The sequence below is a fragment of the Agromyces sp. NPDC058136 genome (genome assembly GCF_042884375.1).
In the GTDB taxonomy this organism is placed as follows: domain Bacteria; phylum Actinomycetota; class Actinomycetes; order Actinomycetales; family Microbacteriaceae; genus Agromyces.
Map to the genome: position 1 here is coordinate 1 of NZ_JBHVUA010000002.1, position 56787 is coordinate 56787.

Here is a 56787-nt window from a genome sequence, read left to right on the forward strand (position 1 = left end):
CCGAAGGACTACCGACTCAATCGCATCGCGGGGCCCTCGAGCCTCATCATCTTCGGCGTGACGGGCGACCTGTCGCGCAAGAAGCTGATGCCCGCTCGTTGTGGTTCTCATCTCTGAGGATGGAAGAGGAGAGTGCGGCGGCAGCTCGGCTCGACTGCCCTTGTTGTCGCGATGGATGCCCAAGGCAAACGCCGGGGGACAGCCTCAAAAGCCTCCGACAAATCATCTTCGTCAACTCCAGAACATCGTTCAGGCGAAAGTCCAGGCCCAGTGCGGCAGCTCTACACAGAATGAACGAGACATCCTCGTTCAGGTGCGCACACAAGTACGAGCTTGCCGACTTGTCCCCAATGGTGAGGCGCCGGCATACGATGCGCGCACGCCTATTCAACGAATATCGATCCGAACTCGCTCCAGACGTTCCCAGCCCGACCGAGTAGAGTCGCTGCCGCAGCATCCGTTCTCGCAAGGAATCCCTGGTCAGTCCGAGATCATTCGAGATTCCAGAGAAAAGAGATTGACTCACGAGCGGCCCCGTCGTCTTCGTGGTGTCGCGGGTTCGAGTCCCGCCCTCGCTACCAAGAAGCCCGGAATTCCAGTGGAATTCCGGGCTTTCTCTGTTTCTCTGGTCGGATGCCGCGGGGGCGGCGTCGTTCGCCCGCGCGCTCTCCTTCGGCAACGGCACGAAGCCGGCGCGACCGCGAGGTCAGCACCGGCTTTGTGAGCGCCTGCGTCTACGCGACCCGGCGGCGCCGATGCACGAGTGCGAGGGCGAGCCCGGCGGCGAGCAGCAGGCCACCGCCGACCGCGAAGGGCAGCACGTTCGCGCCGGTGCTCGCGAGCGAGGCCCTGTCACCCGAACCGTCGCCGCCTGCCGTGCCGGTTCCGCCGGTCGTGCCGCCGTCGGAGCCGCCGCCTGTGCCCGGGGTCTCGCCGCCGCCTGCCGCCGCCGCGACGGTGAGCTCGGCCGAGACCTCCGCGCCCTCGGCGTCGATCACCACGAGATGGTGCGCACCCGCTGCGGTATCGACGGGAACGGTCGCCGTCGTCGAGAACGAGCCCTCGGCGTCCGCGGTGACGGTGCCGAGTGCGACCGGGGTCGAGCGCAGTTCGAGGCGGAGTTCGGCGCCGGACGTGAAGCCGCTGCCCGAGATGTCGACGGTCGCGCCCGCGGCCACGGTGCCCGCGCCGAGCACGACCGACGGGGTCGACGGTTGCTCGGTGTCACACCCGTCGTCGCAGATGCGGAACTCGGCGAGCACCGCCTTGTGATCGGAGGGCCATACGGCGTCTGGCGTGAGGATCTCGTCGGCGCTGTCGTCGACGACGCGCTCGTTGCGCACGATCGACGACTGGGGGCCGACGACGGCGGCGTCATCGATCGCGAGCCGCTCGTCGGGGGTCGCGAAGATGTAGTCGATGCGGTCGCGCTCGTCGGCCTCGGGCGCCCACGTCAGCGACGACGTCGGGAAGCGCTCGTTGTCGGACGGCCACGTGATGCCGGGGTTCGCGACCGGGTCGGGGTGCACCTCGCGGTACGCGTCGACGAGTCCGCCGTCGAGCAGGGTCTGGGTGGTCTGCCAGCGGATCACGACGCCGTTGTGGTCCTGGAGTCCGGCGGTCGCCGCCGTCCAGTCCTGTGCGGAGGGCTCGTTGAAGTCGCCGCCGACGACGGCGATGCGGCCGGCCTCGCGCTCGGCCGCGATGTCCTCGACGAGCGCGGCAGCGGTCGCGGGCCGCCCCGACTGCAGGTTCGCGGCGAGGATCTGCTCGACGTCGGTCACCGGGGCATCCAGCTTGTTCCACGTGTTCCAGCCGGTGGGCCAGTCACCGTGGATCTCGCCGCCGTAGCCGCGCGGCAGGTACGTCGTGTACCAGCGGTACTCGAGGTGCCCGCCGTACACGACGACCTCGGTGCCGTTGACGTCGATCACGGCCTTCGTCCACCAGCGGTCGATCGTGTCGCTCGATACGATCGGGTACCGCGACACGATGCCGGTGTCGGTCGCGATGAGGTGCTCGTAGCCGAGCAGCTCGGCGACCTGCGCAGGCGCCTGCCCCACCTCGGGCATGAAGGTGACGTCGGCGTCGGTCTCGCGGATGATGTCGGCGATCTCCTGCGCCCCGTTCGGCACCTGCGTGCCGCCGTGCCACACGTTGAAGGCGAGCACATCGAGCTCGCTCACGCCGTCGACCTCGGGCTTCGGGTCGGCCGGGGGCGTCGACGGCCCGGTCGGGGCTCCCGTGACGGTGAGATCGATCGGACCGGCGAGCACGCCGTAGCCGTCGTCCTCGAGCAGGTAGACGTCGTACTCGCCCGCGCCCATGGTCGCGGTGTTGTGGCTCCAACCGTCGCGGTCGGCTGGCCCCCAGGCGACCTCGCCGCTCGCCTCGGGCACATAACGCCAGTCGAGCGAGGTGGGGCCGCCCGGCATCGCGCCGTCGCGGTAGATGCCGATCCAGTTGCGGTCGTGCACGGCGTCGCCGGCGTCGAACGAGATGGTGACGGTCTCGTCGGCGGCGATGGTCGAGGTGTCGAGGCTCAACGAGCTTCCGGCCGCATGCGCCGGAGGCGCGTACAGGAAGGCGGTGATCGCGACGCCGGCGGCGACGAGCGAGATGAGCGCTCGTCTCGCAGGCAGGGAGGCGGAAGCCATGCAACGGTCCTTTCGGGGTGGGTCTGACCGGAGGAAACCGTAGGGCCGCCACTTGGCTCGCGGATGGACGCGAGGTGAACCCTCGTGCGGTGCCCCTGCGTGCCGCAGTCGGTCGCGCGCGGTTAGGCTGGAACCGTGCAACCCGGCCTGATCTTCGCCCTCGTCTGGGCGGTGCTGGCCCTCGTCGCCGGCGCCGCGCTCGTCATGCGACGCAGTTGGCTCGCCGACACCATCGCGGCGGAGCGGCGGTCCCGCGCGGGCACCGCCGACGCGAAGGGTCCGAGCCGCACCCTGTTCCTGATCATCGGACTGCTCTTCGTCGCGATGGGGCTGTTCATCGTCGGCTGGTGGATCGCGAACACCCTCTGATCTGCTTCGTGAGCGGCATCACGAGCGCGGCGAGCGGGGCCACCCGTCGGGCGGAGGCCTCCCTACGGCGCTGACTCGCGCACCACGAGCCGGTACGGCGCCTGCTCGACGCGCGGCGGCGAGTGCGGGTCGTCGACGAGGCGCAGCACGGATGCCACGGCGAGCCGTGCGAGCTCGGTGAGGTCGGGGGCGATGCTCGTGAGCGACGGTGCTGCGAACGCCGACTCGGGGGAGTCGTCCCAGCCGACCACCGCGACGTCCCGGGGCACCTCGACGCCCGCCTCGCGGAATGCGCGCAGCGCCCCGATCGCGAGGAGGTCGTTCGCGCACACGAGCCCGTCGAGCCCGCCCGCCCGGCCATGCACGCCCGAGAGCAGCGCCTGCACCCGGGCATATCCCTCCTCACGCGAGTAGTCGCCCTCCGGGGATTCCGGGTCCCACGGGGACACCTCGAGAAGATGCTGCGGTTCGGCCTCGAGCCCGGCCGCGCGCAGCGCCGATCGGAAGCCCTCGAGGCGGAGGTCGGCGGCCGCGGCGCCGATCGAGGCGTCCGGCACGGTGCCGAGGAACCCGAGCGTACGGCGGCCCGACGCGATCAGGTGCGCCGTGGCATCCCGCGAGGAGGTGACGCTGTCGACGACGACGCGATCGACGCGCGCGGCGCGGATGCGCTCGCCGAGTACGACGAGCGGCGTGCGCCCGCGCGCGGCGACGAGTTGCGCATCGCTCAGCGACATGGGGCTCAGCAGGATGCCGTCGGTGAGGAGCGCCTGGAAGCCCGCGGCTGCGCGCAGCTCGCGTTCGGGATCGCCGTGCGTCTCGTCGACCACGACGTCGTAGCCGACCCGCTCGGCGGCGCCGACGACGGCGTGCGCGAGCTGCGCGAAGTACGGCAGCGACAGGAACGGCACCGAGAGGGTGATCAGGTTGCTGCGGCCCATCCGCAGCTGGCGCGCCGCGAGCTGCGGCCGGTAGCCGAGCTCGGCGATCGCGGCCTCGACCCGCTCTCGCGTCGGCCCGCTGACGGGCACCCGTGCGTTGATGACGTTCGACACGGTGCGGTACGAGACCCCGGCGATCGCCGCGACGTCCTTCAGCGTCGGGCCGGCCGAGCGGCGCGTGCTCACCAGCGGTTCCTGACGTCCTCGGCCCAGCCGAGCAGGCCGGTGACCTCGATGCGCTCGCCGTCGGTCTCGACCCAGCCCGAGTAGTGCCCGAAGCACTGGTGCCCGTGCGAGCCGAACACGACGAGCTCGGTCGCGCTCACCCGATCCCAGAAGGGCTCGAACCGCAGCTCGACGTGCTCGCCGTGGATGCGCCAGGGCGCGAGCCAGTCGTCGACGTCGTACTCCCAGTCGAGCTCATCGCTGATCTTGTGGAGCCGTCCGTCGACCACGACCGCGTTCTCGGTCGAGCCGGTGCCGTCGGTCCACTTGCCGCCGAGCTGCAGGCCGATCGTCCGGCCGTCCACCCGGCCGGAGGCGGCGCCCCAGTTCCAGATCATCTTGTACGGCCAGCGGCCGCGGCCGTGATCGAGCACCGCCCAGCTCTCGCCTTCGGGCAGCTCGATGCGCTCGACCGGCCGGTCGCCGTCGCCGCCGAGCTCGAGCCACCCGGTCGCGGGGCGCGCGACATCCTTCACCGTGTACTGGAACCGGCGGTCCGACCAGGGCACGACGACGCCGAGGCTCTCGTGCCCGGCGGGGCGGTGCGCATCGATCTCGAGACGCACGCCCTCGGCGGCGGCGCGGAGGCGGGTGCCGGAGGTCTCGGGCAGCTCGTCGATGTCGATCTCGATCGACGAGGTTCGGGCGCGCGCCGGCCCGTCGCCGAGCGAGGCGGGCAGGGTCGCGCTCGAGCCGAGGGGCGCGATCGCCGAGCGGTCGATCGTCGAACCGTCGCGACGGTCGTGCACGAGGATCGCGTGCACCGCCGCGTAGTCGATCGACGAGACGGTCAGCGCGATGAGGTGGGTCGGGGTGGTGATCGCCCAGTACTCCCAGCGCTTGTTGCGGCCCCACACGCGGCGGCCGTCGATGCCCGAGGTGTCGTGCTGCGGCGTCCGCGTCCAGCCGACGGCGTCGCGGTTCAGGCGGCCGTCGGGTCCGCAGAGCGCGACGGGAGAGGTGAGCTCGTGCTCGACGATGGTGCGGGCCATGGGGTTCCGTTCTCGGGTCGGGTCGGGTCGGGTCAGGTCGGGTCGGGTCGGGTCGGGTCGGTCGGGTCGGGGAGACTCAGCGGGTGGGTGCCGGCGAGGCCTCGGATGTCGCGGTCGGCGCCGCGACCGCGGCGAATTCGGCGAACAGCTCGCCGAGGACGCCGCGCACGCGGCCCGGGTCGACCTTCACGACGGTGCGGTCGGCGGTGAGGAGTCCGTTGAGCTCGTCCTCGACGTCGGACAGCTGCGTGTAGACGACGCCCGACAGCCCCGCCGCGATCGCGGGCAGCACCTCCTCGCGGTGCAGCCGGGCGAATCCCTCGGTGAGTGCTTCGATGCTGCGGTAGCGCCGGTAGCCGAACTCGCGCGGCCCGAACTCGTGACCCGGCAGGCGCAGGCTGTACCCGCCGTACTCCGAGACGACGACGGCGCGGCCGTCGCGGCCCCACCGACGCCGCGGCTTCAGCCTCCGGAAGTACACGTGCAGGCTCTCGAGGTCGCCGCCGCGCTGGTCGTGCCAGCCGCTCGCATGGTCGATGATCCGGTCGGGGTCGATCGCCCGTACCCGGTCGACGGCCGCGAGGGCGTCGAACTGCCCCCACCCCTCGTTGAACGGCACCCACACGACAACGCTCGGCGAGTTCTTCAGCAACCGCACCGTCGCCTCGAGCTCGGCGGTGAACTCGGCGCGCCCCGTGGCATCCTGCCGGCCGAACAGGTGATGCCGGCGATCGTCGAGCCGCACCGGCAGCTTCACCGGCGCCGTGATCACGGCCGGATTGTAGTGGCGGCCGCCGTTCACCATGTCCTGCCAGACGAGCAGCCCGAGCCGGTCGCAGTGGTGGTACCAGCGCAGCGGCTCGATCTTGATGTGCTTGCGCACCGCGTTGAATCCGAGCGCCTTCATCGAGACGAGGTCGTGCACCATCGCCTCGTCGGACGGCGGGGTGTAGAGGCCCTCGGGCCAGTAGCCCTGGTCGAGCACCGCCGCGTGGAAGACGGGTTCGCCGTTGAGCAGGAGCCGCGGCCGCCCCGCCGCATCTGGTGCGACCCCCACCGAGCGCATGCCGACGTAGCTCTGCACGAGGTCGTCGCCGAGGCGCACCTCGACGTCGTGGAGGAAGGGGTCGTCGGGGCTCCAGCGGCGGGCACCGGGAATCGGGATCGTGAGGGGCCGCCCCGCCGGGCCTTCGGCCCGGGCGAGCTCGCGACCGTCGGCACGCACGACGACGGTCGCGATCGGCGGTTCACCACCGTCTGCGCTTTCAGGGGCGGATGCCTCGACGACGACCTCGATCGTCTCGTCGTCGAGTCTCGGACGAAGCTCGAGCCCTCGCACGTGCAGCGCGGGCACCGACTCCATCCACACCGTCTGCCAGATGCCCGACTGCGCGGTGTACCAGATGCCGCCGCGCTTCAGCGACTGCTTGCCGCGCGAGTGGTACGAGGTGTCGCTCGGGTCGACGACGTCGACCGTGAGCTCGTGCGTGTCGCCGTCGGCGAGGGTCTCGGTCACGTCGATCGAGAACGGCAGGTAGCCGCCCTCGTGCGCGCCGAGCTCGACCCCGTCGACGAAGACGCGGCAGCGCTGGTCGACCGCGCCGAAGTGCAGCAGCACCCGGTCGACGAGAAAGCCCTCGGGCAACCGGACGGTGCGCCGGTACCAGAGGTGCTCGCCGGGCTGCAGCTGGCGCCCCACGCCCGACAACTCGGCCTCGGGGGAGAAGGGCACGAGGATGCGGCCGTCCCAGCTGCTCGGCGGCCGGTCGTCGGCGGTTAACGCGTGGTCCCACCAGCCGTTGAGGTTCAGGTGGCTGTCGCGGGCGAGCTGCGGGCGAGGGTACTCGGGCAGCACCGCGTCGGGGTCGAGGCCGTCGGCCCAGGGGGTGCGGCGGCTCACGCGCGCGTCTCCTCCGTGGTCGTGCCGGCGGTGCCGGCGGCCTCTGCTGCGGCACGCCGCATCACGCGGGCACGGAGCGCGAACAGCACCGGCACGGCCAACAGCACGAGGGCGGCGACGGGGAAGATCTCGGGGCCGGGCACCGGGTGCTCGCGCCCGAGCTCGACGTAGCTGTGCGCCGCACCCGAGATGACCGCGGCGCCGATCGCGGGGCCGATCACCATGGGCACCATCACCGCCGAGATCATGCGAGCGCCCTGCACGCCGCCCGCGCGGTCGGCGGGCGTCTGGTCGCGGGTCATCGCGGAGACGGCGGCGATCGAGGCCATCATGCCGGCCATCATGAACGTCGCGGCGAGGATCACCCAGGCGAAGTCGCGCACGAAGGCCATCGCGACGAGGCCCGCGACGAAGACCCCGACCGCGGGGAGGAGGAACCGCTCCTTGCCGACGCGATCCATCACCCGCCCGCCGAGGACGCTGAGCGCCGAGGCGAGGACGAGCACGATGCCGAGCGCGATCGCCGAGGCCTCGAGCGCCAGCGAGTAGTTCAGGTAGATGAGCACGAAGGGGATGAACACCTGCGAGCTGATGCCGATCACGCACCAGATCGCGAGGGTGAGGAAGAGCGCGGGCTCGCGCCGGACGGTCGCGGGCCGCAGCCCGTCGACGACCGCGCGCAGCACGTGCTGCTCGCGCGGGGCGACACCCCGTTCGCGCACGAGGAACCAGGCGGCGACGCCGGTGACGGCGGTGACCCCGCCGACGAGGGCGAAGAAGGCGGGCCACTGGCCGGCTCGGGTCATGGGGTCGAGCAGCACGAAGACGAGCAGCATCGCGACGAGCGGCATCGTCGCGAGCCAGCCGTCGACCCGGCCGCGATTCGCGGGCACCGTCGAATCGGTCACCCAGGCGGCGAAGGCCGCGTCGTTCGCGCCAGAGCCGACGAAGCTCATGACGCAGTCGAGCGCGATGATCGCGACGACCGCCCCGATGAGCACGGGGGCCGCCTCCGCCGTGGCATCCGGCGCCCCGACGAGGCCGAAGGCCGCGGTCACCGCACCCCACGCGAGGTAGCCGCCCGCGATGAGCTCGCGGCGACGGCCGAGCCGGTCGGACCAGGCGCCCACGATGAGGGTCGCGACGGTCGCGGCGATCGCGCTCGCCGCGACCATCCAGGCGATGACGCCGGGGTCGGACGAGACCGTCTCGTAGACGAACAGGTTGAGGTACATGTTCTCGATCACCCACGCGAGCTGGCCGACGAGGCCGATGAGGATGATCGCGGCCCAGGTGCGGGGGCCGAGTGCAGGCGCGCTCGCGGTCTCGGCGGTCGGGGTGCCGTGTGGTCGGGTTCGGGTCGTCATCGTCCTCGGGTGATCCTGTTTCAACGTTGAAATCAGCACGACAGTAGCAGGTTCCGGGCGAGCGGCCCAGGGATGTCCCAGCGCTCACAGGCCGTTTCGTCTCCGCGCGCGTCCGTCGGGGCCGCTATGGTGACCCCATGACCGACGCCGCACGCAGCACCTCGACGCAACCGATCGGCATCGTCGCGTTCGTCCTCGGCATCGTGCTCGTCGTCGTCGACTTCGTGAACATCTTCATCACCGCGTCGTTGATCCGCGCGGGCGACCACGCCTCGCTCTCGACGGTGTCGTTCATCATGGCGACGATCTCGGTGGTGCTCGCACTCACCGCCATCGCGGTCGGCATCGTCGCCTGCCGTCGCCCCGGCGCGACCCGCGTCTACGGCGCGATCGGCACGACGGTCGGCGCGATGGTGGTGCTGCAGCAGTTCGGGTCGCTCGTCTACACGCTCATCGTCTCGAGCTGACCGGCGGCAGGGCCGCCGCGTGCGCGCGTCGGTTCCGCCCTCTATCCTCGATCGTGGCCCCCGAACGCGGGCGGCGAGACGAATCGAGGGCGACGTGAGCGACGGACCGGGCGACGGGCCCCTCCGCCCGCGCGGGCGCCGCGCGGCGCCACCCGCCTCGCCCGTCGCGAAGGCGCTCTCAGCGACGAGCGCCGGGCTCGCGAAGGTCACCGCCCGCTTCGCGCCGGTCGTCGCGGCCGTCTCCGCGTGGGTGTCGGCCCACCGTGCCGTCGCGCTCTCGACCGCCGCGGCGCTCGTCGCCATCGGGGTCATCGCCGGCGGAGCCGCGTTCATCCGGCTCGGCGGGCAGCCCGGCACCGAGGCGTCGGGGCTCGATGCACCCCGACCCACCCCCAGCGCTCCAGCGACCTCGCGCGCCTACCCGCCGGTGCTGCCGACGGCGACGCCTGCTCCGCGGGCGACCCCGCCCGCGACGGGCGACCCGACCGACGAGCCGGTCGTCGAGGTGCCCGACGACCCGATCGTCGACCCCGAACCCGAGGAGCCGACGGAGCCGTCGCCCGAGCCCGAGGAGCACGACGACGATCACCCGGGTCGTGGGCAGGGCCCGAAGAAGCCGAAGGGCTGACCGGCCGCGACCGGCGGAACCGGGCGAGCAGGCGGCGCCCCGCGGCATCCACCGGGGCTTTCACAGGCCGGGGGACTACCCTGAAGCGTGACTTCTGAAGAACTTCCCGCCCCGGCCGAGGCTCCCGCAGAGCCCGCCGCGACGACATTCGCAGACCTCGGTCTCGACGGGGCGGTGCTCAAGGCGCTCGACGACGTCGGCTACGAGACCCCCTCCGCCATCCAGGCTGCGACCATCCCCACCCTGCTCGCGGGGCGCGACGTCGTCGGCCTCGCCCAGACCGGCACCGGCAAGACGGCCGCGTTCGCACTGCCCATCCTCGCCCGCCTCGACCTCTCGCAGAAGACGCCGCAGGCCCTCGTGCTCGCCCCCACCCGCGAACTCGCGCTGCAGGTGTGCGAGGCGTTCGAGAAGTACGCCGCGCACCTGAAGGGCGTGCACATCCTCCCCGTCTACGGCGGCCAGGGCTACGGCGTGCAGCTCTCGGCGCTGCGCCGCGGCGTGCACATCGTCGTCGGCACCCCCGGTCGCATCATGGACCACCTCGACAAGGGCACCCTCGACCTCTCGGAGCTCAAGTACCTCGTGCTCGACGAGGCCGACGAGATGCTCAAGATGGGCTTCGCCGAAGACGTCGAGACGATCCTCGCCGACACCCCCGACGACAAGCAGGTCGCCCTGTTCTCGGCGACCATGCCGGCCGCGATCCGCCGCATGTCGAAGCAGTACCTGCACGACCCCGAAGAGATCACCGTCAAGACGAAGACGCAGACCTCGGCGAACATCACGCAGCGGTCGCTGATCGTCGCGTACTCGCAGAAGGTCGACGCCCTCACCCGCATCCTCGAGGTCGAGAACTTCGAGGGCATGATCATCTTCGTCCGCACGAAGAACGTCACCGAGGAGCTCGCCGAGAAGCTGCGCGCCCGCGGATACGCGGCCGCCGCGATCAACGGCGACGTCGCGCAGGCCCAGCGCGAGCGCACGGTCGAGCAGCTGAAGAACGGCAAGCTCGACATCCTCGTCGCCACGGATGTCGCGGCCCGCGGCCTCGACGTCGAGCGCATCTCGCACGTCGTCAACTTCGACATCCCGACCGACCCCGAGCCGTACGTGCACCGCATCGGCCGCACCGGCCGAGCCGGCCGCACGGGCGACGCGATCAGCTTCGTGACTCCGCGCGAGCGCAGCCTCCTCGCCCGCATCGAGAAGACGACGAAGCAGCCGATGACCCCGATGACGCTGCCGAGCGTCGACGACGTCAACGTCACCCGCCTCGCCCGCTTCGATGACCGCATCACCGCGGCGCTCGAGCAGAACGAGCGCATCGAGGGCTTCCGCGACATCATCGCCCACTACCTGCGCCACCACGACGTGCCCGAGGTCGACGTGGCCGCCGCGCTCGCCGTGGTCGCCCAGGGCGAGTCGCCGCTGCTGCTCGAGCCCGAGCCCGAGCGGCCCGCACGCTTCGACCGCGACCGCGATCGTGGGCGCGACGACCGCGGCCGCGACCGCGACGACCGAGGCCGCGGCGGAGACCGGTACGACCGGGGCGAGCGCCCCGACCGCCGCCCCCGCGGCAGCGGCGTGCCGCTCGCGACCTACCGCATCGCCGTGGGCCGTCGTCACCGCGTCGAGCCCCGCCAGATCGTCGGCGCGCTCGCGAACGAGGGCGGCCTGAACCGCGACGACTTCGGCGCGATCCAGATCAAGCCCGAGTTCTCGCTCGTCGAACTGCCCGCCGACCTGCCTCGCGAGACCCTCGAGCGCCTCGACGGCACCCGCATCTCGGGGCGCCTCATCGAGCTGCGGCCCGACCGCGGTGCGCCGCGCCGCGGCGACCGCGACGGCCGTGGCGGGGGTTCGCGTTACCAGCGCGACGACCGGCCGCGTCGTGACGACCGGTACGACCGGCCGCGCCGCGACGACCGGTACGACCGCGACGACCGGCCGCGCCGCGACGACCGCGACGAGCGCCCGACGACCGACTCGAGGAGCGAAGCGGGCGACGACCGTCCGGCGCGCAAGCCCCGCCACAAGGGCACCCGCGACGAGTGAGCCGCACGACGGGTGAGTCGCGCGCGAGGCTGGGCTTCGCGGCGACCGCCGTGCTCGTGCTGCTCGCGGGCCTCGGCCTGCAGCTGCCGGGCCGCACGGTCGCGATCGACCTCGCGGGCAGCGCGCTCTACGCGTGCCTCGTCGGGCTCGTGGTCGCGATCGTCTGGCCGCGCCTGCCCGCCTGGGCGATCGCGGCCGCCGCGTTCGGCGTGGCGGCCGCGGTCGAGCTGTTGCAGCTGACCGGGCTGCCCGCCCGGATCGTCGAGGCGGTCCCGCCCGCGCGACTCGTGTTCGGCAGTTCGTTCGACCCGCTCGACTTCCTCGGCTACGCCCTCGGCGGCCTGCTGCTGCTCGCGCTCGTGCCGCTCGCGCGTGCGGTGGCGGCTCGGCGGGGTGAGACTCGCAGCTCGGCAGCCTGAACCCGGCGAGAGTCGGTGGTCTCGAGACGCGTCGCCGCTTCGCGTCGGCGCTCCTCGACCATCGAACCTGCCTGCGCGTTCTGCAGGATGAGCGCGGTGAGAGGTCCGCATGCAGGGGTGTCGTCCGTCTCATCCTGAATTGTGCGAGGGTGAGCCGAGCGTGACCCCGCGTGACGGCCGGTTCCGCCGTGTGACCGGCGCGGTCGCGGCATCCCGGGGGCCTGCCTAGCGTCGAGGCATGTCGCACCACGTCTCGCTCGTCGCCGTCTCGGGCAGCCTGCACTCGCCGTCCAAGACCACCGTGCTCGTCGGCGAGATCCTCGCCGAGTTCGCGGTCGCGCTCGCCGCGCAGCCCGGCGTCGAAGTCGAGACGCACCTCATCGAGCTCGGCGAGATCGGGCGCGAGTTCAGCGGCGCGCTGCGGCGCGACGAGCTGAGCCCGGCCGCGGAGGCGGCGATCCGCCGCATCGAGTCGGCGACGCTGCTCGTCGTCGCGAGCCCGGTCTACCGGGCGAGCTTCACGGGGCTCTTCAAGCACGTGTTCGACTTCGTCGGGCAGTACTCGCTCATCGACAAGCCGGTGCTGCTCGCCGCGACGGGCGGCAGCGACCGGCACGCGCTCATCATCGAGCACCAGCTCCGCCCGCTGTTCTCGTTCTTCCAGGCGCTGACCCTGCCGATCGGCGTCTACGCGAGCGACGGCGACTTCGTCGACTACCGGATCGCGTCGCCCCAGCTCCGCGAGCGCATCGCGCAGGCGGTGCAGCGCGGGGCGCCCGTGGTGCGGGGAACGCTGCCCGACCGGGTCTCGGAGTACGTCTCGACCTGGTGAGGAGGAGCGGTCGGGGTGGCGATACGCTCGCTCGGCCCGCTACTCGACCGACCCCGGCCCCGTCATGTGACGCCCGCTGTCCCCGTGTGACACCCGATTCCCCCGTGTGACGGGGTGGGCTCGCGGCATCCGATCGCCCTCCCTAGCGTCGGAGCCCGGGAGGTCGAAACATGACACGACTCATCATCGGCGCAATGGTCAGGGCGATCGGCGCGTATCCGTCGGGCTGGCGGTATCCGGGTGCGCATCGAGATCCGAGGGGGGATGCCGCGGTGCTGCGCCGCACGGCCGAGGTCGCCGAGCAGGCGCGCCTCGACTACCTGTTCTTCGGCGACTGGCTCGCCACCGGGCACGACCTCGAGTTCCGCGACCCGTACCTCGTGGCCCGCATCGACCCCCTGTCGGCGGTCACCTACCTCGCGGGGGTGACCGAGCGCATCGGCCTGATCGCGACGGCGAACACGAGCTACTCCGACCCGTTCACCCTGGCGCGGGCGACCGCCTCGGTCGACCTGCTGAGCGGCGGGCGCGCGGGCCTCAACCTCGTGACCGGCGCCGAGCCGAGGGCGGCCGGCAACCACGGTCGCGACTTCCACGCGGCGAACGAGACCCGCTACGACCGCGCGGTCGAGTTCGAGCACGTGCTGCGCCGCCTCTGGGACTCGTTCGAGGACGACGCGATCGTCGCGGATGCCGCGGCGGGCGTGTTCCTCGACCCGACGAAGCTGCACGCGACGGACTTCAACGGCCAGCACCTGAGCGTGACGGGGCCGCTGAACGTCGCGCGGCCCGTGCAGGGGCATCTGCCGATCGTGCACGCGGGCACCTCGCCGCGCTCGCGCCTCTTCGCCGCGCAGAACGCCGACCTCGCGCTCGTCGCGGTCAGCGACCTCGACCACGCGGTGCAGGTGCGCGAGGAGCTGCGGGCGCTCGCCTTCGAATCGGGCCGCGACGATCGCACCCTGAAGGTCATCGCGCCCGTGCTGCCGATCGTCGGCGAGACCCGCGAGCACGCGCAGTCGATCGCCGACGAGCTCAGCGAGCTCGTGCAGATCGCCGAGGACTGGCCCGACGGGCCGCCCGAGGCGTTCCCTGCGAACCGCTCGCTGGTCCAGCTCTCGACGCTCCTCGGCGTGGACGTCTCCGGGCTGTCGCCCGACCGGGCGGTCACCCCGGCGATCGTCGCCGAGTTCAGCGCCCCCGGCCAGGAGCTCGTCGAGATCGTCGCCGAGCGCACCGGGCGCAACCCCTCGGGCGAACGGCCGCCGACACTCCGACACCTCGTCGTTGCCGCCTCGGTGAACGCGTCGATGATCGTCGGCACCGCCGAGGACATCGCGACCGAGTTCGAGGCCTGGGGCGACGCGGGCGCCGTCGACGGCTTCAACGTGCTCTCCGCGATCCAGCCCGCCCAGTTCGACGCGTTCGCCCTCGGGGTCGTCCCGGAGCTGCAGCGACGCGGCGTGTTCCCGAGCGAGTACGAGGGCGAGACCCTTCGCGAGCACCTCGGCCTGGCCCGCCCCGACAACGTCCACGTGACGCCGGGTGACGCACCGTTGCCGCCGGTTTCCCGCGGTGACGGCAGGCGTCGAGGGGTGGTTGAGACGGGCGCGGGGCATCCGTAGCTTCGACGATCACACCCCGCACCCAGGGGCGAACGTCCCGCTTCCGAACCGAAGGAACCCACAGCACATGTCCACGAAGAACACGCGACTGATCGCCGCCGGCGTCGCCGCGCTCGCCGCGACCGGCCTGCTCGCCGGCTGCGCCGGGCAGGGCGCCCAGGGCACGGGCGCCGCCTCCGGCGACCCGGTCGCCGGCGGCACGCTCACCTACCTCGAGCACCAGCCCCACACGACGCTCTACCCGCCGCAGGCCGGCTTCTACCCGAACGGCGGCATCGTGAACAACATCACGGCGCGCCTCACCTGGCAGGACCCCGAGACCCTCGAGATCGAGCCGTGGGTCGCGACCGAGTGGTCGGTCAACGAGGATGCCACGGAATACACCTTCGAGCTCCGCGACGACGTCACCTTCTCTGACGGCACGCCGCTCGACGCCGCCGCCGTGGCGAAGAACTTCGACACCTACGGCCTCGGCGACCAGGCGCTCGGCCTCACCGTCTCCGAGGCGATCAACAACTACGCCGCGAGCGAGGTGGTCGACGCCGACACGGTGACCTTCACCTTCTCGGCGCCCGCACCCGGGTTCCTGCAGGCGACCTCGACGATCAACTCGGGGCTCGTCTCGCCCGAGACCCTCGATCGAAAGCTCGAGGACTGGGGCGCGGGCTCATCGACCGAGATCGTCGGCTCCGGGCCCTTCGTCGTCACCGAGGAGGAGATCGGCACCTCGCTGCACCTCGAGGCCCGTGAGGACTACGACTGGGCGCCGCCCTCGTTCGAGCACCAGGGCCGGGCGTACCTCGACGCCATCGACCTCATCGTCACCCCCGAGGACAGCGTGCGCATCGGCTCGCTGCTCGCGGGCCAGGCCGACGTCATCCGCTACGTGCAGGCCTTCGACGAGGCCCAGGTCGCGGACGCCGGCTTCGAGATCGTCGCCGCCCCCACCCGGGGCGTCAACAACTCGCTCGGGCTGCGGTTCACCAACCCGCTGCTCAGCGATCTGCGCGTGCGCCAGGCGCTCGTGCACGGCGTCGACGCCCAAGAGGTCGTCGACACGATCTTCACCGAGAACTACCCGGTCGCGACCTCGCAGCTCGCCGCGACGGCCGCCGGGTACACGGACGAGTCGGATGCACTCGCCTACGACCCCGAGCGTTCGGAGGAGCTGCTCGACGAGGCCGGCTGGACGCCCGGCGCCGACGGCATCCGCGAGAAGGACGGCGAACGGCTCTCGCTCACCGTCTACGAGGCCAAGCCGCAGCCGCTCTCGAAGCAGACGCTCGAGCTCGTGAGCCAGCAGCTCGCGAAGATCGGCGTCGAACTCGAGGTTAAGGCCGCCGACGCGGGCAGCTACGCCGAGGACATCCTCGACCCGCTGAAGACCCCGCTGTACCACTCGATGGTCGGACGCGCCGACAACGACGTGATCAAGAGCCAGTACTTCACGAAGAACCGCAACACGCTGCTCTCCGACGACGCGAAGCTCGACGAGCTCCTCCTGGCCGTGGCATCCGAGCCCGACCCCGCGAAGCGCGACGAGGCCTCGGCGGCCGTGCAGGACTACCTCACCGAGCAGGCGTACGTGATCCCGCTCTTCGAGGAGCCGCAGGTCTACGGCGCCGCGCCGTACGTGCACGGCTTCACGACCGAGGCGGTCGCCCGCCCGCTGTTCTACGACACCTGGGTCGACAAGCAGTAGCCGGTCCGTCGGTCGAGTAGGCCCGCCAGGGCCGTATCGAGACCACGCCGGCGGGTCTCGATACGGCTCCGCCTACTCGACCGGCGAACCCATCAGAAAGGAAGCGGACGATGGCCTACCTCGCACGCCGCTCCGGGCAGGCGCTCCTCGTGCTCGCGATCGCGTTCACCGCGACCTTCGTGCTGCTGCAGGCGCTGCCGGGCGACGCGATCCTGATCAAGTTCGAGAGCCCCGAGCTCGGCCTCTCGCCCGAGCAGATCGCCGAGATCCGCCAGAGCTACGGCGCCGACGTGCCCGTCTGGCAGCAGTACCTGCACACCGTCGCCGGATTCCTCGCCGGCGACTTCGGCACCTCGGTGCAGTACGGCACCCCGGTGCACGAGCTCATCGGCTCGGCGCTGCCCGAGACGCTCGCGCTCGCCGGGCTCGGGTTCCTCGTCGCGGTCGTGCTCGCCGTCGCCCTGGCCTTCCTCTCGACGCTCGCGCCGTTCGGCTGGCTTCGGCAGGCGCTGCGCTCGCTGCCCGGCGTGTTCGTCTCGGTGCCGGTGTTCTGGCTCGGCATCGTGCTCATCCAGGTCTTCTCGTTCCAGCTCCGGCTCGTGCCGGTCATCGGCGCCGACCCCGTTCAGGCGCTCATCCTGCCGGTGCTGACCCTCGCCATCCCGATCTCGGCCCCGCTCGCGCAGATCCTCGCCCGGGCGATCGACGACGTGCAGCTGTCGCCGTTCGTCGCGGTCGTGCGAGCGAAGGGCGCGAGTCCGGCCCGCGTGCTCTGGCGCGACGTCGCCCGCAACGCGACGCTGCCGACGATCACCATCGCGGGGGTGCTCATCGGCGAACTCATCGGCGGCGCGGTCGTCACCGAGACGGTCTTCGGGCGGGCGGGCATCGGCCGGCTCACGGAGCAGGCCGTCGCCAACCAGGATGTCGCGGTGCTGCAGGCGATCGTCATCCTCGCCGCGCTCGTGTTCGTCATCGTGAACCTCGCGGTGGATCTCGTGTACCCGATCCTCGATCCGCGGCTCAAGCGGAAGGCGGTGGCGGCATGAGCGTCGACGTGGAGCCGGTCGGTCGAGTCGGCGCCCCGGCGCCGTATCGAGACCATGCGACGGAGGGTCTCGATACGGTCGCTGCGCTCCCTACTCGACCGGCTGCGGGGGCAGCTCCTCGACCGGCCGAGAACGTGCGGCGGCGGCTCCGGGGCATCCGGCCCGGACTCGTGCTCGCCTGGATCGTGATCGCCGTGGCGATCGCGTGGGCGATCGTGCCGTGGCTGTTCACCGGGCAGGATCCGCTCGCGGGGGTGCCCGCCGACAAGCTGCAGGCGCCGAGCGCCGAGCACCTCTTCGGCACCGATGCGATCGGCCGAGACCTCTTCACCCGGGTCGTCTACGGCGCGGTGCACTCGCTCTCGGGCGCGTTCGTCGCCGTCACCGTCGGACTCGTCGGCGGCACCCTGCTCGGCGTGCTCGCGGGCTCCCTCGGCGGGGCGGTCGACGCGGTCGTCATGCGGCTCGTCGACGTGCTCCTCGCGATCCCCGGGCTGCTGCTCGCGCTCAGCATCATCATCCTGCTCGGCTTCGGCACCGTGAACGCGGCGATCGCGGTCGGCGTCGGCTCCATCGCCGCCTTCGCCCGGCTCTCGCGCTCGGAGGTCGTGCGGGTGCGCCAGGCCGACTACGTCGAGGCCGCGATCGGTTCGGGTGCGCGGCTGCACGCCGTGCTCTTCCGGCACGTGCTGCCGAACTCGCTCACCTCGGTCGTGGGCCTCGCGGCCTTGCAGTTCGGCACCGCGATCCTCGCGATCTCGACGCTCGGGTTCCTCGGCTACGGTGCCCCGCCGCCGACGCCCGAGTGGGGCCTGCTCATCGCCGAGGGGCGCAACTACGTCGCGACCTCGTGGTGGCTCACCGTGCTGCCCGGCCTCGTCGTCGTCGCGGTCGTGCTCAGCGCCAACCGCATCAGCCACGCCCTCGGGAGGACCCGATGACCACGAACGCCGCAACGCCCCTGCTCGCCATCGAGCACCTCGACGTCGCATACGCGACTGGCGGGGCCGGCCGCGACGGCCTCCGCCGCGTGGTGCACGACGTGTCGTTCGAGGTGGCCCCCGGCGAGGTCGTCGCCCTCGTCGGCGAGTCGGGTTCGGGCAAGACGACCACCTCGAGCGCCGTGCTCGGGCTGCTGCCCGGCGGCGGCCGGATCGAGGGCGGCGCGATCCGCCTCTCGGGCACCGATCTCGCCGGCTGGAGCGACCGCCGCCTCGAATCGGTGCGCGGCGCCCGCATCGGCTACATCCCGCAGGACCCGGTCTCGTCGCTCAACCCCGTGCGGCCGATCGGCGTGCAGCTCGCCGACACCTTCCGCATCCACGGCCGGGGCGATCGTCGCAGCATCCGGGGCCGCGTGCTCGAACTGCTCGACCGCGTCGGCCTCGACGACCCGGCGCTCCGCGCGAGGCAGTACCCGCACGAGCTGTCGGGCGGCATGCGCCAGCGCGTGCTCATCGCGAACGCGGTCGCGCTTGAACCCGAGCTCGTGATCGCCGACGAGCCGACGAGCGCACTCGACGTCACCGTGCAGCGGCGCATCCTCGACCTCATCGACGAACTGCGCCGCGAGCGCGGCACGGCCGTGCTGCTCGTCACCCACGACCTCGGCGTCGCCGCCGAGCGGGCCGAGCGCGTCGTCGTCATGCAGCACGGCCGCATCGTCGAGCAGGGCGGCACCGAGCAGCTCATCGACGCGCCCGTCGAGGCGTACACGCGCCGGTTGCTGGCGGATGCCCCGGGGCTGGCCGAGCATCCGTTCCGCCACCCCCGTCCGCCGCTCTACCTGCGCGACCCCGGGGTGGCCGCGGCCGAGAACCCCTTCGTGCTCGAGGCATCCGGGCTCGTGAAGGAGTTCTCGCTCGGCCGGGGGCGCGAGCCGTTCCGCGCGGTCGACGACGTCTCGTTCCAGGTGCTGCGCGGTACGACGCACGCGATCGTGGGGGAGTCGGGTTCGGGCAAGACGACGACGGCGCGCATCATCGCGCGATTCGTCGAACCCGATTCGGGCACCGTTTCGCTCGGCGCGCGCGGCGGCGGGGCCTCGCTCGAGGTGACCGCGCTCGCGGGCGCCGCGAAGCGGGAGTTCCGCCGTCGGGTGCAGCTCGTCTACCAGAACCCGTTCGCCTCGCTCGACCCGCGGCAGACCGTCGCAGAGATCATCGCCGAGCCGCTGCGGAACTTCGGCATCGGCGACCGGCGCAGCCGGGCCGAGACGGCACGCGACCTCATCGAGCGGGTCGCGCTGCCCGCCGACGTCGCCGGCCGGCGGCCCGCCGAGCTCTCGGGCGGGCAGCGCCAGCGAGTGGCGATCGCACGCGCGCTCGCACCCGAACCCGAGCTCGTCATCCTCGACGAGGCCGTCTCGGCGCTCGACGTCACCGTGCAGGCGCGCATCCTCGAGCTCCTCGAGCGCCTGCAGGAGGAGCTCGGGCTCAGCTACCTGTTCATCTCGCACGACCTCGCCGTCGTCGCGCGGATCAGCCACTCGGTCTCGGTGATGCGGCGCGGCCGCGTCGTCGAGCAGGGGGCGACCGAGCAGGTGTTCGACGCGCCGCAGCACGAGTACACCCGCGAACTGCTCGCCGCGGTGCCCCGGCGGGCGGTGCGGTTCGACGCGGCCGGCTTCGCCGCCGACGACCACGACGCCCCCACCGCTCCCGACGCGCTCGACCCGACCGACGTCTCACTCGCCGTCTCCACAGGAAAGGCCCTCGCATGACCCGCATCGGATTCTTCACCCGCCTGCTCGACGACGCCGGCCCCGCCGAGCGCTACCGCATCGCGACCGAGCAGATCGTCGCGGCCGAGCGCCACGGCTTCGACTCGGCCTGGGTTGCGCAGCACCACTTCCACGCCGCCGAGGGCGGGCTGCCGTCGCCGTTCGTGCTCCTCGCGCACGTCGCCGCGCAGACCTCCCGCATCCGGCTCGGCACGGGCGTCGTGACGCTGCCCCTCGAAGACCCGGTGCGGGTCGCCGAGGACGCGGTCGTGCTCGACCTCGTCTCCGGCGGCCGCGCCGAGCTCGGCCTCGGCTCGGGCTCGACGCCCGCCTCCTTCCTCGCCTTCGGCGAACGCTCGGAGGACCGGGGGCGCGTCTTCGGCGAGAAGATCGACTCCCTCGTCGCCGCGCTCGCGGGCGGGGCGCTCGGCGACGACGCCAACCGCCTGCAGCCGCCCGGCCGCGACCTGCTGGGCCGCGTCTGGCAGGCGACGTTCTCGCCCTTCGGCGGCACGCGCGCCGGTCGCGCCGGTCACGGCCTGATGCTCTCGCGCACCCAGCCGAGACCGTCGGATGCTCCGCGCGCGACCCTCTCGGACGTGCAGCAGCCGGTCGTCGACGCCTACCTCGAGGCGCTGCCGCACGGCGTGCCCCCGCGAATCCTCGCGTCGCGCACGCTCTTCGTCGCCGACTCGCGCGAGGAGGCCCGCCGCCACGCCGAGGTCGGGCTGCGTCGCGCCGCCGTGGGCTTCACCCGTCAGGGCCAGCCGCCGGCGGGCGACACCCTCGACGACCTCATCGCCGCCTACGACACGCACGTCGGCACGGTCGACGAGGTGATCGAGTCGCTCTCGCGCGACGCGGTCGCCGCGCAGGCGAGTGAGGTCGCCTTCCAGGTGCACTCGGTCGACCCGCCGCACGAGCTCGTGCTGCGCTCCATCGAGCTCATCGCCCGCGAGGTGGCGCCGGCCCTCGGCTGGGGTGCGACGGCGCCGGCCGCCGCGCTCGCCCGCTGAGCCGGCCCTGGAACGAGGAAGACCTCGAAGAGCTCGAACCGCCCCCGGAACCACCGACGACAGAAAGGCACCGAAATGACCGACCTCATCGACCGACTCGCGGGGGTGACCCCCGGTACCGCCGCCGACGCGCTGCGCCGGCACCGGCCGGCCACCCGCGACAACGCCCAAGCGAGCTACGACGCCCTGTTCACCGCGATCGACGAGACGCACGCGAGCCTCGCCGAGCGGGCCGCCGTCGCGCAGTTCGTCGCGATCCTGCACGACGACGAGGTGGCGACCGCGCACTACGGTGCCCTCACCCGCACCGCGGGCGGCGACACCGGCGACGCCCTCGCCGAGGCGGTGGCCGACCTCGCCGGTTCGGTGCGCACGACCGGCCCGTACGGCGACTACCCGACGGCCGCGCTCGCCGCCGAGAACCGCGACGGGCTCCGGCTCGCAGTCGCGGCCGACGACCCGGCCCGTGCGGCGCTCGGCGACCGGATCACCGCCGCCCTCGAGCACGCGCACCTGCTCGTGTTCCGCCCGCGCGAGGCCTCGCCCGAGGCGCTCGCCGCGCTCGCCGCAGCCGGCTGGTCGAGCGACGGCATCGTGACCCTCTCCCAGCTCGTGTCGTTCCTCGCATTCCAGTTGCGCGTCGCCGCCGGGCTCCGACTCCTCACGACGGAGGACGCAGCATGACCGACCACGCCACGCACGAGGCCGCCCGGGTGCTCGGGCACCCCGAGGCATCCACCCCCGAGGTCTTCACCCAGGCCGAGCTCGGCTGGGTGCCCTGGCTCGAACCGGCCGACGAGGCGACGCTCACCGAGCGCCAGTACGAGGGCCTCGTCGACCGGGCGCGGGCGAAGAGCGACTACTTCCGGCTGCTCGCGCGCGACCCCGACATCCTGAAGGCGCGCACCCTCACCGACAAGGACATCTTCTACAACGCGAAGGACGGCCTGCCGCGAGCCGAGCGCGAGCTCGCCGCGGCCGCGACGAGCCGGGCCAACGGCTGCATCTTCTGCGCCTCGGTGCACGCGCGGTTCGCGACGCACCACTCGAAGCGCCACGATGACGTGCAGCGGCTGCTCGACGAGGGCGTCGACGGCGAGCAGGATGCCGCGTGGCGCGCCGTCATCGACGCCGCCGTCGCGCTCGCGGCCACCCCGCCGCGGCTCGAGCGCAGGCACCTCGACGCCCTCCGCGAGGTCGGGTTCGACGAGCAGGCGGTGTCCGACGTCATCCACTCGGCCGCGTTCTTCAACTGGGCGAACCGGCTCATGCTGTCGCTCGGCGAGCCGACGAACCCGCCGGTCGAGTAGCGAGCGCCGGCGAGCGTATCCAGACCTCGACCCCGCCTCGACCCCTCGTGTTTCCGTTTGTTGCGCGCCGTGACGGCCCGCGTCACGAAGGGTTGAGGCGGGCCGGGGCCATCCGTAGCGTCATGCGCACCCACGCACCGAGGAGAGTCCTGTGATCGCCACCGAGTCGACCGCCGCCCGCACCGCGCGCACGTCGGAGTCGACGGCGATGATGACGAGCGCAGCGCCCGAACCCCCCGGCCCGCTCGCGCAGCTCGTCGACGCCGGGCTCGAGGTGCCCGTGCTCGGCGGCCGCGTCGTGCGGCACGTCAACCTCGACACCGCCGCCTCGGCGCCCGCGCTCGCCGCGGTCGCCGCGCACGTCGCCGAGGTGCTGCCGTTCTACGCGAGCGTGCACCGCGGCACCGGGTACCCCTCGCAGCAGACGACCGCGCTCGTCGAGGCCGCCCGCGCGACCGTCGCCCGGCACGTCGGCGCCCGCGACGACGACCTCGTCGTGTTCACCCGCAACACCACCGACGCCCTCAACCTGCTCGCCGCCGCCGTGCCCGGCGACACCGTGGTGCTCGACCTCGAGCACCACGCGAACCTGCTGCCCTGGCGCGAGGGCGCCCGCCGCGTCGTCGTCGCGCAGCCCACGATCGACGCGACCCTCGACGCGCTCGACGTCGAGCTCGCCCGATGTCCCGCGGCGCTCCTCACCGTGACGGGCGCCTCGAACGTCACCGGCGAGGTGCTGCCGATCGACCGGCTGGCCGCACTCGCCCACGCGCACGGCGCCCGCATCGCCGTCGACGCCGCGCAGCTCCTGCCGCACCGCAGGGTCTCGCTCGAGGCATCCGGCATCGACTACCTCGCCTTCTCGGGGCACAAGGCGTACGCGCCCTTCGGCTCGGGCGCCCTCATCGGCCGCGCCGACTGGCTCGACGCTGCGCCCGCCCACCTCGCCGGCGGCGGCGCCGTCGAGTCGGTCGCCCTCGACCGCGTCGCCTGGAAGCAGGGCGCCGCCCGCCACGAGGCCGGCACCCCCAACGTCATCGGCATCGCGGCGATCGCCCGCGCACTCGGCGAACTCGAGCGCCTCGGCGACGACGCCCGCGACGCCCACGAGCGCGCCCTCACCGAACGGCTGCACGCGGGCCTCGCCCGGCAGCGCGGCGTGCGCGTCGTCCGCGGATTCGACGACGCCGACGACCGGCTCGGCATCGCCACCCTCGAACTCGAACGCGGATCGGTCGGGCTCCTCGCCGCGGCGCTCGGCGCCGAGCACGGCATCTCCGTGCGGGCCGGGCGCTTCTGCGCGCACCCCTTCTTCGACCGGGTCGCGACCCGCGCGAACGGGCTTCGGGCGAGCCTCGGCGCCGGATCCTCGGCCGACGACGTCGACCGGTTCCTCGCTGCGCTCGCGCGGCTCATCGCCGACGGCCCGGCGCACGCGTACGACCGCGGGCCCGAGGGGTGGCATCCGCTCGTCGACGATCGGCCGCGACCCGTCTTCTGAGGCGGCGGCTCACCCCGCCGGCAGGGCGGAGCGCTTCGCGCTGCGCAATTCAGGATGAGCGGGGCGAGAGGCCTCGTGCCGGGCGCATCGGGGCGCTCGTCCTGAAGAGTGCGCGCGGATGCCGCAGACGGGGGACTGTTCGAACGCTTGTCCGCGGGCTAGCGTCGGCATCGGAGGGGCCTTGACGAGCGACGACGCGGAACTCGAGGCGCGGGCCGACGCCCTGCGCCGGATCGTCTACGGCACTCCCGAGGGATTCGCCTCGGGCGCCGCCGACGAACTCGAGTCGGTCGAGGCCGAGCTCGCTCGGCATGCCGACGAGCGGGAGCGGGCGCGGGCGGCGACGGCCGCGGCGGCCCGTGCCGAGGCCGGAGGTCCCGACGAGCGGCGGCCCGGCGAGGCATCCGCGCGCCCCGATGCCGGAACCGAACCGGCCGCAGACGGTGGCGACGCCACCGCAGCCGGAGTCGTCGCCCGCGCCGCGATGGAGGATGCCCCGGAGACAGGGCACCCCGTGGCATCCGCGACCGGCACTCGACGGCCAGGCCGACTCGGCACTCGCGTCGCGAGCGGGCTCGCCATCGCGGCGGTGCTCGCGGGATTCGCCGTGACCGGTGCGATCGCGGTGATCTCGGTCGCGACCCCGCCGCGCGGTCTGGCCGTGTTCGACCGGCCGCAGGAGCACGACGACGAGAACCTCACCGTCGCGCTCGGCGCGCAGGCCGACACCGTGCGCCGCATCGACGAGGTGCTCGGCCGTGGCTTCTGGGCGTACCTCAACGGGATCGACCAGGTCTGCCTCTCGGTCGTCCCGGTGGGCACGAGCCTCGTCGAACGCGGCGAGTGCGCCTCGCGGGAGCGCTTCGAGGAGCACGGCATCATGGTGCAGTACGCGGCCACCGAACTCGGGCCGCACCGGCCCGACGGCATGGGCGAGCGGGACGTGGTCGTCATCTCCTGGTCGGCCGAGAGCGAGGGCGTCACGTGGGAGCTCGTGCTCATCGACCCGCCCGCGTCGGACCGGATGACCTACGAGGAGTGGTCGAACCGCCCGGTCGCGCGCTAGGGATGCCCCGCCTCGCGAGCCCGTTCGTAGACTGGAGTCGCACGAGGGGAGATGCATGCAGCCGCTGGTCGAGTCCGAAGTCCGGGCGGTGTTCGGCAACGCCGACGCCTCGGAGCTCGAGCAGCTCTCGTTGCCGGTGAAGTTCTTCGTCACCGAGTGGGCGCATCTCGACGCGTTCGCGTGGCGCGACCCGCGCATCTCCTCGCGCGGGTACCTCGTCACCGAGCTCGACGGCGAGCCCGCCGGCATCGTGCTGCGCAGCGCCGAGCGCACCGGTTCGCGGCACCGCGCCGCCGTCTGCAACCTCTGCCACACCCACCAGCCCGGTGACCAGGTCTCGCTGTTCTCGGCCCGTCGCTCGGGTGCGGCGGGAGCCCGCGGTGACAGCATCGGCACCTACATCTGCGGCGACCTCGGCTGCCAGGAGACGGTGCGGCTGGGCCGTCCGCCGGCGCCGTCCGAGGTCTTGCCGAGCGCGCACGAGCTCGAACGCATCGAGGGGCTCGCGCGGCGCACCCGGGCCTTCGTGGCCGACGTGCTCGGGGCGTAGCGGGCGCTGCGGCGGGTGCAGGAACCGGTGCGGCCGCAGCCGCGCCCGCGCCCGCGCCTCAGCGCATCGCGTCGGCGTCGACCGCCTCGAGCGTCGCCCGCTTCGCGACCCGCCCGTCGCCCGAGGACCGGCCGGTGAGGCGGCGTCCGATCCAGGGGAGCACGAACTCGCGGTAGTACGCGGCGGTGTTGCGGCTGCGCGGCCCCGGGGGAGCGGCCGCGACCTCCTCGACGCCCCACTCGACCGGCACCGGCACGCCGAGCGCGGTGAGCACGTTCGACGCGACGCGCGCGTGGCCGAGCGCGTTGAGGTGCAGCTTGTCGGGCGACCAGTAGCGGATGTCGCGGAGCCCGCGGTCGTTGAAGTTGTCGACGAAGGTGACGCCGTCGAGCGAGCCGAGGTCGACGAGCGCGGTGGTGAGGCGGGCGCCGCGGCTGTCGAAGACGCGACCCATCGGCAGGTGGTCGGTCGGGTTCGCGCCGCTCAGCATGAGGACGTGGATGCCGGCGCCGCGGATGCGGTGGATCGCCTCGCGGAAGCGGACGGCGGTGGCCTGTTCGTCCATGCGGGGGCGCAGCATGTCGTTGCCGCCGCCGTTGAAGCTCAGCAGCTCGGGCTTCAGGGCGATGGCCGTCTCGAGCTGTTCGTCGATGATGGGGCCGAGCTTGCGGCCGCGGATCGCGAGGTTGGCGTAGCCGATCGGTTCGCGGGCGTGCTTCGCGAGCCCGACGGCGACGAAGTCGGCCCAGCCCCGCACGCTGCCGTCGGGGAGTTCGTCGCCGACGCCCTCGGTGAAGCTGTCGCCGATCGCCGCATACGAATGGAACATGCCTCCACGGTAGCGCGGTGTCGGCTCCCCGGCTCAGCTCGCGGGGTGCTCGATCTCGCAGTCGGCGCCCGGGTAGAGCAGCGTCTCGTGGCCGTCGTCGAAGCGCACGAGGTACGGGGGCCCGCCGTTCTCGCCCCTCACTTCGAGGATCTCGCCGTGCCGGTCGGTCTGGCCGACCTGCTTGCCGTGGATGACGAGGCGTTCGCCGACCGTCGCGTTCATCGCAACCCCCTTCGACGCCTCCAGCGTACGCTCGGGCATCGCGAGCGGGAAGGGGCGACGGCCCGCCCCGACCTGCATCCGCCCTTCCGAAGGCGGGTCCGGCCCGCTAGGGTGGGTCGAACTGGGTCAAGCGTCCCAGTTGGTGACGGACAGTGAGGTTCATGATGCAGGATGCCCCGACCACGCGTGCGACGACGGCCGAGCCGGCCGCGGCGGCGTCCGCGCTGCGCCTGCCCGAGGGCTTCCGCTTCGGCGCCGCGACGGCCGCGTTCCAGATCGAGGGCGCGGTGGATGCCGCGGGGCGCGGCCCGAGCATCTGGGACACCTTCACCGCGGTGCCCGGCAACGTCATCGACGGAACGAACGCCCTCGTCGCCGCCGACAGCTACCGGCGCTTCGCCGACGACGTCGCCCTGCTCGCCGAGCTCGGCGCGAGCGACTACCGCTTCTCGATCGCCTGGCCGCGGGTGCAGCCGAGCGGCAGCGGCCCCGCGAACGCCGCGGGCCTCGACTACTACGAGCGGCTCGTCGACGCGCTCGCCGAGGCCGACATCGCACCGCTGCCCACCCTCTACCACTGGGACCTGCCGCAGCCGCTCGAAGACGCCGGCGGCTGGCTCGTCCGCGACACCGCACTGCGGTTCGCCGACTACGTCGGGCTCGTGCTCGACCGGCTCGGCGACCGGGTCGGCCGGTGGATCACCCTCAACGAGCCCGCGATGACGACCCTCGAGGGCTACGCCCTCGGCACGCAGGCGCCCGGGCGGCAGCTCATGCTCGACGCGCTGCCGACGGTGCACCACCAGCTGCTCGGGCACGGGCTCGCGGTGGCGGCGATCCGGGCTGCGGGCTCGGGCTCGCGGTCGGGCCCCGCCGAGGTCGGCATCACGAACAACCACACCCTCGTCGTGCCCGCGAGCGACGCCCCCGCCGACCTCATGGCCGCGGGCGCATTCGACCTCATCTACAACCGCATCTTCGCCGGCCCCGTGCTCACCGGCGCATACCCCGACCTGTCGGCCTTCGGGCTCGAGCAGTTCCCCGGGCTCGAGGAGGGCGACCTCGAGCTCATCTCGGCGCCGCTCGACTTCTACGGGGTGAACTTCTACAACCCGACGTACGTGGCCGCGCCCGCCGCCGACTCGGAGTTCGCTGCCGCCGGCCTGCCGTTCGAGCCGGTCGCTCCGCCCGAGGGCACGCCGCTCACGGGCTTCGACTGGCCCATCGTGCCGAGCGCGTTCACCGAGCTCCTCGTGGGCCTCCGCCGCGACTACGGCGACGCGCTGCCGCCCGTGGTCATCACCGAGAACGGGGCGTCGTTCGTCGACGAGGTGGTCGTGGCATCCGACGGCGCCCGTGCCGTGCACGACGCCGAACGCGTCGCCTACCTCGACGGCCACCTGCGCGCCGTCGCCGACGCGATCGAGCAGGGCGTCGACGTGCGCGGCTACTTCGCCTGGTCGCTCATGGACAACTTCGAGTGGGCGCAGGGCTACACGCAGCGGTTCGGCCTCGTGCACGTCGACTTCGAGACCGGCGAACGCACTCCCAAGGACTCGTTCGCCTGGTACCGCGACCTCATCGCCGCGCAGCCGCGCTGACGAGCGCCGCAGCTTCGGAGATCGCCACCGATTCGGAGCCTCGCACTCGAAGCGGCCGATCCTGTGGTGATCTCCGAAGCTACGGCGAGGCGGCGCGCGTCAGCGCGCCTACTCGACCGCGAGCAGTGCCGCCCACAGGTCGGCGCGCGCGTGGAACCCCGAGAGATCGCGGCCGAGGAGCCGCTCGGCGAGGGCGATGCGGCTGCGCACGGTGTGGCGGTGCACGCCGAGCGCCTGCGCGGTCGCGTCGAACTGCCCGCCGTGCTCGAGCCAGGTGCGGGTGGTCACGACGAGCGAGGTGCCGTTCGCCGCGTCGTGCTCGGTGAGGGGGGCGAGCGTCGCGCGGGCGACGGCACGGGCGTCGGTGCGCGCGAGGAACGCCAGCACGCCCTGACGGCTGATCTCATCGAAGGCGACGACGACGGGTCCGCCCTCGCGGGCCCGTTCGAGCGCGCGCATCGCCTGCTCATGGGCCTGCGCGACGGCCCCGCCGCCGACCGGGTCGGAGACGCCGACGGGCACCTCGAACTCGGTCGAGATCTCCTCGGCGAGAGCGGCGTCGGCCTCTTCGACGAGGAGCACGAGCTGCTCGTCGTCGCGGCCGAAGAACAGCCGCCCGCCGCGCTCCTCGACGCGGAGCTCGAGCAGTTCGGTGAGGCGGTCGGCCTGGGTGAGCGGCGCGTCGGTCACCATGACGCGGAGCGGCGGTTCGGGCAGCGGCCCCCACATCTCGGCCGAGACGCGCTCGGCGAGGGTCGTGTCGCCGGCGAGGATGCCGCTCAGCAGCCCCGATCGGAGGTGTCCGCGTGCGCGGTCGAGGTCGCGGTTCTGCTCGAGGGCGAGGCCCGCGAGCGCGATGACCGAGGTGACGACCTCGCGGCCGGCCTGGTCGAGTTCGGCGGAGTCGCCGATCGCGAGCACGCCGCGGAGCGCCCCGCCGCCGCCGAGGGTCTGCAGGGTCATGCGCTGGGGTGCGTCGGTCGACTCGGCGGCGAGCAGGGTGCGGCTCGCGCGCTGGCCGCGGCGCAGCATCGTGCGGGCCTCGCCGACGACCTCGCCGAGGGCGGGCTGAGCGAGCCCGCCCTCGGGGGCCTCGCGGTCGAGCGAGCCGGTGGCGTCGACGAGCCCGACCCAGGTGCCGAGCCGGTGCGAGAGCTCGGTGAGCGTCGCCGAGAGTCCGTCGGGGCGGAGCGCCGCGAGCGAGATCGCGCGCTGCGCGGAGAGCGCCCACGCCTGCCGTGCGTACGCGTCCTCGGCGATGAGGTCGGCGACGGTGCGGGCGATCGCGATGAAGGGGGTGCGGTAGGGCACCTCGAAGAGCGGCAGCCCCTGCGCGAGGCAGGCGGCGACGAGCGTCTCGGGGGTGCCCGCACGGATCACCTCGGTGCCGAAGCCGAGCGCCGCGATGCCGCGCTCGCGGAGGCGGCGCACGTACGTCTCCGCGAACTCGGCGTCGGCCCCGGCGGGCTCGGCATCGGACGGCCCGCGCTCGGCGAACTGGGTGCCGGTCGTCAGCAGCACGTGCCCGGCGTCGAGGAACGGGGTCGGATCGGCGAGGTCGGAGCTGTGCGCCCACACGACGGGGGCGTCGAGGGCGCCGTCGGGCAGGGCGCCTTCGGGGGTCAGCAGCCCGAGGGCGAGCTCGGGGCGGTCGAGCAGGGTCTGCACGGTCGGCTTCACGGGACTCCTCGGGGCGACGGCGCTGGGGGCCGGGTCGTTGGTTCCGCCTGAGCGGTACCCAGAGTGTACGCCATGTCGAAGAAGGGGATGCTTCGTGTACACGCGGGCGCCGTGGCATCCGCCCTGCCCGACCTACCATCGACGCATCAGCCACCGTCGTCACATTGCATCGGAGCAGCCATGACCCTCGTCGACACCCCGGCCACCACCATCCCCGGCGGCCCCGCACTCGCTCAGGAGCGCCGTCTCGTCACCGCGATCCCCGGCCCCCGCTCGCAGGAGCTCATCGCCCGCAAGGCGCAGGCCGTCGCCGCGGGCGTCGGCCACACCCTGCCCATCTCGGTCGTCGCCGCAGGCGGCGGCGTGGTCGTCGACGCCGACGGCAACTCGCTCATCGACCTCGGCTCGGGCATCGCCGTCACCGGTGTCGGCAACTCGGCCCCGCGCGTCGTCGAGGCCGTCTCGGCGCAGCTGAACGCCTTCACCCACACCTGCTTCACCGTCTCGCCGTACGAGGGCTACGTCGCCGTCGCCGAGAAGCTCAACGAGCTCACCCCCGGCGACCACGAGAAGCGCTCGGCCCTCTTCAACTCGGGCGCAGAGGCCGTCGAGAACGCGATCAAGATCGCGCGCCACTACACGAAGAAGCAGGCCGTCGTCGCGTTCGACCACGCCTACCACGGCCGCACGAACCTCACCATGGGGCTCACCGCGAAGAACATCCCGTACAAGAGCGGCTTCGGCCCGTTCGCGCCCGAGGTGTACCGCGCCCCCCTCAGCTACCCGTTCCGCGACGGCGGCCTCGACGGCCGTGAGGCCGCGGCCCGCGCGATCCTCCAGATCGAGAAGCAGGTCGGCGTCGAGAACCTCGCCGCGATCATCATCGAGCCCATCCAGGGCGAGGGCGGCTTCATCGTCCCCGCGCAGGGCTTCCTCGCCGCGCTCGTCGAGTGGGCGAACGAGAACGGCGTCGTCTTCATCGCCGACGAGGTGCAGACCGGCTTCGCCCGCACCGGCGCCTGGTTCGCGAGCGACCACGAGGGCATCGTGCCCGACGTCATCGTCACCGCGAAGGGCATCGCCGGCGGCCTGCCGCTGTCGGCCGTCACCGGCCGCGCCGAGATCATGGACTCCGCCATGGCCGGCGGCCTCGGCGGCACCTACACGGGCTCGCCCATCGCCTGCGCCGCCGCGCTCGCGACGATCGAGACCTACGAAGAGGACGGCCTCATCGAGCGCGCCAAGGAGATCGGCTCGGTGCTGATCGGCCGCCTGAACGCCCTCCGCACGGCCGACCCCCGCATCGGCGACGTCCGCGGCCGCGGCGCCATGGTCGCGATCGAGCTCGTCGACCCGGCGACCGGTGCGCCCGACGCCGCCCTCACGGGCAAGGTCGCGAAGTACGCGCACGAGCAGGGCGTCATCCTGCTCACGTGCGGCACCTACGGCAACGTGATCCGCTTCCTCCCGCCGCTCACCATCTCCGACGAGCTCCTCATCGAGGCCCTCGGCGTCGTCGCGGAGGGTCTCAAGCAGGCATGAGCACCGTGATCGACAACGTCGTCGCCGCCCACGCAACTCCCATCGCGACCCCGCTCGACGACGCACGCTCGCAGCTGGCCGAGGCCATCGGCCTGCTCGGCTTCTCCGAGGGCACCCACCAGATGCTCGCGACTCCCCGTCGCGAGCTCACGGTGGCCGTGCCGCTGCGCCGCGACTCGGGCGAGACCGTGCTGTTCACCGGCTACCGGGTGCAGCACAACTTCAGCCGCGGCCCCGCCAAGGGCGGCCTGCGCTACGCACCGAACGTCGACATCGACGAGGTGCGGGCGCTCGCCATGTGGATGACCTGGAAGTGCGCCCTGCTCGACGTGCCGTACGGCGGCGCGAAGGGCGGCATCGCGATCGACCCCCGCGAGCACTCCAAGGCCGAGCTCGAGCGCGTGACCCGTCGCTACACGAGCGAGATCCTGCCGATCATCGGCCCGGAGCGCGACATCCCCGCGCCCGACATCGGCACCGACGAGCAGACGATGGCCTGGATCATGGACACCTACTCCGTGAACAGCGGATTCACGGTGCCCGGCATCGTGACCGGCAAGCCCATCGCGCTCGGCGGTTCCCAGGGGCGCGCGAGCGCGACGTCGCGTGGGGTCACGCACATCGCGCTCGCGGCGCTCCGCCACGCCGGCATCACCCAGTCGCAGGCCACCGCGGCCGTGCAGGGCTTCGGCAAGGTCGGTGCGGATGCCGCGCGGTTCCTCTCCGAGGCGGGCGTCACCGTGCAGGCCGTGAGCGACCAGTACGGTGCCGTGTTCAACGCCGCCGGCCTCGACATCGAGGCGCTCAGCGCCCACGTGCGCGAGACGGGTGCGGTCGTCGGCTTCACCGGCGCCGAGGCGCTCGACGGTGCGGCCCTGCTCGAGATCGAGGTCGACCTGCTCGTGCCCGCCGCCGTCGAAGGCGTGCTGCACGAGGGCAACGCGGCCCGCGTCCAGGCGAAGGTCATCGTGGAGGGCGCCAACGGCCCGACCACGCCCGCGGCCGACCGCATCATGCGCGAGCGCGGCATCCTCGTCGTTCCCGACATCCTCGCGAACGCCGGCGGCGTGATCGTCTCGTACTTCGAATGGGTGCAGGCGAACCAGGCCTACTGGTGGCGCGTCGACGAGGTCGAGGCCAGACTGGAGGAGCGGATGCTCAGCGCGTGGCAGCACGTGCTCGGCTACGCGAACTCGCGGAACCTGTCGCTCCGCACCGCCGCCACCGCGCTCGCGGTGGAGCGCGTCGCCGAAGCGCACAAGCTGCGCGGCCTCTACCCCTGATCCGGATTCCTTCCCCGAGTCGCCCGCTCCATTCGGGATCGGGCGACTCGGAGGCATCCGGACCCGCAGCACATCGCACAACTGCACGAATCGAACGGGAAGTCACACATGACGAACGCAACGCTTGAAGCCACGGTGCTCGACAAGGTCGAGACCGGCCTCTTCATCGGCGGCGAGTGGGTGCCGGCCGAGGGCGGCAAGACCCTCGCCGTCATCGACCCCGCCACGGGCGACACCATCAAGGAGATCGCCGACGCCTCCGTCGCCGACGGCCTCAAGGCGCTCGACGCCGCCGTCGCCGTGCAGGACGAGTGGGCCGCGACCGCGCCCCGCGTGCGCGGCGAGCTGCTGCGCCGCGCCTTCGACCTCCTCCAGGAGCGCAAGGAGGAGTTCGCACTCCTCATGACCCTCGAGATGGGCAAGCCGCTCGCCGAGGCCCGCGGCGAGGTCGCCTACGGCGGCGAGTTCCTCCGCTGGTTCTCCGAAGAGGCCGTGCGCATCTCGGGCCGCTACGGCCTGAACCCCGAGGGCACCGGCCACATGGTCGTCTCGCAGCGCCCCGTCGGCCCCTCGTTCTTCATCACCCCGTGGAACTTCCCGCTCGCGATGGCGACCCGCAAGATCGCGCCCGCGCTCGCGGCCGGCTGCACCGTCGTCATCAAGCCCCCGGCACTCACGCCGCTCACGACGATCGCGTTCGTGCAGCTGCTCGAAGAGGTGGGCCTCCCCAAGGGCGTCGTCAACGTCATCGCGACGTCGACCTCCTCGGCCGTCTCGGGTCCCATCATCGAGGACCCGCGCCTCCGCAAGCTCAGCTTCACCGGTTCGACCGGGGTCGGCCGCGCCCTCATGAAGCAGGCCGCGACCGGCATCCTCCGCACCTCGATGGAGCTCGGCGGCAACGCCCCGTTCGTCGTCTTCGAGGACGCCGACCTCGACAAGGCGGTCGACGGCGCGATGCTCGCGAAGTTCCGCAACATCGGCCAGGCGTGCACCGCGGCGAACCGCTTCATCGTGCACGAGTCGGTCGCCGCCGAGTTCTCGAAGCGCGTCGCCGAGCGCGTCGCCGGCTTCTCGGTCGGCCGCGGCACCGAGGACGGGGTCAACATCGGCCCGCTGATCGACGACAAGGCGGTCGCCACGACCGACGAGCTCGTGCAGGACGCCGTGTCGAAGGGCGCGAAGATCCTCACCGGCGGCACCGTCATCGGCGGCGCGGGCACCTTCTACGCGCCGACCGTGCTCGGCGACGTCACGGCCGACGCCCGCCTCCTCAAGGAGGAGATCTTCGGCCCGGTGCTCGGCATCACCACCTTCTCCTCGGAGGACGAGGCGATCCGCCTCGCCAACGACACCGAGTACGGCCTGGTCTCCTACGTCTTCACGCAGGACCTGGCGCGCGGCCAGCGCATGATCGAGAAGCTCGCCACGGGCATGATGGGCCTCAACACCGGCCTCGTCTCGAACGCGGCGGCCCCCTTCGGCGGCATCAAGCAGTCGGGCATCGGCCGCGAGGGCGGCGCCGAGGGCATCCACGAATACCTCGACACGAAGTACACGCTCATCCCGGTGAGCTGAGCCACGCGAGCGGATGCCACGGGCTCGCCCCGCGGCATCCGCTCGCCCCTTTTCGGGCCCGACCCCATGGGGGTCGCCGCCCATCCGAAAGACCAGCGAAAGCGAAACGAGAAGCACATGGAACGCATCGATACCGACGTCGTCATCGTCGGCGCGGGGGCCTCGGGCCTCACCGCCGCCACCAAGCTGAAGGCGGCCGGCAAGTCGGTCGTCGTGCTGGAGGCCCGCGACCGCGTCGGCGGCCGCCTCTGGACCGGCGACGTCGACGGCGCCATGCTCGAGATCGGCGGCCAGTGGGTCTCGCCCGACCAGGACGCCCTGATCGAGACGATCGCCGAGCTCGGCCTCGAGACCTACACCCGCTACCGCGAGGGCAAGAACGTCTACATCGCCGAGGACGGCGAGCGCCGCCTCTTCGAGGGCGAGATCTTCCCCGTGCCGGCGAAGACCGAGGGCGAGATCGTCGGCCTCATCGAGAAGCTCGACGAGCTCGTCGCCGAGATCGACCCCGAGGCCCCGTGGGCGCACCCCCGCGCGAAGGAGCTCGACGAGATCTCCTTCGCCGAGTGGCTCGGCACGCAGACCGACGACGAAGAGGCGAAGCTCAACATCGGCATGTTCATCGCCGGCGCGATGCTCACGAAGCCGACCCACGCGTTCAGCGCGCTGCAGGCGCTGCTCATGGCCGCATCGGCCGGTTCCTTCTCGAACCTCGTCGACGCCGACTTCATCCTCGACGCGCGCGTCGTCGGCGGCCTGCAGCAGGTGCCGCTCGGCCTCGCGGCGAAGCTCGGCGACGCGGTGCGCCTCAACCAGCCCGTGCGCAAGCTCCGCTGGGCGGGCCTCGCCGCCGACGGCAGCCGCAACCCGGGCGGCGTCGTCGCGGTGACCGACACCCTCGAGGTGCACGCGCAGGAGGTCATCCTCGCCGTGCCGCCGATCCTGTACAGCCGCATCTCGTACGAGCCGCCGCTGCCCCGCCGCCAGCACCAGCTGCACCAGCACCTCTCGATGGGCTTCGTCATCAAGGTGCACGCCGTCTACGAGACGCCGTTCTGGCGCGCCGCCGGTCTGAGCGGCACCGCGTTCAGCCCGTACGAGCTCTCGCACGAGGCGTACGACAACACGAACCACGGCGACACCCGCGGCACGCTCGTCGGCTTCGTCTCCGACGAGGAGGCCGACGGCGTCTTCACCCTCTCCGCCGAGGAGCGGAAGGCGAAGATCCTCGAGTCGCTGTCGCACTACTACGGCCCCGAGGCCCTCAACCCCGTCGTCTACTACGAGAGCGACTGGGGCAGCGAGGAGTGGACCCGCGGCGCGTACGCGGCGAGCTTCGACATGGGCGGCCTCGCGCGGTACGGCGCCGACCTCCGCAACGCGGTCGGCCCGATCCACTTCGCCTGCTCCGACATGGCGGGCAAGGGCTACCAGCACGTCGACGGCGCGATCCGCATGGGCCGCCTCGTCGCCGGGCAGATCCTCGCGGGCTGAGCCCGGCGAGCTGAACGGAGCACGCAGCATGACCGATTCCCTTCGCATCGTCGTCGGCTACACGGCCGACGACTCGGGTGCCGACGCGCTCGCGTTCGGCGCCCGGCTGGCCGCGGCGACCGAGGCGTTCCTCGAGGTCGTCATGATCCTGCCGATCGAGGCGCGCGGCGGCGTCGTGCCCCGCGACCCCGGCTACGAGCGCCACGTGAAGGAGCGGTCGCAGCACTGGCTCGCCGAGGCGAGCGCGAAGATCGGCGACGGCATCCCGCAGTCGCTGCACATCCGCTACGCGGAGTCGTTCGCCGAGGGCCTCGTCGACTCGGCGCACGAGTTCGGCGCGTCGCTCATCGTCGTGGGCTCCGCCCGCGGCGCCATCCTCGGGCGGTCGCGCATCGGTTCGGTGGCGAGCGCGCTCCTGCACGCCTCGGATGTCCCGGTCGCCATCGCCCCTGCGGGCTCCCGAGAGGTGTCGACGTCGCTCGGCGTCACCCGCATCACCGCGGCGATCGGCCTGCGCGCCGGGGCGAGCGCCGTGCTCGAGGCATCCGTTCGCCTGGGTCGCGCGACCCACGCACCGCTGCGCCTGCTCTCGCTCGTGCCGATCGACCTGCCGAACGGCATGGACGAGGAGCTCGCGGACCTCACGAGCACCGCTCACGCCGACGAGGTGCTCCTCGAGGCGAAGCGGGCGCTGCCCGAGGGCGTCGAGGCGACCGTCTCGACGGCGACGGGCGCCACCATCGAGGAGTCCGTGCGCGGGCTCGACTGGCACGCGGGGGAGATCGTGCTCGTCGGTTCGAGCCGGCTCGCCAGCCCGAGCCGCCTGTTCCTCGGGTCCACCGGCTCGAAGATGCTCCGCGAACTGCCGGTCCCGATGATCGTCGTGCCGCGACCCAACAACTGAAAGACTCCGCAATGACGCACCCCCACGAACACCACAGCGAGCCGCACGCGCCGCTCACGACCGCGAGCGCGATGGTCGACGGCACCGACGCGGGCCTCTCGAAGAAGGGCCTCTCGGCCGGATCGGTCGGCCTCATCGGCGCGATCGTCATCGGCATCTCGTGCATCGCTCCGGCGTACACGCTGACGGGGGCGCTCGGCCCGACGGTCGCCGAGGTGGGCACGCAGCTGCCCGCGATCTTCCTGCTCGGGTTCATCCCGATGCTCCTCGTCGCGTTCGGCTACCGCGAGCTCAACAACGCGATGCCCGACTCGGGCACCTCGTTCACCTGGGCGACGCGGGCGTTCGGCCCGTGGCTCGGCTGGATGGGCGGCTGGGGCCTCATCGCGGCGACCGTGGTGGTGCTCTCGAACCTCGCGGGCATCGCGGTCGAGTTCTTCTACCTCGCGCTCTCGCAGATCGTCGAGTTCTTCGGCGGCGACGGTGCGGCGGTCGCCGGCCTCGTCGCGAACCCCTTCGTGAACGTCATCACGTGTCTCGTCTTCATCCTCGGGGCGACGCTCATCTCGTACCGCGACATGCAGACGACGCAGAAGGTGCAGTACTGGCTCGTCGGGTTCCAGCTGCTCGTCATGATCGGCTTCGGCGTCGCGGCGTTCGTCCACGTCGCGAACGGCACCGCGTTCGACGCGACGCCCGTCGAGCTCAGCTGGTTCAACCCGTTCGAGGTCGGCTCGTTCCAGGCCGTCGTCGCCGGCCTCTCGGTCTCGCTGTTCGTGTTCTGGGGCTGGGACGTCACGCTCACCATGAACGAGGAGACGAAGGGTTCGCGCACCACGCCCGGCAAGGCCGCGACGCTGACGGTCACGATCGTCGTCGCGATCTACCTCTTCGTCGCCATGGGCTCGCTCGCGTACGCGGGCGTCGGCGCCGAGGGCGTCGGCCTCGGCAACGAGGCGATCCAGGAGAACGCGTTCTTCTACCTCGCGGGCCCCATCCTCGGCCCGTTCGCGATCCTCATGTCGCTCGCGGTGCTCTCGAGCTCGGCGGCGTCGCTGCAGTCGACCTTCGTGTCGCCCGCGCGCACGCTGCTCGCGATGGGCCACTACGGCGCGCTGCCGTCGAAGTTCGCCCGGGTCAGCCCGCGCTTCTTCACGCCCGGCTACGCGACCGTGATCGCGGCGATCGTCGCCGCCGTGTTCTACACGGTCATGCGCTTCGTGAGCGAGGACGTGCTGTGGGACACGATCACGACCCTCGGCATGATGATCTGCTTCTACTACGGCATCACGGCGTTCGCGTGCGTCTGGTACTTCCGGAAGACCTGGTTCCGTTCGGGCCGCGACTTCTTCTTCCGCCTGTTCGCGCCGTTCATCGGCGGCCTCATCCTGTCGGTGCTGTTCTTCACGACCCTCATCGACAGCATGGACCCGGCGTACGGCTCGGGTTCGAACGTCGCGGGCGTCGGCCTCGTGTTCGTGCTCGGCATGGTGATCCTGCTGTCGGGCGTCGTCATCATGTTCTGGCAGCGCTGGAAGCGCCCGGCCTACTTCCGCGGCGAGACGCTCTCGCGCGCGGTCGCGGAGGAGTGACGCCCGCGTCCCCTCCGTACGTATGACGAGGCCGCCCCCTGCGACACCAGGGGGCGGCCTCGTTCGTTCTTCCGGTGGTCGAAGAGCGCCCGACGGAGTCGGAGTTCCCGGTGGTCGAGGAGCGCCCGACGGAGTCGGACGCGTCTCGAGACCCCTACCCCTCGTACACGGTCCGCCCGCCGACGACGGTCCGGATGACCCGTGCCTCGAGCAGCACCGCGTCGCCGCCCGTGAACGGGTCGGCGTCGAGCACGGCGAAGTCGGCCGCGAGCCCGTCGGCGAGGCGCCCCCGCAGGTGCTCCTCGCGGATCGACGCTGCGGCGTCGCGGGTCGCGTGGCCGACGGCGTCGCCGAGCGGCAGCGCGTACTGCGGCGAGAGAGCGTCGAGGGCGGGGTCGAGCGCCGAGCGGCGGGTCGCCGCGATGTAGAGGTTCGGCAGCGCCTGGTGCGGGGCGGTCGGCGCGTCGGTCGAGAAGGCGAGCAACGCCCCGGCGTCGCGGTACTCGGCCCACGCGAAGCCGCGGTCGGCGCGGTCGTCGCCGAGTCGGGCGATCCAGTTGTCCATGATCGCGGGGTCGCAGTGCACGGGCTGCATCGACGCGGTCACGCCGAGGCGGGCCATCCGTTCGGCGGTGCCGGGCGAGGCGTACTCGAGGTGCTCGACGCGGTGGCGGCGCGGCCGGCCTTCGGGCTCGCCGTTGACGGCGATCGCGTGCTCGAGCGCGTCGAGGGCCGAGGAGCTCGCGGCGTCGCCGATGGCGTGCAGCGCGATCTGGAGCCCCGCGGCGTCGGCCGCCGCGACGACGGGCGCCATGTGCTCGTACGGCCAGATGGGCTCCTCGTTCGTGCCGTCGGCGTACGGCTCGTTCATCGCCGCGGTGCACGCGTCGATGACGCCGTCGGTGATGAGCTTGATGCCGACGATGCGCACGGGCGAGTCGCCCTGCCCGGTGCGCTCGGCGAGCTCCGCCGCACGCGCGACCTGTGCGAGGTTCTGCGCCTCGTCTCCCGTGTTGTCGACGATCCAGTAGGCGACGAACTCGAACGGCAGCCCGCCGCGCTTCGCGGCGACGCGCTCGATCGAGGCGAGCTCGCGTTCGCCGAACGCCATGTCGGCCGCACCCGTGACCCCGGTGGCGAGGTAGGCGTCGATGGCGCGTTCGGCGGCGGCGTCGCGGTCGGCGTCGGTGGTCTGCTCGGCGAGGAACCGCCACACGAAGAACTGCGTCGCCGTCTCGTAGAGCATGCCGTCGGGTTCGCCGTCGGCGTCGCGGCCGATGCGCCCGCCGATGGGGTCGGGGGTGTCGCGGGTGATGCCGAGCTCGGCGAGCCCCGCGGTGTTGACCCAGGTCGAGTGCAGGTCGTTCGCGTCGAGGTAGACGGGCCGGTCGGCGACGACCTCGTCGATCATCTGCCGGGTGGGTGCGCCGCCCGGCACCGAGTCGAAGAGCCACGAGACGCCGAGGAGTCGCGGTGCCTCGGGTGCGGCGTCGCGGGCGGCCGCGAGCCGCGCCTGGATCTCGCCGAGCGAGCGCGCGTCGCGCAGCTGCACCCGGCCGAGGGCGTCGCCGAGCATGTGCAGGTGCGTGTGCACGTCGAGGAACCCGGGCACGACGAGCCGCCCGCCGAGGTCGATCCGCTCGGCGTCGTCGCCGGCCGTACGGGTCGCGGTCGCGACATCCCCGACGTACGCGAGGGTGCCGCCCTCGATGACGAGCGCCTCCGCCCATTCGTCGCCGTCGGCGGCGCGGTTGGCGGTGAAGATGCGGGCGTTGGTGACGAGCGTGCGGCTCATGCGGTGACCTCCGTGGTGGCGGGTTCTGCGGTGGTGGTGGCGGTGGCGGCGGCGGCCCGTTCGGCGCGTTCGTTCAGCGTCGAGACGTGCGCGGCGAAGGCGGCGGGCACGGCGAGCACGAAGCTCGCGACGCCGAGCACGATCGCGAAGCCCTGGAAGCCGAACGCCTCGACGAGCGCGGCCCCGATCACCGGCGTGAGCGCCGAGCCGACGAGGTAGACGGCGAGCAGCGGGCCAGACCAGCGCCCATCGACGTCGAGCGCGGCGGAGGTCGAGACGAAGTACATGAACGCGACGGCGTAGATCGTGTTCCACGCGATGAAGACGACGATGAACATGGTGGGGTCGGCGACGAAGCCCTCGACGATCTTCAGCACGCCGCCGAGCACGAGCAGCACGACGAGGGGAACGGCCCGGCCGAGCCGGTTGCCGACGACCATGAGCAGGATCGAGCCGACGAGGCCGCCGGCGGTGGCGCCGCTGAGGGCGAGGCCGAGGCCCTCGGGGGTGAGCGCGGCCTGCTCGGCGCCCATGACGCCCGCCATTGCCCAGAGCGAGTCCTCGCTCACGGCCCAGAGGGCGAAGGTCGCGAGCAGCACGAAGCCGGCGACGGTCGCGAGGCGGCCCGGGCGGGGGGATGCCGCGGCGCGGGCCTCGATCGCGGGGAGTGCCGACGTCTCGGGGACCTCGACGGGCATGGCCTCGGCGACCGCCGCTCCGGCGGCGGGGTTCGCGACCGGGGCGGCCGGGAGCCATCCGCTGACGAGGAGCGACAGCGCCGCGAAGATCGCGAGCGCACCGAACACGTCGATCGGCGCGAGGCCGATGAGCGGCACGACGGCGAGGATCACGGTCACGATCGCCCGGTTCGCGAGGCCGTTTAACCCGGCGACGCGGTCGGGGTTGGTGAATGCGGCGATGGCGGCGCCCGAGGCGGCGACCGCACCGCCGGCGCCGACCCCGCCGAGGAGGAGACCGGCGATCACGGCCGCCGGCGCCGACACGAGTGCGGCGGCGCCGAAGCCGACGACGGCGATCGCGAGCCCGGTCCGGGCGACGAGGAGGCGTCGCGGGCCGGCGCAGAGCGGGGCGATCGCGAGCCCGGTGACGGCGGTGGCGAGCAGGGCGCCGGTGACGATCCAGCTCGCGGTGAGCACGTCGCTGCCGAGCGCGCTCTGCAGCGCGGTGATCATGTACGGCGAGAGGTTGACGCCGAGGTAGCCGGCGATGCCGATGGCGAAGGTCGCGGTCGCGGTGGGCAGCCGCAGCGGCACGCGCGCGCCGAGGTCGGGGGTGGTCATGGTTCGTACTCCAGGTGGGGCGGGCACGTCCTCGTGCCGGTGGGGGATCGCGTCGGCAGGGGGTGTCCCGACGCGGTAAGTGAATGGTGTTCGTTTATTATGCAGATGGGTGCCCCCGAAGGGAAGAGGGATAGCCTGATCCGGGACATCCGGCGCCCAGCCCGCGACATCCGACGGAGGAGGCGAACATGGCCAGGCCCAAGGTGCCCCTGCTCTCGGTCGATCGCATCGCCGACGCCGCCCTCGAGCTCGTCGACTCGGGCCAGCCCTTCGGCGTCAACGCGCTCGCCCGCCGACTCGGGGTCACCGCCTCCTCGCTCTACAACCACGTCGACGGCCGTGACGGCATCATCGAGCTCATGCGCGGGCGCATCTCCCGCGACGCCGGAACGGCCGACGCCGGGTCGAGCGCCGAGCGCGCCGACGGCGACTGGCCCGAGATCGTCGCCGAATCCATGCGCGCACAGCGGCGCATGTATGCGAAGCATCCCAATCTGGTGCCGCTCATCGTCGGCAAGACCATCACCGACCCGTACGTCATCGAGAGCTACGACCACCTCGCGACGGTGCTGGCAGCGGCCGGGTTCCCCGACGACGAGGTGCTCGGCGTCGTCGCCGTCCTCGACGCGTTCGCCATCGGCATGGGCCTCGACCTCGCCTCGCCCGACGACGTCTGGAAGCCCGGCGACGAGACCGAGACCGAGACCCTCGGGCGCCTCCTCGCCGACGCGCCGCACGGCGACGAGCGATCCGACCGCGCGTTCGAGCTCGGCCTCGAACTCATGATCGACTCGCTGCGCGGCCGACTCGCCCGAATCCGAGGCTGAGCCGGGGCGAATCCGGGCCCGGGGCCACGCCGGAAACCCTCCGCACCGGGTGTAGCGTTCGGCGCAGGAGCGTCGAACGGGGGAGCGATGTCGGAGTCTCGGGCGACGACCGTGCGGCTCGGCGCAGGCAGCCTCGCGGCGGTCGTCGTGGGATCGATGGTCGGCGCCGGGGTGTTCTCGCTGCCGGGGCGCTTCGCCGAGAACACGGGCGTCGTCGGCGCCCTCATCGCATGGACGATCGCCGGCACCGGGATGCTCATGCTCGCCTTCGCCTTCCAGGCGCTCGCGAACCGCAAGCCGCACCTCGACGCGGGCGTCTACTCCTACGCGAAGACCGGGTTCGGCGACCTGCTCGGCTTCTTCTCGGCGTTCGGGTACTGGGCGAGCGCGTGCGTCGGCAACGTCACCTACTGGGTGCTCATCATGTCGACCCTGGGCGCGTGGGTGCCCGCGCTCGGCGACGGCGACACGATCTGGGCGATGCTCGGCGCGACCGCCGGGCTCTGGGTGACCTTCCTCCTCGTGCGGCGGGGCGTGCGCGAGGCCGCGGCCGTCAACCGCATCGTGACGGTCGCGAAGCTCGTGCCGATCGTCGTGTTCATCGTCATCTCGCTCACCGTGCTCGACCCCGAGGTGTTCGCCGCGAACCTCCTCGGCGGCCCCGATGCCGGGCCGCTGTTCGACCAGGTGCGGGGCACGATGCTCGTCACCGTGTTCGCGTTCCTCGGCGTCGAGGGGGCGAGCGTCTACTCGCGGCACGCGAAGCGCCGGAAGGACGTCGGCCGGGCGACGGTCCTCGGGTTCCTCGCGGTGCTCGCCGTCTTCGCCTCGGTCACGATCGTGTCGTACGGCGTGCTGCCCGCCGACGAGATCGCCGCCCTCCACGAGCCCTCGATGGCGGGTGTCCTCGAGGCGGCGGTCGGCGAGTGGGGCGCCGTGCTCGTCAGCATCGCGCTCATCGTCGCCGTGCTCGGCGCCTACCTCGCCTGGACCCTCATGGCCGCCGAGGTGGTCTTCACCGCGGCCCGCGACGGCGACTTCCCGCGCAGCTTCGCCACGATGAGCGAGCGCGACGTGCCGACGGTGGCGCTCCTCGGTTCGACGATCTTCGCGCAGCTCGTGCTCGTCGTGGCCTACTTCTCGGCCGACGCCTTCGGCTTCGCGCTCGACCTCACGAGCGCGCTCGCGCTCGTGCCGCTGCTCTTCGCGGCCGGGTACCTGCTGCAGATCGCGATCCGCTCGGACGGGTACGGGCCGGATGCCCCGTCGCGACGCGCACGCGTCGTCGAGCTCGTGATCGGGGCGCTCGCGACCGTGTACGTCGTGTTCCTGCTGCTCGGGGCGGGGCTCGAACTCCTCCTCATCTCGCTCATCGTGCAGGCGCCTGCGACCCTGCTCTACTTCATCGCCCGCCGCGAGAACGGGCGCCCGTTCATCGCCTCGGCCGCCGACGTCGTCGTCCTCGCGGTCGCGTTCGGCGGTGCGGCTGTCGCGGTCGTCGGGCTCGCCTCGGGGTGGCTCGCGATCTGAGCGGGGGATGCCACGTGGCATCCGCGTGCGCCTCAGCGGGCGGCCGAACGGCGCGTGCGCAGGGCGCCTCTTCCGCGAATGCGGCTCCGCCCGATACCGTGAATCGGCGGGCCCGGCTGGGGCGCGCAGACTCAGAATGGGGAACCCGAATGCCTGCAATCGACGACATCATCGCCGACCTTCCGATCGGCGACATCGCCGCCAAGCTCGGCGTCGACGAGGCGACCGCGAAGCAGGCGGTCGGGCAGGCGCTGCCCGCCCTCCTCGCCGGCATGGGCGCGAACGCGGCCGACCCGGCCGGTGCGGCGTCGCTCGAGAAGGCCGTCGCGAAGCACGACCCGAAGCTCGTCGAGGGCGGCGTGAACCTCGCCGACGTCGACGAGGCCGACGGCGAGAAGATCGTGAAGAACGTCTTCGGCGGCAGCACCGACCAGGTCGTGCAGGCGCTCGACGCGAAGCAGGGCGGGGCGGGCGACCTCATCGGCAAGCTCCTGCCGATCCTCGCACCCATCGTCATGAGCTTCCTCGCGCAGCAGTTCCAGAAGAAGCAGAGCGAGCCGGCCGAGAGCCAGGCCTCCGGCGGCGGCATCGGCGACCTGCTCGGCGGCCTCCTCGGCGGCGGCGGTGCCGGTTCCGGCTCGGGCGGCGCAGGCGGCATCGACCTCGGCGGTCTGCTCGGCGGCCTCCTCGGCGGCGGAGCGTCGTCGGGCGGTTCGAGCTCGGGCGGTTCGGCGGGCGGCCTCGGCGGGCTCGGCGACCTGCTCGGCGGGCTCCTCGGTGGCGGCAAGCGCTGACCTTCCCGCCCGCCCGCCGCGAACGGCTGACCGGGCGACCCGCCCCGCATAGACTGGCCGGGTGTCACTGAACCCCGAGCTGCAGGGGCGGGTCTTCCCGCCAGTCGAGCCGTACCTCGTCGGCCGTGAGAAGGTGCGCGAGTTCGCGCGCGCGGTCTTCGCCGAGAACCCGATCAACCTCGACCCCGAGGCCGCCGCGGCCGCCGGCTACGCCGACGTCGTCGCCCCGCCCACCTTCGGCGTCGTCGTGCAGGAGCGCGCACTCGCGCAGCTCCTCGCCGACCCCGAGGCCGGCATCGACTTCTCGCGCGTCGTGCACGGCGAGCAGCGCTTCACCTCGACCCGCGCGATCGTCGCGGGCGACCTGCTCACCGCGACGCTCGCCGTCACGAGCGTGAAGAGCCTCGGCGCGCACTCGATGGTCACCGCTGAGACGGCGATCACCGACGCGGCGGGCGAGCACGTCGTCACCGCCATCTCGACGCTCGTGATCCGAGGAGAAGACTGATGGCCCCCGACTTCGCGAGCCTCACCGTCGGCGACGTGGTCGCCGAGCGCGAGTTCCCGATCACGCGCGACTCGCTCGTGCGCTACGCGGGCGCCTCGGGCGACTTCAACCCGATCCACTACCGCGACGACGTCGCCGCCTCGGTCGGCCTGCCCGGCGTGCTCGCGCACGGCATGCTCACCATGGGCTTCGCGGTGCAGCCCGTCGTCGACTGGGCGGGCGACCCCGGCCGTGTCGCCGACTACCAGGTGCGTTTCACCCGGCCCGTCGTCGTCGACCCCGTCGACGGCGCGCTCGTCACCGTGCAGGCCAAGGTCGGCCAGCTCGACGAGGCGGCCACGGTCGCCCGCATCGACCTCACCGTCAAGCTCGGCGACGACACCGTGCTCGGCAAGGCGCAGGTTCGCGTCGCGCTCGGCTGACATGGGCGACGTGGAGTTCTCCGAGTTCACGACCCTGCAGGTCGGCGGGCCGATCGCGCGCCTCGTCACGGCGACGACGCAGCGCGATCTCGTCGACCTCGCGATCGAGGCCTGGTCGTCGGACGACCCGTGGCTGGCGCTCGGCGGCGGTTCGAACCTGCTCGTCGGCGACGACGGCTTCGACGGCACCGTGATCCGCATCGCGACGAAGGGCATCGAGGTGCTGCCCTCTCGTCGGTCGAGTGGCGACGAAGGAGCGTATCGAGACCACAGCGAGAGCGACGTCGTGCGCCTGCGGGTGCAGGCGGGCGAGGTGTGGGACGAACTGGTCGCGTGGACGGTCGAGCACGGCTACTCGGGCATCGAGGCGCTCTCGGGCATTCCCGGGTCGGTGGGTGCCGCACCCGTGCAGAACATCGGCGCCTACGGGCAGGAGCTCGAGGCGACGCTCGTCGCGATCGAGTTCCTCGACGAGGGCGCCGAGCGCCCCCGGCGCATGACGGCCGACGAGCTCGAGCTCGGGTACCGCACCTCGGTGCTGAAGCAGGGGCTCGCGGGCATCGTCGTCTCGGTCGAGCTCGAGCTGCACGACACGGCGCCCGAGCTCGCCGTGCTCGGCGAAGCGCTCGGCCAGCCCATCGCCTACGCCCAGCTCGCCGGTGCGCTGCACGTGCAGCAGGGCGACCGGGTGCCGGTCGCGCGGGTGCGCGAGACGGTGCTCGCGCTGCGGGCGTCGAAGGGCATGGTGCTCGACCCCGCCGACCCCGACTCGGTGAGCGCGGGCTCGTTCTTCACGAACCCGATCGTGAACGAGCGCACGGCCCGCTCGATGCCGGCCGACGCCCCCCGCTGGTACGTCGAGCCCGACGAGCCCGACGAGGTGACCCCGCTCGCGACGATCGCCTCGGGCACCCCGCTCGACGCGTTCCTCGAGCTGCAGGCCGAGCTCGAGGCATCCGACGGGTCACCGAAGCCCGATGCCCCGGGGCCGGGCCCGCTCGTGAAGCTCTCGGCGGCGTGGCTCATCGAGAACTCGGGCATCGGCCGGGGCTTCGCGCTGCCGGGGTCGCGCGCCGCGATCTCGTCGAAGCACACCCTCGCGCTCACGAACCGGGGCGGCGCGAGCGCCGCCGAGCTCGCACAGCTCGCCCGCTTCGTCCAGCAGCGCGTGCAGGCCGAGTTCGGCATCGTGCTGCGGCCCGAGCCGGTGCTCGTCGGCGTCGAGCTGTAAGAACGCCCGCCCGCTGGTCGAGGAGCGGCTCACCGGGTTTCGAGACGCGACGCCGCTGCGCGTCGACGTCGAGCTCTCAGCACGCCCGCCCGCTGGTTGAGGAGCGCCCGACGAAGTCGGACGCGTCTCGAAACCGTGGTGACCCGGGTCTTGGGAGCGGCTCACCGGGTTTCGAGACGCGTCGCCGCTGCGCGTCGGCGCTCCTCAACCGGCGGGAGATCAGCTGGACGCCGCGCGCCGTCGCCGTTCGCCCCGACGGATGAGCCCGACGAGGCCGAAGATCGCGACGATCGCGCCGATGCCGATGAGCACGTAGAGCCACGCCGCGAAGGGGTCGAGCTCGGCGAACCAGTCGCCCGCGCGCTCGCGGCGGAGCGGATCGGTGACGACCCACAGCACGATCGCGGCGGTCGCGCCGAACAGCAGGCTCCAGACCAGGGCGCCCCAGCGCACGGTCGGGCGCGGGGCCGGTTCGCTTGCGCGCGAGGCGCCGGCGGCGAAGGGCGCTGGCGCGGACGGAGCAGGCGGCACGGGGACCGGCGGCGGCGTGAGCCCGGCGAGCTGGGTGGTCGGCTGCTCGGCCGTGCCGGCGAGCTCGTCGAGCACCAGCGCGGGGTCGTCGTCGCGATCGTTCGTTGCGGCCATGGTCATTCTCCTTCGAAGATCTGCACGAACACGCTGCCCGAATCCTGGCTCAGCACCAACCGTGCATCGACGGTGGGGTCGGAGCCGGTCTCGATCGTCTCGTCGCCGCCGAACACGACGAACCGCTCGCGAACGCTGCCGCTCGGCACCTCGCTGTAGGTGCCGTCCGGCGAGATGACGGAGATCACGACGGGGCCGGCGTCGGTGAGGTCCGCCTGGATCCGTTGTCCGGGTTGGATGTAGAGATAGGTGTTCCCGGTGCCCTGGGTGAGGGTGACTTCCTGAAGTCCTGACGGGGAGTAGCCGAGTGACACGGTCGCGTCGCCGACCGGCTGGACGTAGCTGGCCGAGGCGTCGAGCACGATCGACGAGCCCGGCATGAGCAATGTGCCGAACGGCGCCACGCTCGAGGAGGCGACGGCGATGAGCATCGCGACGAGGCTCAGCGAGGTGAAGGTGGCGAGCGCACCGCTGCGGCGGCGCAGCACGGCGGCGACGAACATGCCCGCGGCGAGCACGAGGGTCGCGGTCGCGAGGGCGATCGGCACCGCCCAGCCGGCGAGCTCGTGGTCGGCGAGCGCCCAGATCGCGGCGGCGGCGCCGCCCACGAGGGCGAGGCCGAGCGCGGTGAACACGGCCGCGGCGCTCGCCCGGGGCCGGGCCGCCTTGCGGGCGGCGCGCACGGCAGCGGCCTGCGTCTGGAACTCGCGGGCCTGGGCCCGGGTCTCTTCGGCGGCCTGCGCCCGTGCCGTGCGGATCGCCTCGGTCTGCCCCGCCTTCCACTCGGCGTGCGAGTGCCGCCACTGCTGGTGCTGGTGCCGCCACTCGGCGATCTCGGCGGCGTCGGCGCCCTCGGCGGGCACGGGCGGTTCGGCGGGAAGATTCGGGTCGGCCGCGAGCGGCACGGATGCCACGGCGGCTGCTGCGGCCGTGCCGGGAGCACCGGCAGCGCCCGAGGTCGGCCCCTGGCCGGCGGCCTGCGCGGAAGCCATTCGCGCCGCACCGCCGACCGGGGAGTCCTTGGAGGAGCGCTGCGCGAGCCACACGATGAACCAGATGATCGCGCCGATGACGACGAGCGCCCAGACGATGCGGATGGGCAGCGTGAGGTCGATGCCGAAGACCGGGTCGGAGATCCGCCAGTCGGGCCACCAGCGCCAGCCGAGCCAACCGCCCTGGACGAGCGGGATGAACCCGACGACGCCCATCACCGCGATGCCGACGATCGCGGGGTCGACGACGCCCTGCGTGAGGCGCTCGAGGTGGATCTCGCCCTCGGTGTCGGGCAGCAGCAGCCACGCGATCGCGTAGACGAGCACGAAGGGGGCGCCGAGCAGCGCGATGACGACGACGATGCCCCGCACGATGATCGGGTCGATGCCGAGCCGGGCGGCGACGCCCGCGCAGACGCCGCCGAGCCAGCCGGCGCGTCGGGGCACGCCGAGACGGCGCAGCCAGGGGTAGAAGCCGGGGCCCGTGGCATCCGGCGTCGAAGCCGAACCGACCGCCCCTCCGGCCTGCGGGCCGGCGGACGCGGAGTCCCCCTGCACATCCTCCGGCGACGAACCGACCGCCCCTCCGGCCTGCGGGCCGGCGGACGCGGAGTCCCCCTGCACATCCTCCGGCGCTCGGCCGGCCTCGGGGGCGGTCTGGTTCGTCTCCATGCTTCGATGCTGGCAGGATCGGGCCACCGCCCGCGATGGGGTGAATCCCTGATTCGACCCTGAGCGTCGGGCCCGGGCCGAGGCGGCGGCGCCTCCGTCTGCTTGGATTGCAGACATGGACGAGCGCACGGCACCCGCGGTGGATGCCGCTGCGCCGTCGCCGCCAGCAGAGCCGCCGTCACCCGCGCCCGCCGGCCCCGGCCCCCGGATGACCCGTCCGCGCGACTGCGTCGCCACGGGCGTCGCGGCGGGTCTTGCCGAGCATCTCGGCTGGCGGGTCGGGCTCGTGCGGGCCGCGTTCGTCGTGGCGAGCTTCGCGAGCGGTGCGGGCCTGCTGCTCTATCTGTGGTTGTGGGCGCTGACGCCGTGGGCCGCGGGGGAGGAGCGGCCGGCGCGTCGTGCACCCGTCGCATGGCTGCTGCTCGCCGCGGCGGGGCTGTTCCTCGTCGCCGTGTGGACGCAGAGCGGCCAGTGGTACTTCACCGCCTCGGGCAGTTGGTCGCAGTGGTACACCGCGACGTTCCTCGGCATCGGGCTCGCGATCGCGGCGTCCGCATGGGCGACGCTCATCGACCGCCCCGACCCGGCGCGGGGTCCGCGCCACGAGCTGATGATCCGCAGCATCGCCACGGGGCTCCTCGCGGTGACGGCGTTCGTGCTCGTCTTCGTCGTCCGCCCCGAGGCGGGCGGGCGCATGAGCACCGTCGTGGTCTTCGCCGCCGCGCTCGCCGCGGTGCTCGGCATCGCGCTCGTGTACGTGCCGACGCTCATCGCGAAGTGGCGCGAGTTCGGCGACGAGCGGGTGAAGCGCATCCGCGAGGAGCAGCGCAGCGAGATCGCCGCGCACCTGCACGACTCGGTGCTGCAGACCCTCGCGCTCATCCAGAACCGGGCGGGCGCGACGAGCGAGGTGGCGCGCATCGCGCGGGCGCAGGAGCGGGAGCTGCGCGACTGGTTGTTCGCGGGCGACGCCCCGGCAGACAGCGATCTCGGCACCGACCTCCGCGACTTCGCGGCCGCCCTCGAGATCGACTACGCGGTGACGGTCGACGTCGTCGTGGTGGGCGAGATCCGCGAGCGGGCGAGCGGCGAGCTCGCCGCCGCCGCGCGCGAGGCCATGCTGAACGCGGCCAGGCACGCCGGAGGTGAGGTGTCGGTGTACGTGGAGTCGAGTCCCGAGGCGGTCGAGGTGTTCGTGCGCGATCGGGGGCCGGGCTTCGACCTCGCCGAGGTGCCGGGCGACCGGCTGGGCGTTCGCGAGTCGATCATCGGGCGGATGCGGCGGGCCGGCGGCTCGGGTTCGGTGGCGCCGGGCGTCGGCGGCGTCGGCACCGAGGTGCGGCTGCGGTTCCCGGCCGAGCGCGCCGGAGCGGAGGGGAACCGTGGCTGAGCGCGAGCGGGTGCGGGTCGTCGTGGTCGACGACCATTCGATCTTCCGTTCGGGGTTGAAGGCCGACCTCGACGACACGATCGACGTCGTCGGCGAGGCGTACGACGTCGAGTCGGCGGTCGAGGCAGTCACTGCCGCGGCGCCCGACGTGGTCCTCCTCGACGTGCACCTGCCGGGCGTCGCGGTGCCCGCGGGCTCGAGCGGCGGGGCCGAGGTGATCCGCCGGGCGGCGAACGCCGTGCCCGGTACGAAGTTCCTCGCGCTCTCGGTCTCCGACAAGGCCGAAGACGTCGTCGGTGTCATCAGGGCCGGCGCCCGCGGCTACATCACGAAGGGCTCATCGGGCGCCGACGTCAGCCGGGCCGTGCACGCCGTCGCGGGCGGCGACGCCGTGTTCTCGCCGAAGCTCGCGGGCTTCGTGCTCGACGCCTTCGGCGCCGCCCTCGGCGAGACCGCGCAGGCGAACGACGAACTCGACCGGCTCTCCGCCCGCGAGCAGGAGGTGATGCGCCTCATCGCCCGCGGCTACGCCTACAAGGAGGTCGCGGCCGAGCTCTTCATCTCGACGAAGACGGTCGAGACGCACGTCTCGGCAGTGCTGCGCAAGCTCCAGCTCTCGAGCCGGCACGAGCTCACGGCGTGGGCGAACGCGCGGCGCCTGCTCTGAGGCATCCGGCGCCTTCGTGCTCGTGAGTAGGTAGTTCCCCCGATCCCGCGCCGTCGCGCCCGCGGTTAGCCTCGCGGCATCGCACGACGATTCGGAGGGAACCATGACGGTACGGCACGGAGTACGGATGTCGGCGGCGGCGCTCACCGCCGCACTCGCGGCCGGAGCGCTCACGCTCGGCGCGGCCGGTGCGGCGCAGAGCCACGGGTGGATCGGGGGCAGTGCATCCGACCTCACGGCGCGTGCCGCGATGCCCGGCAACACGGGTCTCGGGCAGGTGCAGTACGAACCGCAGAGCATCGAGGGCGTGGGCGACTACCCCGTCGGCGGCCCGGCCGACGGCAAGCTCGCCTCGGCGGGGGTCGCGGCGTTCGCCCCGCTCGACGAGCAGAGCGCGACCCGCTGGGTGAAGAACGAGGTGAGCCCCGGCGCGCACCAGTTCGGCTGGACGTTCACCGCGCCGCACAACACCGAGAAGTTCACGTACTACATCACGAAGAACGGCTGGGACCCGAACGCCCCCCTCGACCGCGGCGACTTCGAGCTGCTGAAGAACTTGCCCCACGACGGTTCGGCGGCGAGCACGAACCCGGTGCACACCGTGAACATCCCGGCGGACCACTCGGGCTACCACGTGATCCTCGCGGTCTGGGAGATCTCGAACACGGTCAACGCGTTCTACAACGTCATCGACGTGAACATCTCGGGCGGTCAGACCCCGGTGGATGTCACGGCGCCGACGGCGCCCACGGGCCTTGCCGCGACCTCGACGTCGCAGACCTCGGTCTCCCTCGGCTGGAACGCGTCGAGCGACGCCGTCGCGGTGTCGGGCTACCGCGTGTTCCGCGACGGCGCCCAGGTCGGCACGACCACGACGCGCGCCTACACCGACTCGGGGCTCACGGCGGCGACGGCGTACCGCTACACGGTGCGCGCATTCGACGCGGCGGGCAACCTCTCGGCGGCGTCGGCCGAGCTCGCCGTGACGACGCAGGCGCCGCCCGCGGTCGACACGCAGGCGCCGACGGCGCCGACCGGGGTGCACAGCATGGGCACGACCTCGTCGAGCGTCGACCTCATGTGGGGCGCGTCGAGCGATGACACCGGCGTGGTGTCGTACCGCGTGGAGCGGGCGACGGGTTCGGGCGCCTTCGCGCAGGTGGCGCAGGTGACGGGCACCTCCCTCATGGACGCGGGGCTCGCTGCGGCGACGGCGTACCGCTACCGGGTGCTCGCCGTGGACGCCGCGGGCAACGTCTCGGCGCCGAGCGCGGTGTTCGGGGTGACGACGGCGGCCGCGCCGACCGACCCGACCGTGCCGACGTGGAACCCCTCCGGCAGCTATGCGAAGGGCCAGGTCGTGCAGTACGGCGGCACTCGCTACGAGTGCGTGCAGAGCCACACGGGCGTCGGCGACCCGAACTGGATCACGGCTCGCGCGCTGTGGAAGCCGCTCGCCTGAGCCGGCGGAACACACGGAACGGCCCGGGGCGACCCGGGCCGTTCGCATGCCTGGTGTCACCGTGACATCAATCTGACACCAGAGACCTTGACATGACACCACGGTGGTGTCATATTGGTGTCATGGAACTCTCGCACTACGTCGACGAACTGCACCGCCAGCTGGCGATCGCGGCCGAGGCCGGGGGTGACGACGCCCGGCAGCTCGCCGAGCGACTCACCGCCCCGCTCGACGCCGCGGCCCGGCTCGTGCTGCTCGAAGCACTGTCGGCCGCCGCGGGAGAGATCACGGTCGAGCTCGCCCCCGGGTCGGTCGAGGTGCGACTGCGCGGGCGCGAGCCCGAGTTCGTCGTGTCGAAGCCGGCGCAGCCGGTGTTCGCCGCAGAGGTCGCACTGCCGACGCCGCCCGCGGCGCCCGCGGCGCCCGTGGCGCCCGCGCCGCTCGACGACGAGGGCGGCACGAGCCGCACCACGCTCCGCCTGCCCGACCACCTCAAGGCGCGGGTCGAAGAGGCCGCCGCACGCGACGGGCTGTCGGTGAACACCTGGCTTGTGCGGGCGGTCGGCCAGGCCCTCGAGCAGCCGACGCGGGTGCCGAACCAGCAGGCCCAGCCGGCCTCACGGGGCGCGCGCGGCGGCGAACGACTCACGGGCTGGGTGCGATGACCCCACACCCCACGAGCTGACCCCGCGCAGCACCACCGCACACTTCCGGCCCACGGGCCGTCATCCAGACGCACTCATCACGAGGAGATCAGTCATGCCCGTTTTCGCAACCCCGAACCCCATCGACGTCGTGCTCGACGTCGCCGCCGGCAACATCCGCGTCATCGCGAGCGATCGCGACGACACCGTCGTCGAGGTCAGGCCGAGCCGCCCCGGCCGCGCCGCCGACGTGAAGACGGCCGAGAAGGCCGAGATCGAGTACTTCGACGGTCGCCTGCGGGTGCGCACCGCCAAGGTGCGGCTCGGCTGGATCGGTCCGTCCGACTCGGTCGACGTCACCATCGAGCTCCCGCTCGGCTCCTCGGTGCAGGGCGCCGTCGCCGCCGGCAACCTCCGCACGGAGGGTCGGCTCGGCGCCTGCCGCATGAAGTCGGGCGCGGGCGACCTCACCGTCGACGCGGCGGGCCCGGTGCAGTTGCGCACCGGCGCCGGCTCGATCGTCGTCGGCACCGCGACCGGTGACGCCGAGCTCCACGCCGCGACCGGCAGCGTCCGCCTCGGCGACGTGTACGGCGACGCCGCGGTCACGAGCTCCTACGGCGACACCACCATCGGCGAGGTGTCGGGTCTGCTCACCGTGAAGGGCGCGTACGGCTCGATCTGGGTCGACCGCGCCGGCTCCTCGGCGAGCATCAAGACCGCCCACGGCGGTGTGCGCATCGCCGAGGTGACCGCGGGCGAGGTCGATCTCGAGAGCTCCTTCGGCGGGCTCGAGGTCGGCATCGCGCAGGGCACCGCCGCCTGGATCGACGTGTCGACCGAGCACGGCACCGTCACCAACACCCTCAGCGTGGGCGACGGCCCGGCCGAGTCCGAGCGCACCGTGCAGGTACGCGCCCACAGCTCGTGGGGAGACATCGTCATCCGACGGGCCTGAACCGTCGGGGCGCGGCCCCGACGTCGAACCAGCTCGTGGGGAGACATCGTCATCCGACGGGCCTGAACCGTCGGGGCGCGGCCCCGATGTACGTCGCCGCCCCGACGCCGAACACGCCGCGCTCGCGGCGCACGAACACCGCGCACCACGCGGCATCCACTCACCGAATCGCGACCCTCGCGATGCTCGAGCCTGCCCGAACGGCAGGCGAAGCCCTGCCCTCCGCGCGAACGACGCGGGCGCAGGAGAAGGAGTACGGCAATGAACCAGCAGTCCATCCCCGCGATCAGTGTGCGGGGCCTCCGCAAGTCGTACAAGCAGAAGGTCGTGCTCGACGGCATCGACCTCGACGTCGCCCCGGGCAGCATCTTCGCCCTGCTCGGCCCGAACGGCGCCGGCAAGACCACCATGGTCCACATCCTCACCACCCTGCTGCGCCCCGACGGCGGCGAGGCGCGGGTCGGCGGCTTCGACGTCACGGCCGATGCCGACGGGGTGCGCAGCCTGATCGGCCTCACCGGGCAGTTCGCCGCTGTCGACACCCTCCTCACGGGTCGCGAGAACCTGCAGCTCATGGCGGATCTGCGGCACCTGCCGAAGCGGCAGGGCCGGGCCCGCGTCGACGCCCTGCTCGAGCAGTTCGACCTCGTCGAGGCGGCGGGCAAGCCGCTGTCGACGTATTCGGGCGGCATGCGCCGCCGGCTCGACCTCGCGATGACCCTCGTCGACGAGCCGAGGATCATCTTCCTCGACGAGCCGACGACGGGGCTCGACCCGCGCAGCCGCCGCACGATGTGGCAGATCGTGCGCGGGCTCGCCGACCGCGGGGTGACGATCTTCCTCACCACGCAGTACCTCGAGGAGGCCGACGAACTCGCCGACCGCATCGCGCTGCTCGACGGCGGCAGGTTCGTCGCCGAGGGCACCGCGACCGAGCTCAAGCGTCGCATCGGCGGCGGCCGCATCAGGCTGCAGTTCGCGGATGCCACGGCGCTCGCGACTGCGGCCGACGCCCTCGTCGGCGCGGCCGACGGGATCGAGCGCGACGACGAGACCCTCACCCTCGAGGTGCCGAGCGACGGCGGCTTCGGTTCGGTCAAGCAGGTGCTCGGCCGGCTCGACGACGGAGCCCCGGTCGAGGGCCTCGAGATCCGCACGCCCGACCTCGACGACGTGTTCTTCGCGCTCACGGGTCACGGCACTCAGACGAAGGAGAACGCACGATGAGCACCGCAACCGCCACCCCGAAGGGCGTGCCCGCGCCGGCCCGCGCTCCGCGCCGCAACCACTTCCTCGCCGACGCGGTCACGATGACCCGGCGGAACCTGCTGCACATGATCCGCTATCCGGCGCTCACGATCCAGACGGTCGCGATGCCGGTCGTGTTCCTGCTGCTGTTCGTGTTCGTCTTCGGCGGCACGCTCGGCGCAGGGCTGCCGGGGGTGGGCGCCGATGCGGGCATCCCCGAGTACCTCGTGTACGTGGTGCCCGGGATCCTCCTCATCACGATCGCCGCGGCCGCACCGTCGACCGCGATCACGGTCGCGATGGACATGACCGAGGGCATCATCGCCCGCTTCCGCACGATGGCGATCTCGCGGGCGGCGGTGCTCACCGGGCACGTGCTCGGCAATCTGCTGCAGACGCTCCTCGCGGTCGCCCTCGTGTTCGGGGTGGCGCTCGCGCTCGGGTTCCGTGCGACGACCGGCCCGGCGGAGTGGGCGCTCGCGGCGGGCGTGATCGTGCTGATCGCCTTCTCGATCACCTGGCTCGGCGTGGCGTTCGGCACGGCGGCGAAGACCGTGGAGTCGGCGTCGAACGCGCCGCTCCTGCTCGTGCTCCTGCCGCTGCTCGGCAGCGGCTTCGTGCCGACCGACTCGATGCCCGCCGGCGTCGAGTGGTTCGCCGAGCACCAGCCGTTCACGCCGTTCATGGAGACGGTGCGGTCGCTCCTCACCGGCACCCCGATGGGCGACAACGGCTGGCTCACCCTCGCCTGGTGCGCCGTGCTCACGCTCATCGGCTACGTGTGGTCGCTGCGGCTGTACAACCGCAAGTCGGTGAAGTAGTCGCGCGCCGATCGAACGATCGAGCGGGGCGGATGCCCGTGGCATCCGCCCCGCTCGAGTGCGCACCGGAGCGCGTGCGCCTACTGCGTGCGCGAGAGGATGGCGTCGCGCACGTCGCGGCGCAGCACCTTGCCGATGAGCGAGCGCGGCAGCTCGTCGAAGGGCTCGACCCGCTTCGGCACCTTGTAGGGGGTGAGGCTCGCCCGGCAGAAGTCGCGGAGCGCCGTCTCGTCGAAGACGGCGCCCTCGCGCAGCTCGACGCCCGCGGCCACGATCTCGCCGCCCGTCCGGCCCGGCAGCCCGACCACCGCGGCCCCGCGCACGTCGGGGTGCGCGAGCAGCGCGACCTCGACCTCCGAGGGTGAGACGTTGAAGCCGCCCGTGATGATGAGCTCCTTCAGGCGGTCGACGATCGTGACGAAGCCGTCGCCCGAGACGCGCACGATGTCGCCCGTCCGCAGCCACCCGCCGGGGCGCAGCGTCTCAGCCGTCTCGGCGGGCCGGCGCCAGTACCCCTGGAACACCTGCGGTCCGCGCACGAGCAGTTCGCCGGCCTCGCCGGCGGGCACGTCGACGTCGGGGGCGTCGGGGTCGACGACTCGGATCTCGGTGCTCGGGAACGGCACGCCCACCGTGCCGGGGCGCCGGGTCGGCCCCATCGGGTTGCCGAGGGTGATCGGCGACGACTCGGTCATGCCGTACCCCTCGACGAGGAGGCCGCCGGTCGCCGACTCCCACAGGTCGACGGTCGCGATCGGC

The 56787-nt window shown here is 72.5% G+C and carries 50 protein-coding genes (1 of these 50 only partly in view); 37 read left to right on the forward strand and 13 right to left on the reverse strand.

Translation table 11 applies throughout. The features are described 5' to 3' along the window. Positions 1 to 734: 734 nt before the first annotated feature. Positions 735 to 2657, reverse strand: coding sequence for an endonuclease/exonuclease/phosphatase family protein (locus tag ACFVTX_RS06375; RefSeq protein ID WP_386898746.1), 1923 nt, complete (start codon positions 2655 to 2657; stop codon positions 735 to 737). Between the two features lie 135 nt (positions 2658 to 2792). Between ACFVTX_RS06375 and ACFVTX_RS06380 the strand changes: the two genes are divergently transcribed. Next, the gene (locus ACFVTX_RS06380) at positions 2793 to 3026 is read left to right on the forward strand and encodes a hypothetical protein (RefSeq protein ID WP_386898747.1); all 234 of its coding nucleotides are present in this window, start codon (positions 2793 to 2795) and stop codon (positions 3024 to 3026) included. Between the two features lie 62 nt (positions 3027 to 3088). Here the strand turns inward: ACFVTX_RS06380 and ACFVTX_RS06385 are convergent, their stop codons facing one another. The 4 genes from ACFVTX_RS06385 to ACFVTX_RS06400 form a co-directional block, all read right to left on the reverse strand. Continuing rightward, on the reverse strand, positions 3089 to 4153 hold the full coding sequence (locus tag ACFVTX_RS06385) for a LacI family DNA-binding transcriptional regulator (RefSeq protein ID WP_386898748.1): 1065 nt from the start codon (positions 4151 to 4153) through the stop codon (positions 3089 to 3091). After that, a complete protein-coding gene (locus ACFVTX_RS06390) occupies positions 4150 to 5184 on the reverse strand; it encodes a DUF2804 domain-containing protein (protein WP_386898749.1) in 1035 nt (344 codons plus the stop codon). The genes ACFVTX_RS06385 and ACFVTX_RS06390 overlap by 4 nt, the downstream gene beginning before the upstream one ends. A gap of 76 nt (positions 5185 to 5260) precedes the next feature. Further along, positions 5261 to 7084: a glycoside hydrolase family 2 protein gene (locus tag ACFVTX_RS06395; RefSeq protein WP_386898750.1), complete on the reverse strand. Its 1824-nt coding sequence runs from the start codon at positions 7082 to 7084 to the stop codon at positions 5261 to 5263. Beyond that, the gene (locus ACFVTX_RS06400) at positions 7081 to 8451 is read right to left on the reverse strand and encodes an MFS transporter (RefSeq protein ID WP_386898751.1); all 1371 of its coding nucleotides are present in this window, start codon (positions 8449 to 8451) and stop codon (positions 7081 to 7083) included. Before ACFVTX_RS06400 ends, ACFVTX_RS06395 begins: the two co-directional genes overlap by 4 nt. 137 nt (positions 8452 to 8588) lie before the next feature. On the opposite strand from ACFVTX_RS06400, the gene ACFVTX_RS06405 reads away from it, so the two are divergent. The 16 genes from ACFVTX_RS06405 to ACFVTX_RS06480 all read left to right on the forward strand — a co-directional run bounded on the left by ACFVTX_RS06405 (position 8589) and on the right by ACFVTX_RS06480 (position 25396). After that, the gene (locus tag ACFVTX_RS06405; RefSeq protein ID WP_386898752.1) at positions 8589 to 8918 is read left to right on the forward strand and encodes a hypothetical protein; all 330 of its coding nucleotides are present in this window, start codon (positions 8589 to 8591) and stop codon (positions 8916 to 8918) included. 94 nt (positions 8919 to 9012) lie between these two features. Next, on the forward strand, positions 9013 to 9546 hold the full coding sequence (locus ACFVTX_RS06410; RefSeq protein ID WP_386898753.1) for a hypothetical protein: 534 nt from the start codon (positions 9013 to 9015) through the stop codon (positions 9544 to 9546). 87 nt (positions 9547 to 9633) lie between these two features. After that, positions 9634 to 11604, forward strand: a complete 1971-nt coding sequence (locus tag ACFVTX_RS06415; protein WP_386898754.1) for a DEAD/DEAH box helicase — start codon at positions 9634 to 9636, stop codon at positions 11602 to 11604. Beyond that, positions 11601 to 12023: a DUF2809 domain-containing protein gene (locus ACFVTX_RS06420; protein ID WP_386898755.1), complete on the forward strand. Its 423-nt coding sequence runs from the start codon at positions 11601 to 11603 to the stop codon at positions 12021 to 12023. Before ACFVTX_RS06415 ends, ACFVTX_RS06420 begins: the two co-directional genes overlap by 4 nt. A gap of 238 nt (positions 12024 to 12261) precedes the next feature. Continuing rightward, positions 12262 to 12855 carry an FMN reductase gene (gene msuE, locus ACFVTX_RS06425; protein ID WP_386898756.1) on the forward strand — a complete coding sequence of 198 codons (594 nt, stop codon included), beginning with the start codon at positions 12262 to 12264 and terminating at the stop codon, positions 12853 to 12855. Positions 12856 to 13025: 170 nt separating this feature from the next. After that, complete coding sequence (locus tag ACFVTX_RS06430) at positions 13026 to 14480, forward strand: NtaA/DmoA family FMN-dependent monooxygenase (protein WP_386898757.1); 1455 nt, start codon at positions 13026 to 13028, stop codon at positions 14478 to 14480. A 67-nt stretch (positions 14481 to 14547) separates the two neighbouring features. Then, positions 14548 to 16182, forward strand: coding sequence for a TIGR04028 family ABC transporter substrate-binding protein (locus tag ACFVTX_RS06435; RefSeq protein ID WP_386898758.1), 1635 nt, complete (start codon positions 14548 to 14550; stop codon positions 16180 to 16182). A gap of 110 nt (positions 16183 to 16292) precedes the next feature. Next, positions 16293 to 17231, forward strand: coding sequence for an ABC transporter permease (locus tag ACFVTX_RS06440; protein ID WP_386898759.1), 939 nt, complete (start codon positions 16293 to 16295; stop codon positions 17229 to 17231). Continuing rightward, the gene (locus tag ACFVTX_RS06445; protein ID WP_386898760.1) at positions 17228 to 18172 is read left to right on the forward strand and encodes an ABC transporter permease; all 945 of its coding nucleotides are present in this window, start codon (positions 17228 to 17230) and stop codon (positions 18170 to 18172) included. Before ACFVTX_RS06440 ends, ACFVTX_RS06445 begins: the two co-directional genes overlap by 4 nt. Then, positions 18169 to 19953 carry a dipeptide ABC transporter ATP-binding protein gene (locus ACFVTX_RS06450; RefSeq protein ID WP_386898761.1) on the forward strand — a complete coding sequence of 595 codons (1785 nt, stop codon included), beginning with the start codon at positions 18169 to 18171 and terminating at the stop codon, positions 19951 to 19953. Before ACFVTX_RS06445 ends, ACFVTX_RS06450 begins: the two co-directional genes overlap by 4 nt. Beyond that, the gene (locus ACFVTX_RS06455) at positions 19950 to 20969 is read left to right on the forward strand and encodes a putative FMN-dependent luciferase-like monooxygenase (RefSeq protein WP_386898762.1); all 1020 of its coding nucleotides are present in this window, start codon (positions 19950 to 19952) and stop codon (positions 20967 to 20969) included. The genes ACFVTX_RS06450 and ACFVTX_RS06455 overlap by 4 nt, the downstream gene beginning before the upstream one ends. A gap of 75 nt (positions 20970 to 21044) precedes the next feature. Continuing rightward, positions 21045 to 21653 (forward strand): CMD domain protein, encoded by a 609-nt coding sequence (locus ACFVTX_RS06460; protein ID WP_386898763.1) that lies wholly within the window; start codon positions 21045 to 21047, stop codon positions 21651 to 21653. Then, a complete protein-coding gene (locus tag ACFVTX_RS06465) occupies positions 21650 to 22279 on the forward strand; it encodes an alkylhydroperoxidase domain protein (protein WP_386898764.1) in 630 nt (209 codons plus the stop codon). Before ACFVTX_RS06460 ends, ACFVTX_RS06465 begins: the two co-directional genes overlap by 4 nt. A gap of 151 nt (positions 22280 to 22430) precedes the next feature. Continuing rightward, positions 22431 to 23780, forward strand: a complete 1350-nt coding sequence (locus ACFVTX_RS06470; RefSeq protein ID WP_386898765.1) for an aminotransferase class V-fold PLP-dependent enzyme — start codon at positions 22431 to 22433, stop codon at positions 23778 to 23780. 181 nt (positions 23781 to 23961) lie between these two features. Continuing rightward, positions 23962 to 24846: a hypothetical protein gene (locus ACFVTX_RS06475; RefSeq protein WP_386898766.1), complete on the forward strand. Its 885-nt coding sequence runs from the start codon at positions 23962 to 23964 to the stop codon at positions 24844 to 24846. Positions 24847 to 24901: 55 nt separating this feature from the next. Continuing rightward, on the forward strand, positions 24902 to 25396 hold the full coding sequence (locus ACFVTX_RS06480) for an FBP domain-containing protein (protein ID WP_386898767.1): 495 nt from the start codon (positions 24902 to 24904) through the stop codon (positions 25394 to 25396). A gap of 58 nt (positions 25397 to 25454) precedes the next feature. Here ACFVTX_RS06480 and ACFVTX_RS06485 read toward each other — a convergent pair whose 3' ends face one another. Beyond that, the gene (locus ACFVTX_RS06485; RefSeq protein ID WP_386898768.1) at positions 25455 to 26225 is read right to left on the reverse strand and encodes an SGNH/GDSL hydrolase family protein; all 771 of its coding nucleotides are present in this window, start codon (positions 26223 to 26225) and stop codon (positions 25455 to 25457) included. A 33-nt stretch (positions 26226 to 26258) separates the two neighbouring features. Further along, positions 26259 to 26447: a DUF1918 domain-containing protein gene (locus ACFVTX_RS06490; protein ID WP_386898769.1), complete on the reverse strand. Its 189-nt coding sequence runs from the start codon at positions 26445 to 26447 to the stop codon at positions 26259 to 26261. A 161-nt stretch (positions 26448 to 26608) separates the two neighbouring features. Between ACFVTX_RS06490 and ACFVTX_RS06495 the strand changes: the two genes are divergently transcribed. After that, the gene (locus ACFVTX_RS06495; protein WP_386898770.1) at positions 26609 to 28048 is read left to right on the forward strand and encodes a GH1 family beta-glucosidase; all 1440 of its coding nucleotides are present in this window, start codon (positions 26609 to 26611) and stop codon (positions 28046 to 28048) included. 108 nt (positions 28049 to 28156) lie between these two features. Here the strand turns inward: ACFVTX_RS06495 and ACFVTX_RS06500 are convergent, their stop codons facing one another. Then, a complete protein-coding gene (locus ACFVTX_RS06500) occupies positions 28157 to 29728 on the reverse strand; it encodes a PucR family transcriptional regulator (RefSeq protein ID WP_386898771.1) in 1572 nt (523 codons plus the stop codon). A gap of 180 nt (positions 29729 to 29908) precedes the next feature. On the opposite strand from ACFVTX_RS06500, the gene gabT reads away from it, so the two are divergent. The 6 genes from gabT to ACFVTX_RS06530 all read left to right on the forward strand — a co-directional run bounded on the left by gabT (position 29909) and on the right by ACFVTX_RS06530 (position 38121). After that, entirely contained in the window at positions 29909 to 31270 is a 1362-nt protein-coding gene (gabT, locus tag ACFVTX_RS06505) for a 4-aminobutyrate--2-oxoglutarate transaminase (protein ID WP_386898772.1), read from the forward strand. After that, entirely contained in the window at positions 31267 to 32553 is a 1287-nt protein-coding gene (locus ACFVTX_RS06510; protein ID WP_386898773.1) for a Glu/Leu/Phe/Val dehydrogenase, read from the forward strand. The genes gabT and ACFVTX_RS06510 overlap by 4 nt, the downstream gene beginning before the upstream one ends. 108 nt (positions 32554 to 32661) lie before the next feature. Further along, on the forward strand, positions 32662 to 34131 hold the full coding sequence (locus ACFVTX_RS06515) for an NAD-dependent succinate-semialdehyde dehydrogenase (RefSeq protein WP_386898774.1): 1470 nt from the start codon (positions 32662 to 32664) through the stop codon (positions 34129 to 34131). Positions 34132 to 34197: 66 nt separating this feature from the next. Continuing rightward, the gene (locus tag ACFVTX_RS06520; protein WP_386898775.1) at positions 34198 to 35625 is read left to right on the forward strand and encodes a flavin monoamine oxidase family protein; all 1428 of its coding nucleotides are present in this window, start codon (positions 34198 to 34200) and stop codon (positions 35623 to 35625) included. Between the two features lie 28 nt (positions 35626 to 35653). After that, positions 35654 to 36529: a universal stress protein gene (locus ACFVTX_RS06525; RefSeq protein ID WP_386898776.1), complete on the forward strand. Its 876-nt coding sequence runs from the start codon at positions 35654 to 35656 to the stop codon at positions 36527 to 36529. A 71-nt stretch (positions 36530 to 36600) separates the two neighbouring features. After that, positions 36601 to 38121 carry an APC family permease gene (locus ACFVTX_RS06530; protein ID WP_386899399.1) on the forward strand — a complete coding sequence of 507 codons (1521 nt, stop codon included), beginning with the start codon at positions 36601 to 36603 and terminating at the stop codon, positions 38119 to 38121. Positions 38122 to 38275: 154 nt separating this feature from the next. Here the strand turns inward: ACFVTX_RS06530 and ACFVTX_RS06535 are convergent, their stop codons facing one another. Beyond that, a complete protein-coding gene (locus ACFVTX_RS06535) occupies positions 38276 to 39916 on the reverse strand; it encodes an amidohydrolase (RefSeq protein WP_386898777.1) in 1641 nt (546 codons plus the stop codon). After that, positions 39913 to 41217 (reverse strand): MFS transporter, encoded by a 1305-nt coding sequence (locus tag ACFVTX_RS06540; RefSeq protein ID WP_386898778.1) that lies wholly within the window; start codon positions 41215 to 41217, stop codon positions 39913 to 39915. Before ACFVTX_RS06540 ends, ACFVTX_RS06535 begins: the two co-directional genes overlap by 4 nt. Before the next feature lie 188 nt (positions 41218 to 41405). On the opposite strand from ACFVTX_RS06540, the gene ACFVTX_RS06545 reads away from it, so the two are divergent. The 6 genes from ACFVTX_RS06545 to ACFVTX_RS06570 all read left to right on the forward strand — a co-directional run bounded on the left by ACFVTX_RS06545 (position 41406) and on the right by ACFVTX_RS06570 (position 46529). Beyond that, complete coding sequence (locus ACFVTX_RS06545) at positions 41406 to 42044, forward strand: TetR/AcrR family transcriptional regulator C-terminal domain-containing protein (RefSeq protein WP_386898779.1); 639 nt, start codon at positions 41406 to 41408, stop codon at positions 42042 to 42044. An 87-nt stretch (positions 42045 to 42131) separates the two neighbouring features. Further along, a complete protein-coding gene (locus ACFVTX_RS06550) occupies positions 42132 to 43574 on the forward strand; it encodes a basic amino acid/polyamine antiporter (RefSeq protein WP_386898780.1) in 1443 nt (480 codons plus the stop codon). A 149-nt stretch (positions 43575 to 43723) separates the two neighbouring features. Further along, positions 43724 to 44368, forward strand: a complete 645-nt coding sequence (locus ACFVTX_RS06555; RefSeq protein WP_386898781.1) for a DUF937 domain-containing protein — start codon at positions 43724 to 43726, stop codon at positions 44366 to 44368. Between the two features lie 61 nt (positions 44369 to 44429). Then, on the forward strand, positions 44430 to 44876 hold the full coding sequence (locus ACFVTX_RS06560; protein ID WP_386898782.1) for a MaoC family dehydratase N-terminal domain-containing protein: 447 nt from the start codon (positions 44430 to 44432) through the stop codon (positions 44874 to 44876). After that, on the forward strand, positions 44876 to 45298 hold the full coding sequence (locus ACFVTX_RS06565; protein WP_386898783.1) for a MaoC family dehydratase: 423 nt from the start codon (positions 44876 to 44878) through the stop codon (positions 45296 to 45298). Before ACFVTX_RS06560 ends, ACFVTX_RS06565 begins: the two co-directional genes overlap by 1 nt. A gap of 1 nt (position 45299) precedes the next feature. Continuing rightward, positions 45300 to 46529 (forward strand): UDP-N-acetylmuramate dehydrogenase, encoded by a 1230-nt coding sequence (locus ACFVTX_RS06570; protein WP_386898784.1) that lies wholly within the window; start codon positions 45300 to 45302, stop codon positions 46527 to 46529. 219 nt (positions 46530 to 46748) lie between these two features. On the opposite strand, the gene ACFVTX_RS06575 is transcribed toward ACFVTX_RS06570, so the two are convergent. After that, positions 46749 to 47174, reverse strand: coding sequence for a hypothetical protein (locus tag ACFVTX_RS06575; RefSeq protein ID WP_386898785.1), 426 nt, complete (start codon positions 47172 to 47174; stop codon positions 46749 to 46751). Between the two features lie 2 nt (positions 47175 to 47176). Next, positions 47177 to 48838, reverse strand: a complete 1662-nt coding sequence (locus tag ACFVTX_RS06580; protein ID WP_386898786.1) for a PspC domain-containing protein — start codon at positions 48836 to 48838, stop codon at positions 47177 to 47179. 115 nt (positions 48839 to 48953) lie between these two features. Here ACFVTX_RS06580 and ACFVTX_RS06585 point away from each other — a divergent pair, with 115 nt between their 5' ends. The 7 genes from ACFVTX_RS06585 to ACFVTX_RS06615 all read left to right on the forward strand — a co-directional run bounded on the left by ACFVTX_RS06585 (position 48954) and on the right by ACFVTX_RS06615 (position 56028). After that, positions 48954 to 50228: a PspC domain-containing protein gene (locus ACFVTX_RS06585; RefSeq protein WP_386898787.1), complete on the forward strand. Its 1275-nt coding sequence runs from the start codon at positions 48954 to 48956 to the stop codon at positions 50226 to 50228. Further along, a complete protein-coding gene (locus tag ACFVTX_RS06590; RefSeq protein WP_386898788.1) occupies positions 50221 to 50895 on the forward strand; it encodes a LuxR C-terminal-related transcriptional regulator in 675 nt (224 codons plus the stop codon). The genes ACFVTX_RS06585 and ACFVTX_RS06590 overlap by 8 nt, the downstream gene beginning before the upstream one ends. A gap of 103 nt (positions 50896 to 50998) precedes the next feature. Then, on the forward strand, positions 50999 to 52357 hold the full coding sequence (locus ACFVTX_RS06595; protein WP_386898789.1) for a lytic polysaccharide monooxygenase: 1359 nt from the start codon (positions 50999 to 51001) through the stop codon (positions 52355 to 52357). A gap of 122 nt (positions 52358 to 52479) precedes the next feature. Beyond that, positions 52480 to 53022 (forward strand): histidine kinase, encoded by a 543-nt coding sequence (locus ACFVTX_RS06600; RefSeq protein ID WP_386898790.1) that lies wholly within the window; start codon positions 52480 to 52482, stop codon positions 53020 to 53022. 94 nt (positions 53023 to 53116) lie between these two features. Then, on the forward strand, positions 53117 to 53959 hold the full coding sequence (locus tag ACFVTX_RS06605; RefSeq protein WP_386898791.1) for a DUF4097 domain-containing protein: 843 nt from the start codon (positions 53117 to 53119) through the stop codon (positions 53957 to 53959). Positions 53960 to 54220: 261 nt separating this feature from the next. Further along, positions 54221 to 55186, forward strand: coding sequence for an ATP-binding cassette domain-containing protein (locus ACFVTX_RS06610; protein ID WP_386898792.1), 966 nt, complete (start codon positions 54221 to 54223; stop codon positions 55184 to 55186). Continuing rightward, the gene (locus ACFVTX_RS06615; protein ID WP_386898793.1) at positions 55183 to 56028 is read left to right on the forward strand and encodes an ABC transporter permease; all 846 of its coding nucleotides are present in this window, start codon (positions 55183 to 55185) and stop codon (positions 56026 to 56028) included. The genes ACFVTX_RS06610 and ACFVTX_RS06615 overlap by 4 nt, the downstream gene beginning before the upstream one ends. Before the next feature lie 80 nt (positions 56029 to 56108). Here the strand turns inward: ACFVTX_RS06615 and ACFVTX_RS06620 are convergent, their stop codons facing one another. Beyond that, positions 56109 to 56787, reverse strand: partial view of a long-chain-fatty-acid--CoA ligase gene (locus tag ACFVTX_RS06620; protein WP_386899401.1) — the 3' end only. The gene runs 1061 nt beyond the window's last position; only the last 679 of its 1740 coding nucleotides appear in the window; its start codon lies beyond the right edge, outside the window; it ends in the stop codon at positions 56109 to 56111.

Excerpts from the sequence above, each read along its gene's own strand:
- ACFVTX_RS06375 (WP_386898746.1), bottom strand. The coding sequence starts at position 2,657 with ATGGCTTCCGCCTCCCTGCCTGCGAGACGAGCGCTCATCTCGCTCGTC.
- ACFVTX_RS06390 (WP_386898749.1), bottom strand. The coding sequence starts at position 5,184 with ATGGCCCGCACCATCGTCGAGCACGAGCTCACCTCTCCCGTCGCGCTC.
- ACFVTX_RS06400 (WP_386898751.1), bottom strand. The coding sequence starts at position 8,451 with ATGACGACCCGAACCCGACCACACGGCACCCCGACCGCCGAGACCGCG.
- ACFVTX_RS06405 (WP_386898752.1), top strand. The coding sequence starts at position 8,589 with ATGACCGACGCCGCACGCAGCACCTCGACGCAACCGATCGGCATCGTC.
- msuE (WP_386898756.1), top strand. The coding sequence starts at position 12,262 with ATGTCGCACCACGTCTCGCTCGTCGCCGTCTCGGGCAGCCTGCACTCG.
- ACFVTX_RS06430 (WP_386898757.1), top strand. The coding sequence starts at position 13,026 with ATGACACGACTCATCATCGGCGCAATGGTCAGGGCGATCGGCGCGTAT.
- ACFVTX_RS06435 (WP_386898758.1), top strand. The coding sequence starts at position 14,548 with ATGTCCACGAAGAACACGCGACTGATCGCCGCCGGCGTCGCCGCGCTC.
- ACFVTX_RS06440 (WP_386898759.1), top strand. The coding sequence starts at position 16,293 with ATGGCCTACCTCGCACGCCGCTCCGGGCAGGCGCTCCTCGTGCTCGCG.
- ACFVTX_RS06445 (WP_386898760.1), top strand. The coding sequence starts at position 17,228 with ATGAGCGTCGACGTGGAGCCGGTCGGTCGAGTCGGCGCCCCGGCGCCG.
- ACFVTX_RS06450 (WP_386898761.1), top strand. The coding sequence starts at position 18,169 with ATGACCACGAACGCCGCAACGCCCCTGCTCGCCATCGAGCACCTCGAC.
- ACFVTX_RS06455 (WP_386898762.1), top strand. The coding sequence starts at position 19,950 with ATGACCCGCATCGGATTCTTCACCCGCCTGCTCGACGACGCCGGCCCC.
- ACFVTX_RS06460 (WP_386898763.1), top strand. The coding sequence starts at position 21,045 with ATGACCGACCTCATCGACCGACTCGCGGGGGTGACCCCCGGTACCGCC.
- ACFVTX_RS06465 (WP_386898764.1), top strand. The coding sequence starts at position 21,650 with ATGACCGACCACGCCACGCACGAGGCCGCCCGGGTGCTCGGGCACCCC.
- ACFVTX_RS06480 (WP_386898767.1), top strand. The coding sequence starts at position 24,902 with ATGCAGCCGCTGGTCGAGTCCGAAGTCCGGGCGGTGTTCGGCAACGCC.
- ACFVTX_RS06485 (WP_386898768.1), bottom strand. The coding sequence starts at position 26,225 with ATGTTCCATTCGTATGCGGCGATCGGCGACAGCTTCACCGAGGGCGTC.
- ACFVTX_RS06490 (WP_386898769.1), bottom strand. The coding sequence starts at position 26,447 with ATGAACGCGACGGTCGGCGAACGCCTCGTCATCCACGGCAAGCAGGTC.
- ACFVTX_RS06495 (WP_386898770.1), top strand. The coding sequence starts at position 26,609 with ATGATGCAGGATGCCCCGACCACGCGTGCGACGACGGCCGAGCCGGCC.
- gabT (WP_386898772.1), top strand. The coding sequence starts at position 29,909 with ATGACCCTCGTCGACACCCCGGCCACCACCATCCCCGGCGGCCCCGCA.
- ACFVTX_RS06510 (WP_386898773.1), top strand. The coding sequence starts at position 31,267 with ATGAGCACCGTGATCGACAACGTCGTCGCCGCCCACGCAACTCCCATC.
- ACFVTX_RS06515 (WP_386898774.1), top strand. The coding sequence starts at position 32,662 with ATGACGAACGCAACGCTTGAAGCCACGGTGCTCGACAAGGTCGAGACC.
- ACFVTX_RS06520 (WP_386898775.1), top strand. The coding sequence starts at position 34,198 with ATGGGGGTCGCCGCCCATCCGAAAGACCAGCGAAAGCGAAACGAGAAG.
- ACFVTX_RS06525 (WP_386898776.1), top strand. The coding sequence starts at position 35,654 with ATGACCGATTCCCTTCGCATCGTCGTCGGCTACACGGCCGACGACTCG.
- ACFVTX_RS06530 (WP_386899399.1), top strand. The coding sequence starts at position 36,601 with ATGGTCGACGGCACCGACGCGGGCCTCTCGAAGAAGGGCCTCTCGGCC.
- ACFVTX_RS06535 (WP_386898777.1), bottom strand. The coding sequence starts at position 39,916 with ATGAGCCGCACGCTCGTCACCAACGCCCGCATCTTCACCGCCAACCGC.
- ACFVTX_RS06540 (WP_386898778.1), bottom strand. The coding sequence starts at position 41,217 with ATGACCACCCCCGACCTCGGCGCGCGCGTGCCGCTGCGGCTGCCCACC.
- ACFVTX_RS06545 (WP_386898779.1), top strand. The coding sequence starts at position 41,406 with ATGGCCAGGCCCAAGGTGCCCCTGCTCTCGGTCGATCGCATCGCCGAC.
- ACFVTX_RS06550 (WP_386898780.1), top strand. The coding sequence starts at position 42,132 with ATGTCGGAGTCTCGGGCGACGACCGTGCGGCTCGGCGCAGGCAGCCTC.
- ACFVTX_RS06555 (WP_386898781.1), top strand. The coding sequence starts at position 43,724 with ATGCCTGCAATCGACGACATCATCGCCGACCTTCCGATCGGCGACATC.
- ACFVTX_RS06565 (WP_386898783.1), top strand. The coding sequence starts at position 44,876 with ATGGCCCCCGACTTCGCGAGCCTCACCGTCGGCGACGTGGTCGCCGAG.
- ACFVTX_RS06570 (WP_386898784.1), top strand. The coding sequence starts at position 45,300 with ATGGGCGACGTGGAGTTCTCCGAGTTCACGACCCTGCAGGTCGGCGGG.
- ACFVTX_RS06575 (WP_386898785.1), bottom strand. The coding sequence starts at position 47,174 with ATGGCCGCAACGAACGATCGCGACGACGACCCCGCGCTGGTGCTCGAC.
- ACFVTX_RS06580 (WP_386898786.1), bottom strand. The coding sequence starts at position 48,838 with ATGGAGACGAACCAGACCGCCCCCGAGGCCGGCCGAGCGCCGGAGGAT.
- ACFVTX_RS06585 (WP_386898787.1), top strand. The coding sequence starts at position 48,954 with ATGGACGAGCGCACGGCACCCGCGGTGGATGCCGCTGCGCCGTCGCCG.
- ACFVTX_RS06595 (WP_386898789.1), top strand. The coding sequence starts at position 50,999 with ATGACGGTACGGCACGGAGTACGGATGTCGGCGGCGGCGCTCACCGCC.
- ACFVTX_RS06600 (WP_386898790.1), top strand. The coding sequence starts at position 52,480 with ATGGAACTCTCGCACTACGTCGACGAACTGCACCGCCAGCTGGCGATC.
- ACFVTX_RS06605 (WP_386898791.1), top strand. The coding sequence starts at position 53,117 with ATGCCCGTTTTCGCAACCCCGAACCCCATCGACGTCGTGCTCGACGTC.
- ACFVTX_RS06610 (WP_386898792.1), top strand. The coding sequence starts at position 54,221 with ATGAACCAGCAGTCCATCCCCGCGATCAGTGTGCGGGGCCTCCGCAAG.
- ACFVTX_RS06615 (WP_386898793.1), top strand. The coding sequence starts at position 55,183 with ATGAGCACCGCAACCGCCACCCCGAAGGGCGTGCCCGCGCCGGCCCGC.